The 57,671-nt window shown below is 64.0% G+C and carries 44 protein-coding genes (2 of these 44 only partly in view); 17 read left to right on the forward strand and 27 right to left on the reverse strand.

Going from position 1 to position 57,671, the window contains the following annotated elements:
• A protein-coding gene (locus E3T61_RS03060) for a DEAD/DEAH box helicase (protein ID WP_134639424.1) crosses the window boundary here: on the reverse strand, positions 1-2,220 show its beginning. 2,628 nt of this gene lie to the left of the window's left edge; 2,220 of the gene's 4,848 nt are visible here — the first part of the coding sequence; it begins with the start codon at positions 2,218-2,220; its stop codon lies beyond the left edge, outside the window.
• A 423-nt stretch (positions 2,221-2,643) separates the two neighbouring features.
• Here E3T61_RS03060 and E3T61_RS03065 point away from each other — a divergent pair, with 423 nt between their 5' ends.
• The 4 genes from E3T61_RS03065 (at position 2,644) to E3T61_RS03080 (ending at position 5,572) form a co-directional block, all read left to right on the forward strand.
• On the forward strand, positions 2,644-2,883 hold the full coding sequence (locus tag E3T61_RS03065) for a DUF2188 domain-containing protein (protein ID WP_134639580.1): 240 nt from the start codon (positions 2,644-2,646) through the stop codon (positions 2,881-2,883).
• Positions 2,884-3,439: 556 nt separating this feature from the next.
• The gene (locus tag E3T61_RS03070) at positions 3,440-3,640 is read left to right on the forward strand and encodes a hypothetical protein (protein WP_134639425.1); all 201 of its coding nucleotides are present in this window, start codon (positions 3,440-3,442) and stop codon (positions 3,638-3,640) included.
• 64 nt (positions 3,641-3,704) lie between these two features.
• Entirely contained in the window at positions 3,705-5,150 is a 1,446-nt protein-coding gene (locus tag E3T61_RS03075) for an AlbA family DNA-binding domain-containing protein (RefSeq protein WP_134639426.1), read from the forward strand.
• Between the two features lie 92 nt (positions 5,151-5,242).
• Positions 5,243-5,572, forward strand: coding sequence for a helix-turn-helix domain-containing protein (locus E3T61_RS03080; RefSeq protein ID WP_134639427.1), 330 nt, complete (start codon positions 5,243-5,245; stop codon positions 5,570-5,572).
• A gap of 1,088 nt (positions 5,573-6,660) precedes the next feature.
• Here the strand turns inward: E3T61_RS03080 and E3T61_RS03085 are convergent.
• Both E3T61_RS03085 and E3T61_RS22150 read right to left on the reverse strand, forming a co-directional pair.
• Positions 6,661-7,080, reverse strand: a complete 420-nt coding sequence (locus tag E3T61_RS03085; protein WP_134639428.1) for a hypothetical protein — start codon at positions 7,078-7,080, stop codon at positions 6,661-6,663.
• Positions 7,081-7,523: 443 nt separating this feature from the next.
• Positions 7,524-7,739 (reverse strand): hypothetical protein, encoded by a 216-nt coding sequence (locus E3T61_RS22150; protein ID WP_206751522.1) that lies wholly within the window; start codon positions 7,737-7,739, stop codon positions 7,524-7,526.
• 96 nt (positions 7,740-7,835) lie between these two features.
• On the opposite strand from E3T61_RS22150, the gene E3T61_RS03095 reads away from it, so the two are divergent.
• Together E3T61_RS03095 and E3T61_RS03100 are read left to right on the forward strand one after the other, a co-directional pair.
• A complete protein-coding gene (locus E3T61_RS03095; RefSeq protein WP_134639429.1) occupies positions 7,836-10,781 on the forward strand; it encodes an ankyrin repeat domain-containing protein in 2,946 nt (981 codons plus the stop codon).
• Between the two features lie 193 nt (positions 10,782-10,974).
• Positions 10,975-11,223, forward strand: coding sequence for a hypothetical protein (locus E3T61_RS03100; RefSeq protein WP_134639430.1), 249 nt, complete (start codon positions 10,975-10,977; stop codon positions 11,221-11,223).
• Between the two features lie 78 nt (positions 11,224-11,301).
• Here the strand turns inward: E3T61_RS03100 and E3T61_RS03105 are convergent, their stop codons facing one another.
• Entirely contained in the window at positions 11,302-11,874 is a 573-nt protein-coding gene (locus tag E3T61_RS03105) for a hypothetical protein (RefSeq protein ID WP_134639431.1), read from the reverse strand.
• A 101-nt stretch (positions 11,875-11,975) separates the two neighbouring features.
• Between E3T61_RS03105 and E3T61_RS03110 the strand changes: the two genes are divergently transcribed.
• Positions 11,976-12,731, forward strand: a complete 756-nt coding sequence (locus E3T61_RS03110) for a hypothetical protein (protein ID WP_134639432.1) — start codon at positions 11,976-11,978, stop codon at positions 12,729-12,731.
• A gap of 26 nt (positions 12,732-12,757) precedes the next feature.
• Here E3T61_RS03110 and E3T61_RS03115 read toward each other — a convergent pair whose 3' ends face one another.
• The 7 genes from E3T61_RS03115 to E3T61_RS03140 all read right to left on the reverse strand — a co-directional run bounded on the left by E3T61_RS03115 (position 12,758) and on the right by E3T61_RS03140 (position 23,384).
• Positions 12,758-12,952 carry a hypothetical protein gene (locus E3T61_RS03115; protein WP_134639433.1) on the reverse strand — a complete coding sequence of 65 codons (195 nt, stop codon included), beginning with the start codon at positions 12,950-12,952 and terminating at the stop codon, positions 12,758-12,760.
• Positions 12,953-13,549: 597 nt separating this feature from the next.
• A complete protein-coding gene (locus E3T61_RS03120; protein ID WP_134639434.1) occupies positions 13,550-14,077 on the reverse strand; it encodes a hypothetical protein in 528 nt (175 codons plus the stop codon).
• Between the two features lie 1,445 nt (positions 14,078-15,522).
• Positions 15,523-16,278, reverse strand: a complete 756-nt coding sequence (locus tag E3T61_RS03125; RefSeq protein ID WP_134639435.1) for a hypothetical protein — start codon at positions 16,276-16,278, stop codon at positions 15,523-15,525.
• A 458-nt stretch (positions 16,279-16,736) separates the two neighbouring features.
• A complete protein-coding gene (locus E3T61_RS03130; RefSeq protein WP_134639436.1) occupies positions 16,737-16,976 on the reverse strand; it encodes a hypothetical protein in 240 nt (79 codons plus the stop codon).
• 161 nt (positions 16,977-17,137) lie between these two features.
• Positions 17,138-20,233, reverse strand: coding sequence for a hypothetical protein (locus E3T61_RS03135; protein WP_134639437.1), 3,096 nt, complete (start codon positions 20,231-20,233; stop codon positions 17,138-17,140).
• A 1,561-nt stretch (positions 20,234-21,794) separates the two neighbouring features.
• Entirely contained in the window at positions 21,795-21,956 is a 162-nt protein-coding gene (locus E3T61_RS21830) for a hypothetical protein (RefSeq protein ID WP_166793126.1), read from the reverse strand.
• Between the two features lie 597 nt (positions 21,957-22,553).
• A complete protein-coding gene (locus E3T61_RS03140) occupies positions 22,554-23,384 on the reverse strand; it encodes a metallophosphoesterase family protein (protein WP_134639438.1) in 831 nt (276 codons plus the stop codon).
• A gap of 206 nt (positions 23,385-23,590) precedes the next feature.
• Between E3T61_RS03140 and E3T61_RS03145 the strand changes: the two genes are divergently transcribed.
• On the forward strand, positions 23,591-24,298 hold the full coding sequence (locus tag E3T61_RS03145; RefSeq protein WP_134639439.1) for a hypothetical protein: 708 nt from the start codon (positions 23,591-23,593) through the stop codon (positions 24,296-24,298).
• A 310-nt stretch (positions 24,299-24,608) separates the two neighbouring features.
• Positions 24,609-27,914 (forward strand): DNA polymerase III subunit alpha, encoded by a 3,306-nt coding sequence (dnaE, locus tag E3T61_RS03150; RefSeq protein ID WP_166793127.1) that lies wholly within the window; start codon positions 24,609-24,611, stop codon positions 27,912-27,914.
• Between the two features lie 293 nt (positions 27,915-28,207).
• On the opposite strand, the gene E3T61_RS03155 is transcribed toward dnaE, so the two are convergent.
• The 3 genes from E3T61_RS03155 to E3T61_RS03170 form a co-directional block, all read right to left on the reverse strand.
• The gene (locus tag E3T61_RS03155) at positions 28,208-29,278 is read right to left on the reverse strand and encodes a hypothetical protein (protein ID WP_134639441.1); all 1,071 of its coding nucleotides are present in this window, start codon (positions 29,276-29,278) and stop codon (positions 28,208-28,210) included.
• A gap of 895 nt (positions 29,279-30,173) precedes the next feature.
• The gene (locus E3T61_RS03160) at positions 30,174-33,980 is read right to left on the reverse strand and encodes a YobI family P-loop NTPase (protein ID WP_134639442.1); all 3,807 of its coding nucleotides are present in this window, start codon (positions 33,978-33,980) and stop codon (positions 30,174-30,176) included.
• A 2,153-nt stretch (positions 33,981-36,133) separates the two neighbouring features.
• Entirely contained in the window at positions 36,134-36,487 is a 354-nt protein-coding gene (locus E3T61_RS03170; RefSeq protein WP_134639443.1) for a hypothetical protein, read from the reverse strand.
• 847 nt (positions 36,488-37,334) lie between these two features.
• Here E3T61_RS03170 and E3T61_RS03175 point away from each other — a divergent pair.
• Positions 37,335-37,520, forward strand: coding sequence for a hypothetical protein (locus E3T61_RS03175; RefSeq protein ID WP_134639444.1), 186 nt, complete (start codon positions 37,335-37,337; stop codon positions 37,518-37,520).
• A 21-nt stretch (positions 37,521-37,541) separates the two neighbouring features.
• Here E3T61_RS03175 and E3T61_RS03180 read toward each other — a convergent pair whose 3' ends face one another.
• The 3 genes from E3T61_RS03180 to E3T61_RS03190 form a co-directional block, all read right to left on the reverse strand.
• Positions 37,542-37,976: a hypothetical protein gene (locus E3T61_RS03180; RefSeq protein WP_134639445.1), complete on the reverse strand. Its 435-nt coding sequence runs from the start codon at positions 37,974-37,976 to the stop codon at positions 37,542-37,544.
• Between the two features lie 825 nt (positions 37,977-38,801).
• Positions 38,802-39,611 (reverse strand): metallophosphoesterase family protein, encoded by an 810-nt coding sequence (locus tag E3T61_RS03185; RefSeq protein WP_134639446.1) that lies wholly within the window; start codon positions 39,609-39,611, stop codon positions 38,802-38,804.
• 346 nt (positions 39,612-39,957) lie between these two features.
• On the reverse strand, positions 39,958-40,533 hold the full coding sequence (locus E3T61_RS03190) for a hypothetical protein (RefSeq protein WP_134639447.1): 576 nt from the start codon (positions 40,531-40,533) through the stop codon (positions 39,958-39,960).
• A gap of 361 nt (positions 40,534-40,894) precedes the next feature.
• Here E3T61_RS03190 and E3T61_RS03195 point away from each other — a divergent pair, with 361 nt between their 5' ends.
• Positions 40,895-41,257 (forward strand): hypothetical protein, encoded by a 363-nt coding sequence (locus E3T61_RS03195; RefSeq protein WP_134639448.1) that lies wholly within the window; start codon positions 40,895-40,897, stop codon positions 41,255-41,257.
• Positions 41,251-41,808 (forward strand): hypothetical protein, encoded by a 558-nt coding sequence (locus tag E3T61_RS03200; RefSeq protein WP_134639449.1) that lies wholly within the window; start codon positions 41,251-41,253, stop codon positions 41,806-41,808. The genes E3T61_RS03195 and E3T61_RS03200 overlap by 7 nt, the downstream gene beginning before the upstream one ends.
• Positions 41,809-42,595: 787 nt before the next feature.
• Here E3T61_RS03200 and E3T61_RS03205 read toward each other — a convergent pair.
• Positions 42,596-43,570 carry a fructose-bisphosphatase class II family protein gene (locus E3T61_RS03205; protein WP_134639450.1) on the reverse strand — a complete coding sequence of 325 codons (975 nt, stop codon included), beginning with the start codon at positions 43,568-43,570 and terminating at the stop codon, positions 42,596-42,598.
• A gap of 143 nt (positions 43,571-43,713) precedes the next feature.
• Here E3T61_RS03205 and E3T61_RS03210 point away from each other — a divergent pair, with 143 nt between their 5' ends.
• The 3 genes from E3T61_RS03210 to E3T61_RS03220 all read left to right on the forward strand — a co-directional run bounded on the left by E3T61_RS03210 (position 43,714) and on the right by E3T61_RS03220 (position 45,955).
• Entirely contained in the window at positions 43,714-44,004 is a 291-nt protein-coding gene (locus tag E3T61_RS03210; RefSeq protein WP_134639451.1) for an antibiotic biosynthesis monooxygenase family protein, read from the forward strand.
• Positions 44,005-44,126: 122 nt separating this feature from the next.
• The gene (locus tag E3T61_RS03215; protein WP_134639452.1) at positions 44,127-45,311 is read left to right on the forward strand and encodes an NAD(P)/FAD-dependent oxidoreductase; all 1,185 of its coding nucleotides are present in this window, start codon (positions 44,127-44,129) and stop codon (positions 45,309-45,311) included.
• Positions 45,308-45,955, forward strand: a complete 648-nt coding sequence (locus E3T61_RS03220) for a class I SAM-dependent methyltransferase (RefSeq protein ID WP_134639453.1) — start codon at positions 45,308-45,310, stop codon at positions 45,953-45,955. Before E3T61_RS03215 ends, E3T61_RS03220 begins: the two co-directional genes overlap by 4 nt.
• A 29-nt stretch (positions 45,956-45,984) precedes the next feature.
• On the opposite strand, the gene E3T61_RS03225 is transcribed toward E3T61_RS03220, so the two are convergent.
• The 8 genes from E3T61_RS03225 to zapE form a co-directional block, all read right to left on the reverse strand.
• Positions 45,985-46,713, reverse strand: a complete 729-nt coding sequence (locus E3T61_RS03225; protein WP_134639454.1) for a YqjF family protein — start codon at positions 46,711-46,713, stop codon at positions 45,985-45,987.
• A gap of 7 nt (positions 46,714-46,720) precedes the next feature.
• Positions 46,721-48,157, reverse strand: coding sequence for a flotillin family protein (locus E3T61_RS03230; protein ID WP_134639455.1), 1,437 nt, complete (start codon positions 48,155-48,157; stop codon positions 46,721-46,723).
• Between the two features lie 121 nt (positions 48,158-48,278).
• The gene (locus E3T61_RS03235) at positions 48,279-48,599 is read right to left on the reverse strand and encodes an SHOCT domain-containing protein (protein ID WP_241992355.1); all 321 of its coding nucleotides are present in this window, start codon (positions 48,597-48,599) and stop codon (positions 48,279-48,281) included.
• Positions 48,600-48,671: 72 nt separating this feature from the next.
• Positions 48,672-49,094, reverse strand: a complete 423-nt coding sequence (locus E3T61_RS03240; RefSeq protein ID WP_134639456.1) for a DUF6325 family protein — start codon at positions 49,092-49,094, stop codon at positions 48,672-48,674.
• Positions 49,095-49,220: 126 nt separating this feature from the next.
• Positions 49,221-51,965: a LuxR C-terminal-related transcriptional regulator gene (locus tag E3T61_RS03245; RefSeq protein ID WP_134639457.1), complete on the reverse strand. Its 2,745-nt coding sequence runs from the start codon at positions 51,963-51,965 to the stop codon at positions 49,221-49,223.
• A gap of 203 nt (positions 51,966-52,168) precedes the next feature.
• Complete coding sequence (locus E3T61_RS03250; protein WP_241992356.1) at positions 52,169-52,690, reverse strand: type II toxin-antitoxin system PemK/MazF family toxin; 522 nt, start codon at positions 52,688-52,690, stop codon at positions 52,169-52,171.
• 51 nt (positions 52,691-52,741) lie between these two features.
• The gene (locus tag E3T61_RS03255; protein ID WP_134639458.1) at positions 52,742-53,962 is read right to left on the reverse strand and encodes an ammonium transporter; all 1,221 of its coding nucleotides are present in this window, start codon (positions 53,960-53,962) and stop codon (positions 52,742-52,744) included.
• Between the two features lie 186 nt (positions 53,963-54,148).
• Positions 54,149-55,195 (reverse strand): cell division protein ZapE, encoded by a 1,047-nt coding sequence (zapE, locus tag E3T61_RS03260; RefSeq protein ID WP_134639583.1) that lies wholly within the window; start codon positions 55,193-55,195, stop codon positions 54,149-54,151.
• 182 nt (positions 55,196-55,377) lie between these two features.
• Between zapE and E3T61_RS03265 the strand changes: the two genes are divergently transcribed.
• Together E3T61_RS03265 and E3T61_RS03270 are read left to right on the forward strand one after the other, a co-directional pair.
• The gene (locus E3T61_RS03265) at positions 55,378-56,280 is read left to right on the forward strand and encodes a sulfurtransferase (protein ID WP_134639459.1); all 903 of its coding nucleotides are present in this window, start codon (positions 55,378-55,380) and stop codon (positions 56,278-56,280) included.
• The gene (locus E3T61_RS03270) at positions 56,277-56,723 is read left to right on the forward strand and encodes a SufE family protein (RefSeq protein WP_134639460.1); all 447 of its coding nucleotides are present in this window, start codon (positions 56,277-56,279) and stop codon (positions 56,721-56,723) included. The genes E3T61_RS03265 and E3T61_RS03270 overlap by 4 nt, the downstream gene beginning before the upstream one ends.
• A 5-nt stretch (positions 56,724-56,728) precedes the next feature.
• Here E3T61_RS03270 and E3T61_RS03275 read toward each other — a convergent pair whose 3' ends face one another.
• On the reverse strand, positions 56,729-57,671 hold the 3' portion of the coding sequence (locus E3T61_RS03275) for an alpha/beta hydrolase family protein (protein ID WP_134639461.1). It continues 299 nt past the right edge of the window; only the last 943 of its 1,242 coding nucleotides appear in the window; its start codon lies off the right edge, out of view; it ends in the stop codon at positions 56,729-56,731.

A 57,671-nucleotide genomic window follows, 5' to 3' on the forward strand; every position in this document is an offset into this window, starting at 1 on the left:
ACGGATGTGGGTGCTTGACCCGTCTACAAGGCTGGCGATGCGGATGCGCTGGCGTCGTGCAATGTCAGCGACGTCTTTCGCCCAGTTTTCCCAGTAGTCGCGCTCCCCCACCTTCTCGACGATCTTGGCGTAAATCGCCTCACGCCAGTCAGCTCCGATACTCGACCAGTCCATTGGCACAGGCGTTGAATCTGGGCTGGGCGAGGCCGTGCCCTCGGGCTTTTCGCCATCCCACGGATCGCGCACGTCGATGACCTGCAGCTGGTCGTCGCTCTTTCCGTTCAGGTCGATTTGCTCGATCTTGGCCTCGAAGCGCTCGTCGTGAGCGCGGAGTGCCCTCAAAACATCCCAGACGACCTTGTACTTGACGTTGTCGTTCAGCGCCTGTTCGGGCGTTTTGTCAGACGGGACAGCGATCGGAAGGATGATATATCCGTAGTCCTTGCCATCCACTTTGCGCATGACACGCCCAACGCTTTGAACGACATCAACCTGGCTGTCGCGGGAGTTCAAGAAAATCACAGCGTCAAGAGCCGGGACGTCGACACCCTCTGACAGACAGCGTGCATTGGTCAGAATGCGGCAGACATTGTCCTCCGGGTCCGTCGGCGCCTTCAGCCAGTCCAGCATCTCGTTGCGTATCATGACGTTCATCGTGCCGTCGACATGCCTCGCTTCAAGCCGGAGGCCGACCGTCGCTTCGTCGTCCTGCTCGGCGGCTGTCGGAAAGGCTACGACGGGCTTGGACAGGTGACCGTCGTAACCGTCAAGCATCCCCTGCACCTTGCGGCTGTCTTTGATCGAGCGTGAGAACGCGACAGCTCGTCGCAGCGGTGCCCGTTCTCCCACGCTGTCACCGAGTCCCGAGACCCCACGCTTGGCCAGGCCGTTGTAGATTCCAACGATTCGGGCGGCGTCCGGAATATTGAGCTCGCCGTCCGCGGCAAATGATTCTTGAAAGCCGGCGCCGATGGAATCCTCGTCGACTGCAAGAACGAGGACTCGGTAGTCAGTAAGCAAGCCGCGTTCGACGGCTTCACCGAAGCCGAGCCGATGGAACACGGGCCCGAAGGAGGCCTCGTCATCCATGCTGACAAGTACAGCCTCTTTCTCGGTTGCTTTGGTACGCACTGCGTCGGCATAAATCTTTGGTGTCGCCGTCATGTAGAGACGCTTGCTCGCCTTGATCGCGGCACCATCATGTACCCGCAGGAACGCAGATTCGTCCTTATTCGCCAGTGTGAACCCAGCCGTCCGATGCGCTTCGTCGCAGATCACAAGATCAAACGCAGGCAGGCCGGCAACTTGCGCTTTCGCGATTACGTCGATGGATTGATAGGTCGAGAAGTAGACGGTCAGTCCGTCTAGTGTCTGTGCCTTTGCGACTTCGGTCAGCAATTGCTGAGTGTTCGTGGTCGCCGGGTACGCCAGGTCCGACACCGAGTAATCCTCGCTGTACTTGCCGACTTTGCTGTCGGAACAGACGGCGAAGGCTCGTAGCGGCATCGTGCGCTCCGCCGCCCACTCTTTCAGGGTCTGCGACAGCAAGGCAATGGACGGAACCAGGAAGAGTACTGAGCCGCCGGGGCCGGCGATCTGTTCTGCGATCCGCAAACTCGTGAAGGTCTTACCGGTCCCGCAAGCCATAATCAGCTTGCCGCGCTCATTGGACTTGAACCCCTTCGACACGTCGGCTAACGCTTGCTCCTGGTGGAGGCGGAGTTGCTTTAGAGCAGGTGCGATCAGCTGGGCAGGCTTTGTAAGGACGTACTTTGACCAGTCAAGACCGGACTGGTCCAGGTCGGACACTCCGATCAAGTTGGTCTGCACATACTGGTCAGTAAGAGCATCGGCGACGTTTTTGCTCAACTTGTCGGTCGTTGCAAACAGAATCCTGGAGGTGAACGGATGCTTGCCTGATGCCGTGAAGAACGAATCAATGTCGGACTTCTGCAGGGTGTGGTCCGCCGCGTAAAACTTGCACTGGATGGCCGCGTAGCCGCCCCCGAAACGCTCACGGGCGACAAGGTCGATGCCAGTGTCTGTCTTCCCCCCACGACCAGGCCAGTCCTGCCAAAGCCACACCTCATCGAAACGGGCCGTCCAGACCGGATCGCTGGAGAGGTAGCTCTGCGCCAGCTTTTCAAGGAGCAGCCCCTTCTCCCGTGTGTCCCGAGCCATTCCCGCGTACTCATCGAGCAGATCGTGAATGGTTGTCATGGTTCTCCAAGGAGGTCGGCGTCCACCCAAAATATCGCTGGGCGTATTGAGTTCAGACTAGGGCACTGGCGGGAGGCCACCCAGGGCGCTCGAGGCTAACGGTGCCACGCTTGAAACGCCGTCAGGGGGACGCCAAGCTACCGGCAGGACGCCGGAAAAATTCCTGCAGCCATACGAGCAGCCAGTCCTTTCGAGGCTCACTCCTGGTCAGAAGGAGACAGAGCTTCGTTGGTCTGACTCCATGACAGCAGGGCTGTGCCTTCCCTGAGCCGGGTATCGGAAGCATGGACCTGCGGCCTAACAACGACCTCACGAGTCCTCTAACCCGACCCCCTCTTCTAGTTACCTTGGCGCGGCGTTTATGGCGCAGGCGTCAACGCCGTGGGACTCTTTGCCCGACTGGAAGGAGAGGAGGTGAATGAAATGACGACACAAAACCCGAGGTACGTGGTGCCAAACTCGAGCGGAGGATGGGATGTCAAGGCGCCCGGGGCGACTCGAGCTTCCTCACACCACGACACACAGGCAGACGCGATCAACCGTGGACGCGAGATCATCGGCAATGCCGGTGGCGGAGAACTCAATATCCACGGCCGAGACGGCTCAATCCGCGCGAAGGACACGATCCCGAAGGGGAATGACCCGCGGAACAGCAAGGGCTAGCTGAGGCGGCCGATACGGCTCAGTCTTTCGGCCAGATATCGAGCAGCAGGAGCGCGGGGGAAGGGGAACGGACTTAGCTTCCCCTCCTTCGCATTCTGACTAACCGTCTTCCGGCGCCCCTAATACCGAGCCTTCAGGACTACTCGTGAGGCACGGATACTTGCAAACAGGATGGCGAGCGCAGTCTGAGCGATCGCGCCGCGCCGCCGTGGTAATTTCGGCCTCATGATGGATGATCACCTCGGCCCCGGCCTTGTCACCATCGCGAGCCTACGGGGCTACCGTTACACGGCGGTCACCGAGGACGGCGTGGTGACGGTGCGGATGTACGAGTCGGGGGAGGCATCACGGGTGGGTTCCAGTCCAAACGGGGCACGATGGGCCCGCACGTCCCGACCGAAGGCCGGCTTTTCCCTAACCAACGGTTCGAACTCTCGGTCGGCGAGCCGGGCTGGGTCGAATGGTCGTTGCAGGAGCAGTGGCGGAGCGAGGGTTTCACGACCGCCTCGCCGATCCGATGGATCGATGCGGCACCCCTTCCGCGCAAGGGGCACACATGAAGAACATCGATTCCAGTGCCGCATCCGGCATCTACGCGGTCACCGACTCCGAATGCACGGCTGTCATAGACGTCGGCGCTGAACGAAACGCGGCTGTGGCTACTCATCGAGGGTGCAGGGAGAGCTCGCGCGGGACAGTCGGGAAGCAGAACAACGTTGCCCGGACGGCGTCCGAGGCCAGCAGAGGAACCAGTTGATCGTTTTGTGCAGCCACCGGCGGTCAGCGCGCCGGGGACCTAAGTTACACGACAGTATTAGCCCATGGCCTCAGGAAACCTCCGACACTCATTGCTCCGCGAAAGTACCCAGAAACTATTAGACGCCGGCGAGCAGCCCCATATCGAATTCAAAAGCCAAGTGGTCATTGGATCAGTCGCCAAGCAAGTAGCCGCCGGCGCGAACTTCATCGCCTTCCAGCCCAGTGCTGGCGTCCATACAATACTGTTCGGAGTCGCGGAAGAAGATGCCGACAACACCGGTGTGACGGTCGGATCGATCGTGGGCCTCGCCACGGGCGGAGTGCCGGCCGGCCTGGACGCGCTGCAATTGCAAATCGAGCAAACGATTCACACAACCGTGCGGCCGCAGCCGAACATCGTCATTCATCAGGAGAACGTGTCCACGCGACCCATCTTGGTGCTCGAAGTTCGCCCGGCCTCTGCCCCACATATTTGGAACGACCGTTGGTTGATGCGAGGGGTCGCTGGCATTCGCGCGATGACTCAAGACGAGGCGCTGCAGATCTTCAAGAACCAACGTCTAGGCGCTTGGATTGATGAGTTCGAAGATAGCGATCCCCTCAAGAAGGCTCTGACCGGGATACGCGGTTCGATCGACGACCTGAGGTATTTGCAGAACGACGGCCGGCGTAGCTCCCCCGCCGCCGACGGCGGAGGCTTGGCTGGGCTCGAAGAGTACCTGCAGTCCCTTGATCAAAAGGTCACGGAGGTCATTGATGGTGTTGAGGAAGTCCGGGTGCAGGCAACCTTGGCAGCTGATAACACCGGCGCGCCAACCGCGGAGTCCATCTGGTGGGCAGTGATGGCTGGCCGTCAGCTCAGGATGCACACCATCTACATGTTCGCGTTGAAGCTCACCGCGCCACGAGTGGAACTGGTCGACGCGCTTTTCGTCGACCTACTGGGCGAGACGACGAACCTCTCGGAATTCCCCGAGAATCTTGCCGAGGCCGGCGCGTACCGAAGCCTCCGCCGTGCCGGTTCTGGCATCACGCTGGAACAAGCGGCTGTATCGGAGCTCGTGGCTGCCGCAATCTGGCGTGCGAACGGCCTACCGGCACGTTTCGGAATTGGCTGGCTTGACGACGTACGACAATCGCGGGACGTGCTGAGTGCGAAATCGCCTGCGTACACCAGTGGAATCGACAAGGAAGTCGGCCTGCTGCATCTGCCCAACGTGTCACTTTCCGCTCTGACCTCCGCAATGGGAGGCACACTGAGCGCAAATGGCCGCGTTTTAACAGTCGCAACTCCGAACGGTGCATATCGTCTCGCCGTGCCGCGCAATGGGGACGTATGGCCCATCGTATTCAGCCCGGGACTATTTATCGACGACGAGGCGACTCGCGAAATTGAGGAGACGACCGAAGCGCTGGCTAACCTCGCCACAGATAGCGGCGGCTCTTGCTGGGGCGTTGAAGGGTCAGGCTTGGCCATACCTACAACGCTTGGCCATACCTACAACTAGGTCTAGCTAGGGCGACACTCATGTGTTTGACGGCAGCTACAAGATGTAGTCAATGTGTAGAATTCTGAACATAAGATCGAATAAGGACTCTAATGCCCATGATCCCGAACAAAACCAATCGAACCACGGACGAATGGCTGCGCCGTATCGGCGCTCAACTCCGATCTGTTCGTATCGATGCGGGGATCGAACAGGAAGCATTGGCCCGACGAGCGTCCGTCAGTCGCGGATCGCTGAGCGCTCTGGAAAACGGATCCGGTTCATCTCTCCGCACCCTGGTGAAAGTCGCCCGTCTCCTCGAGCTGGACGACTGGATGGACGGCATCGCCGAGGACTCCACGGTTCCGAGTCCGCTCGAGCAGATGGCCGCTCAACGACGGGCTCGCCGACCACGGCTGCGCGTAGCACATGGCGGTAAGTGACCGCATTTGAACCCATTGCAGTAGACATGGTCAGTCTTGTCCTGAAGCGAATTGTACGACGAACAGCTGAAAAGCTGGCGTTGCCGGAGCCACGAAAGGACACCTCACCCAAGATCGTCCGACCAAAATGTGGTGCCCAGGCGACGCTCGCGACACCGCGCCAAACGGGGCAACTCAAAGCTCACCTTTGTCCCTGTCGCCGATGGTTCACCACTGGCCTTGGGCCGACCGGCGCACAGCGCCCGAAAGCGCGGGGTAAGCGCAGCATCTGAACTTCCAGCGGCGGCCCGCCCACCCTCGGCCGTCGCTTGGCGTCTAGCGAGAGCGCCCCGCGGATAGCCGGCACCTCCTCCGTGATGGCCGCATCGTTCGGAACTCCCTTGTCGGGATAAACCAGCAGCCGGTAAGCCGTAGCGGGCTCGCGAATCGGCTGAGAACTCACGGAACTTGGGGTTGAGCTCCGGCATCGCCTGGTAGACGGTCGTGGCAAGCGAGTTCATCTTCGGATAGTCCAGCTGGACCATGGCCCAACGCTAGCTCATCGTATGAACGGCGTAAGTTAGCCTGCCGGCCCCCAAAATGGTGATCAAAGAGACAGACATTTCGGCTGGCCGTGTTTCCAGATGTCAGTGGAGAAACAGTGCCCACATAGGGCCGCAGCAGCGCACTTATACGGCCACTAGCCAATAGCCGCCCGTGGGCGGGCATCTTCCCTTCAGATGACACTTCACGAAACGATCATCCATGGCCACCGTTCTGCGCGCCGCCCGACTTCGATCTACTGGCGTGCAGCCGTCCATCGTGATGTCCGTCTGGCGGTGGACGCACTTCATCGCCATCGTCAGGGTCCGCACCGAAGCGAAGCGCCAGCGGTGTCACGTCGCAAAGGGGTGCGAGCCGCGTGGCGCCGCTCGCTTCGTGCAGGAAGCTAAAGTTCTTGAGTGCGCGTCGGTGTTGCCACTGAGGTGGTGAACGTTGCGTGGCGCAGAAAAACCTCCATCTCCGGCCGGGCAGGAGCGAAAACAGTTCGCTGAGTGTCCAGAAGCTCGGGACGGAAGTGACGTACAACTAGGCGCGTACGGCGTGCACTACTCGGGCGGGCACGGTTTGTTCTCTAGCGCATCCCTCGCTTTGTGGACCGTGCGCTCCGACTCGCTAAGTGCGCTCGCGAGGGCGCCGCTGTCGCCAGCCCAGTAGCTGTGTCGATCGAAGAAGTCATCGACCGCCTGGTGGTCGGCGTCCATCGCTAGTCCCTCGACCGCAGCTAATACTGTCAGCTGAGTAATTGCATCGGAGCAAGCTTGCATTGCATCCGCATGGTCGTCGGCCAAAATGGTCAGCGCGAAATCCGCCTCATAGGATGCGTTAGCCATCTGCTTCGCCTGCCATGCGGACATGCCGACGGCTGTGCAGACGGAGCCGAAGGCAACAGCTCCGATGAGGATCAGCCCGAGGCCGAGCTTCGAGAGCTGGATAGGTGCTTTGCTTGGCCTGACCTCGTCATTCACTGCTGTGCCTTCCTCTGTCTAACCCAAACCGTAGTGGCCTGAGGGGAAGAGAGCACTCATTCTTCCTACCCCGAGCCGTCGATCATTACGTTCTCGGATGCCCAAGCTGCCTCGATGGCGTGTGGCGGCAGCCCCCGTGGTGACTTCGGCCATCAACCCTCAGTTCCGGCCAATCAGCGAACTTCGGTCACGTCGTGCACGATCATGGCCGAGCGCCAGGTTCAGGTGGGGTCGCCGGAATGACTCGCGGCAATCATCGGCGACAGCGGCTGGACGGTTGCGCAGCTTCGGTCCAGCCTGAGCCACAGTGCAATGACGATTGCAGAAATTGCAACTCACCAAATGGCGAGTAGCGCTTGATGGTAGCGCCAGTCCGCGTTGTTGGTAGCGCGGTTCTGACGAAGTGGTAGCGGCCCGGGCTGGTTGCCCGGACCGCTCCGGTGTCACTCCCAATAGGCCTCGTGCGCGCGGGCTTGGTCGTTGCGGTGCCGGCGCATATCGATCTGGCCGAGGTTGATGATCTGGGCGTTGTTGGCGAGGCGGTTCACGATTGAGTCCGCCGCGACGCGGTCGGGCAGCTCGGCGACCCAGTGCGCTGGCGCGGTCTGCGAGGCGATCTTGCCCGCGCCTTTTGCGTCGACATAGCGGCGCCTGGCCAACAGCAACGTGAAGCCGCCATTAGGCTCGCACCGAACCCTGCGCGGTAGTGACAGGGTCGCGACGGTCGGAATCAAGTAGAGAGATCGGGACAAGGCATGACAGTGTGGTCGTGGGGCAACAACGAGGCGGGACAACTCGGCGACGGTACGCAGCCGCCCGAGAACCGCTCAATTGGCACGACCTATGAACACGAGTTCCGAGCGGAGCCGCGGGAGGTTCCAGGTCTCCCCGACCTGGCTTCGATCGCTATCTACTCAGACAGTGACTCGAAGGCCCCAACCGTGTACGCGATTACGCCGAACGGTGGCGTTCTTGCGTGGGGAGTCAACCTTGGCGGGCGGCTCGGAGATGGGAGTGGGGTTTGGACGCGCTCGCGCCCCGTGAATCTAAGCGGGATCGACGACGTCACCGCAATTTGTGGCGGTTTCACGAACACCTTCGCCCTCCGTGCTGATGGCAGCGTGTGGGCTTGGGGCACCTTCCGAGCAACCTATGAGTGGCCCATGGTCCCTGATTATGCGATGCCCACCTCAATCTCGGGATTGGATGACGTTGTCGCCATCACTACGCCGAGCGGGCCATACAACGACCTCGCAAAGCTCTACGCAATCCGCTCGGATGGGTCCGTGTTGGCTTGGAGACCAGGTGACAGCGACCCGCTTCGAAACGGTGAGGTGACGCAGGTCGAGCTCTCCAAAGCTTCGAGCGTCCGATCAGTTGTCGTCGGTGAGGATTCCGCGTTCGCGATTTGCGCCGACGGGACACTCTGGGCATGGGGCAGAAACGGCGATGGTCAACTCGGAGACGGAACGACGTCGGACCGTGCTCTGCCGGTGCGGGTTGAAGGGCTTGGCAGGATTTCAGTCGTTGTTGCCGCGTGGATGCGAACATTCGCGGTGGGTGAGGATGGCTCGGTCTGGGCATGGGGTGAAAACTCGGGTGGACCAGCGTGGGGCGAACCTGTCAACGGGCTATTGGGAATTGGCGACGCGCCCAACCAGACCGCGCCCATGAGGGTCGAAGGGCTACCCAAGATCCGGGATCTCGTCGTCGCGGGTCGGTCGACCTTCGCTCTGGCAAGGGACGGAAGTGTCTGGTGCTGGGGAGACAACTCGATGGGGACGCTCGGGATTGGAACAACAGTCGACCAATCGAACCCCGTGCAGGTGCTGGGACTCACCGGCGTGGAGTCGATCTTAACCGATCACAGCTCGGTGTTCGCGTTGAAGGCGGACGGCACCGTGTGGGCGTGGGGTGAGAACTGGCACGGAAAGCTCGGAGACGGAACTGAAACGGATCGGCCAACTCCGGTCCAGGTGCCGGGGCTCGCCGGAGTCAGCTCGCTAAACATCGGCGGGTCTACAGTTGTTGCACTCGCAACGGATGTCCCCGAGAATCCCACATCGTCGTTCGACGTCTCCAGCAGTCAGGGCGCTCATGAGACTCGGCGTGAACTCGCAAGCGCAGCCGCGTACGGGCAGATTGATCAGGTCAAGAGCTTGCTTGACGAAGGGGCGGATCCGAACCTCGTCGACATGGACGGCGATACAGCACTAGTCCATGCGGCCAGAGGCGGTCATCTGGATGTCGTCGGGCTTCTGCTCGAATCCGGTGCAGACCCAAACCACCACGGGCGCAACGGAACCCCGCTAACGGTCGCAGCGAGTGGCGGGCAGACGGATGTCGTGCGTGTGCTCGTCTCGAGCGGCGCCCTCGTTGACGGGCGGTTCGAGGGCCGAACCGCACTTATGATGGCGACGCAGCAGGGCGATGAAGCGCTCGTGCGAGGGCTACTCGACTACGGTGCGGAGATCGACGCGATCGACGATGCGGGACACACGGCCTTGTACTTCGCCGTTGATGCGCAGCACGTCAACGCAGTTGAGCTGCTGCTGAAGCTGGGCGCAAGGCCTGACCGAGCAGCGTCGATCGACGACAGCCCGCTCGGAATCGCGACGCTCAGATTGAACACTTCGATGGTGCTGGCTTTGCTCCGTGCAGGGGCTGATCCCGCTGCCATCTATTCGCAGAGACACGCGCTCACCATCCCCAACCGAGGAGAGGCCTTCCTCGTGCCGGAATGGGCGGTTGCGACTGTTCTCGGTCGGAGTGATCTACATGTCGGAGATTTGTCATCGGTTCCGGCTGCCTATTGGGAGAAGGCTGAACTAGTCAACGGCAAGACTCCGTTGATGTTTTGGGCGAACAACGGGTTTGCGGATGCGGTTGAATCGCTGCTTGACGCAGGGGCTGACGTTCGGACTGTCGACGACGATGGAGACGACGCGCAAAGCTATGCAATCAGCCGACAGCACCTGGAAGTGCTGGAGTCGCTATTGGAGCACGGTGCGAATCCCAACGCGCGCAGCAGCCTCTTAGGGCAGCCCAGCTTCGTACTCCATGTGGCGGCCGCGATCGGATGGAGTGCGGGAGTCAAGACCTTGCTCGCGCACGGGGCAGCAGTCAACGGGCGAGGATCGGGTGGGATAACGCCGATAATGCTGGCTTCAGGAGCTGGCGAAGATGAGTGTGTAACCCTGCTTCTCAGCTCCGGTGCTGACCTCAGCGCCCTCGATGATGATGGCGATTCGGCGCTCTTCTACGCAGAATCACGAGAGCGCACAAGCACGCTTGAGTTGCTGCGCCGCAGCCGTGCGGGCTCGCGCCATGCCAGCTCCGGCTCGTCGACTCCGGCTCAAGATGGCACTGAGACTGCTGCGGAACGGAAGGTCACTCCGCCAGCCCGCCCGGCTGGCCCGCGCGCAAAGAGAGTAGTGGAGGTACACGGTTCTACGCAGAGTGGATTCCTCAACCGGCCAAGGATCCGTGTCTTCTGGAATGGCACCGAGGTTGGCGGAGTTGACCACGGTGGTCGGTTTCGGTTCGAAGTCGAAGGCGATGGAGAGGCGCGCTTTCGGTACTCGTTCCGGTCCGCGAGGCTTAACGTGAATGCTGCCGATGCTGTCACGCCCATCTACTTGTCTTGGGATCGCACATGGGGCCGTCTCATCGCCGGGACTACGTCCGACGGTCGGGTATGACGCGGCGGCAGTACGACGAGCCAGACGTACCGTCGTTCAGCTGTACGCGTCCGAGACACGGGTTGGGGCCGGTGACGCGACCGCGATCACCGCGGAGCATGTGCGGGCCGCTGAACCGTCGGTCCGCCGACAATTGGAAACGGGGCTGTACGCAGCCCGGTATGACCGGCTGACGGACCGGGAGCGGGAGTATGTGACGGCGATGGTCCAGGTGATGGACGCCGGTCGCGGCGGCCGGCCGGCGCCCGGCTTCCGCAGGCAGCGGGTGAGCAGCGGCGAGGTCGCCGCGGCGCTCGGCAAGGAGTTGAACACGGTCGGGCAGACGCGGGACCGGATCATCCGCAAAGGCATCGTGCACGCCCCGCAGTACGGGGCGCTCGAGTTTTCGGTTCCCGGCTTCGCCGAGTACGTGCGCCGGCGGGCGGCCGCGGCCGACCTGTAGGCGGCTCGCCTCTGATTACGTTTTCCGCACCACGGCACCCTGATTACCTTTTCCGCCAGTGCAATCCGGCGGCCGACGCTACGAGTCGATGTCGATGGAGGTGGCGCCGAGCACGCTCAGCTTGACCTCACCGGTGTTCAGCCCGTTGAGCAGGTCCAGCCCCATCAGCCGGACTGCCTCCTGTGCGTCGGCGGCGGAGCCGGCGACAACATCCTGCTCAATGGTGACGGTGGTCGTGGCCAGCACCCGGTAGGTGCGGGGCAAAGAGGCGGCGGCCGTCTCAGCGTCGAACAGGCGCACGTCCTCGGCCAGGAACCAGGAGTCATCATCGTCGGCGACGGCCACACGGTGGTACACCACACCGTCCATGGAGTCGATGATCGGGTCGGTGATGACGTCGAAGGTGGTGCCGATGTCGTAGAAGGTGTCGTTGACGATGGCGTCGCGGATGAGGACACCGACGGTGCCAGCGGTTACGGGGGCGGAGGTGATCGTCGTGCGAAGGTCATGCGCGGACCTCGCGTGTCGGTGGTGTTGTGTGTTTTCGACCGCATGCCGCGCACTGACTGTCGCCCGGGGCCAATAGGGTGTTCCATAGACGAAGGGGACTAATTGTGACAGCGCCCAGGACACGGAAAGAAGAGCACGCACTTCTCGAGGCGATCGCCGATCACGTTCGCTCCCTCGGACCGACGCTGCAAATGTCTGTCGACGCTACCCGGTTTGCCCCAGCTCAAGTCTTGGATGTGCGTATGTCGGCTACGCTCTCGATTTGTCTTGCTGACACGCAAGACTGGTCGACCGTCTGGATTGCCCATGACGACGATGGGACGTGGGAGCCCCTGCGCGGGCTCCTGCCCCTGCCAGACCTTGCGCACGGAGAGAGTGTCGAACGCATTGCGGACATCTTCTACGACCATCTATGCGCCTTCCGTGGCTTCACAAACCCTGACCTTGTGGCTCGGGCTGGCACCGAGGAGGCGAACCTGATCCTGGCACAGACCGTGCATCGCTTCCGGGCGCTAACCCCGGCGGAGCTCTCGGCACCGTTTAACCTTTCATCAGTCGCCGCGGAAGCTGCTCTATCACTTCGCCTGGCTGGATTCGATGTCGCCGCCGCGACACGGCCGAGCACGCAAAGTACAGGCTTTGAAGCTGTGCTCTCAACACCCAAGATGCCAGACCAGGTCTTCTACGTGGTCGAGGACATGTGGTGGCTGCACACCCTCAACATCATGCGTCAGCCGGAGCAGGTGAACTGGTGGGCGAGTGTACGCGGCGGCCCGCAGGTTCTGGCGGCGCTGTTTCTTGCTGGCACAATGGACACCTTGGGCTCAAGGAATGCGCCGGACAAAATGTATGAGCTGCGCGCAGGCAAGCGCAGTCGTGCGGAGTCCTTGGAGCGCAAGCTCAAGCGTCACCTGAACCGCATTGTCTGTGCGGACCTAGACGCATACGCCTCGGACGTCGCCTTCCAGCTGTACTGCCAGAAGTACGAAATGGGCTAGCTGACTATCCGGCTCTGACGGCACGCTCAGTTCCGTGATTGGTCAGCCGCCTGACATGCCTGCCTCAGCTCAGGTAGGGTTTCGGCGATCGCCGCCAGGACCTTCGCTTTGAGTATCGGGTATGCCTCGTGCACGCCAAACTGGCCGTAGATGGCGGCCAGCTGCTCCTCGTAGCCATCCATGTGCTCATGCCTGAGCCAGTTGACGGTGATGCGGTCCACGAACGCACGGTCTGAGTGGATGCCCGCATCGCCTTGCCGTCCTCGGTCCCTCGCACGTTCGTTGTACGAGGCGACCGCGGCTTTCCGGGCTTGGCCAATGCTGACGGGTGGAACGCTGACCTGCAGCTGCCGGATGTGCTCGAGGAGTTGCTGACGTTTGGTGTCTGCTGCCGCCAGCGCGGACTTACTGCGGACTAACGATTTGGTGGCGAACGCGCAGAACTCTCCCGTACGCTTCAACAGCGTGAATGCGGGTGACGGCGAACATTTTCATCGGCGCCGCGCGCTTGCTGTGCGGGTTGTCCTTCGTGTAGTCAGGCGCCCCGAGAAACTTTGTGACAGCGGTGAGCGTCCACCCGGGCCTGGCTGCGACGGAGCTCTGCGACAGAGCGCCCAGGCTTAGGCGGTGCTTGCCACACAACTTGCAGACGGCGTTCGGTTGCGTCGCCGAATGCGCCCAGATGCTGCGTTCCGCACGGGTCGAGTACGCCACTTTCCCGCACACAGCGCTGTGCGCTGTGAACAGGTGGGCGACGCCAGCGCCGTCTGCGCGGGTACGCCAGAAGACGGGTTCAAGCCCGTGCATGACGGTGGCCGTCATAGCCGCATGGCACTCGGTGAGACCACTGCTTCGGGATCGGGCGGCACCGGGTTCGCCCGCATTCGGCTCACCACATCGTCGCGAACCATGGCCTTCAGTAGCTGGGTCATAAAGTGTCGGCGGCCGTTCCACGCAGCCTGAATCTCAAGGTCGTACGCGAGCATGTCCGCGGGACCCGCGAACAGACGGTGCAGGATCGGCGCCGCCAACTCGCTGTCGAAGGCCGCGTATACCGCCCTCTGCCGGTCGAGGTATTCGGTGGCGTGCTGCGCCATCTTGGCCATGGTCAGTGTGTACCGGAAGTCGTGCACTGGGATACCCCAGTTGCCGGGCTGGTCGATGGCGAACGTCGGCTGGAAGTGCTCGTCGCACGTGACGAGCATGTCGGCGCCGTCCAGCGCCAAGCTCAGCTGCCGGCGGGCTGCCCGGTTGCTGTCGGTCCAACGGCCGGCGTACGACTCGAAGACCAGCTCGTCGTTCGAGGTGATGCCACCACCGACAAGACAGACCGCGGCTGCACTCACGAGCACCCGTTTGTCAGCTGTCAGCCGAGAGCGACTGTCAGCCGCGTGCGGGTATGCACGGTCTTGAGATTGTCGCAGAGAGGACGGCGGCGGCCGAAATCATGATGGCGACGCCAGCCAATAGGGTGACGGGCTCAACGGTCGTCCACTGCGATTCGGGGGCCCGAGCATCACTTGTGCCCGGCGCCCAGAGGTTTGGTCAGCCGGGCGCTAGTAGGGCTTCCGAAGAACTACGCACCATCGCAAATACGCGGGATGTTGGCATTCCCACATATGCAAGTGGACCCGGCATTGCCACAAATACAAGTGGACCCGGCATTGCCACAAATACAATTGGACCCGGCATTGCCACAAATACAATTGGACCCGGCATTGCCACAAATACAATTGGACCTGGTTATGCCACAAATACAAGTGATGTCGGCATCGTCACGAACAGGGGCGGAGTTCTGACTGATCTCGCCACAATGGGGTTCGGCGTTCGTTGGGGCGAGGAAGGACCAGGCTCGGCCGCACCTACACAGCGGGCAAGCTAGAGCGACTCGCGACAGCCGTGGTGTGGCTCCCAGTATGCGCAGGCTGTGCGCAGACGAGTCATTGACCTCTGCTAGTCCGCTGCTCCCAATCTTTCGAGCATCGACCGATCGGGCGTTAGTAGTGCTTTTCTGCAAAAGCGGGGGTAATAATCTTGGGGGCATAGTGAGAATGGGCTGAGTCGGAGCCCGTCTCTTCCGTGCTTGTGCTCTGGCGGTCGCGACCAGGACTCCCCCCGCCGGGCCCGCGAGACGCTCCCAGAATGTCCGAACATCGGCCCGGGCGCAGGTCAAGCGCCGGACAAAGACTAAAAGTACGAGATTCGGCCTTGCATCGTCTCAAGACAAGATGTGTGACTGTCCAAAGCGTCAAGCCTTAGGGTCTGGCAATCGTGTCCAGATAGTCAGGTCGATTTCAGGACCAATTGTGAGTAAGGGCGTTGGCCGCCATCCAGGACCAGAAGTACGAGAACAGGCCAACCAGACATGCGAGATTCGGCCATCGGGACCAAGACCAGATGCACGAAAGCCGTCTTCTTCCAACGGTTCAACGGCCGCAACGGCTGTTTTGGGGCACCGGCACCGTTGGTACGAGATCTAAATGCTTCGAGGGGCCGCTCGTACACTTGGTCCCACACGTCTCGTCCATTCGGCCAATCCAGTGCGGCGCTTGAGGCAGTGTCATTAGGTTTCGAATATTTGGTCTTGCTCCACTTTCAATCGGCAGCCCTTGTATCTGGTCCACCTGACCTCGGGTTCGAACTCTCGTACATTGGGTCTCGTCGAGGGAGCCAAACGCGCCGCGACTGGAGGGGCCATCGGGCCCCGTCCTCCGCCTCCCCCGACGCGCAGCTCCAAGCCGAAGAAGGGCCGGCACTCACCGGACTGCAACCCGTTACTCCCATGCACGCGTCAGTCGTCGATGTGAGCGAACACCTTGGAATTCTCATCCAGTCGCGCGATCCGGTCAAAGGTCTCGCAAGTGTCGATCCCTGCCAGCCCAAGCTTCCTGTAGAGATCGCTCCTCGCGCGGCTCGTTGCCCCCGCCGCGTCTCTCCAGCTGGGTGCCCAGAGCTCAGTTCCCCACCTCACCCGAATGTCTTCCTTCGCCTCGTCGTCATGCGGTACCGAATACCTCTCTGGCGAGCCGCTAGCCGACACTACTGGCTGCGGCGGGGGCGGGGGTTCGTCAGTGACCTCGTTCCGGGCACGCTCGAGTTGGAGTTCAGGCGGGCTGTGTCGTTCCTCGCGGAACTGACCCCGACCATTGCGTGGGTGCGCGTCTGCATAGCTGATGTAGGAGTGCATGCCATCTACGTGTGCGGCATCAAACGACCTGGGAACGTGGCCCTCCTTGCCCACCCTTGATAAGGCCGCGGACACTGCGACGTGGGCAAGATACCGGTGACCGCTGTAGCGCTCGGGTAGCAGCACTCCCCCGTACATTTCCAGTTGCCAACCGGGATCTTCGTTGAGTGCCCGTCGATTCAGGCTAAGTGAACAGCGCAGGCCAGCGGCGCTGACATGGGTTCCCCAACCGAGCGGCTGCAACCCAGCTCCTTCGACACACTCGTGCAGAGCGGTCCTGCCCTCACAGTGCGAGTACGGTGACAACAACAGGATGACGAAGATGACAGAGGACGGAAGGTCGGCGTAGGATCCGGCCATGACCGATCCGCCGCGTAGCGACACATCGAGGGGGCCATCGCACCCTTGGGACGCACTCGTTGGGCCTTTCTACGACGACCTGGGCGTCGCTCGTCTCCTTCGCATCACCCCGGAGACGCTGTGCCGCCAAGTCGAGAGCGGTGCAGTCCTTTGCACAGTCACGGACGACGGGAGCTCTCTGTACCCTCGGTTTCAATTCCATGCCGGAGAGTTACTGCCGCATCTGAGCGAGGTCCTGTCGGCCTTGCGTCAAGCCGGAGAGGACGATTGGGGCCACGCCCAGTGGCTGAACTCGCCCGTGGACCGGTACGGCGGTCATTCGGCGGCGACGATGCTCCGTGAGGGTCACGCGCAGCGGGTTATCTCGGATGCGCGGCGGGATGCCAAACGCTGGTCGCAGTAGCCGATGAAGACGTTTACGTCAGGAGCCGCAGCTCGCACACAGGCAGCCGAGTGGACTAGACCCGCTCGGAGTGCCCGCCAAAGCCGTAGCCCAGTCCGGTTCGGAATTCATCGAATATGCCGCGCTCCACGTCATCCATCGACGTCCCCGATCCGAGCATGAAGCACCACCGGTCCACGCCGTGGGCGATCTGCTCACCAGAGAGGCCAGGAATGATACGGTCGAGCTCCTCGGCCCGCCGCTTGCGGGCTTCGTCCCTCGAGTCGTCACTCGGCGTCTTGTCGTTGAAGCTCATTCCGCCAGAGTACAGATCCGCTGCCTATCGGGTCGCACACCGCCGACATCGGTGCACTATCCCCTCCCATCGGGCCGACAAAGAAATATCAGCGCGTTGATCAGTTCCGATTCGGATTCGAACGAGACCCAGACAAGCAAACCGATCCCTTGGTCGCCCGTCTAGGCCGAAGCAGGCTCTGGTTCCGCTAGTTCGCCTAGGATCTGATTCAGTTGAATGGGGACACCTCGGCGTTGGCGGCCATTGACCTTGTACTTAATATCGACACGGCCGATTTCCCGTTCGCATTCTGGGTGAGTTAGCTTCTCGCCCCAGACACTTTCCAATACAGCCCTCGCAGAGGATCCCGCGGGCAGAAGCTTCCTGTGGTGGCGCTGCGCGCTGCTGAAGGCATTCGTAGCGTGCAGCATGATCGTGTCGGTGGCGCCCCCACGTGTCTTCTTCAACTCACCGATCGACTCTCCCAGCGGACGCAGAATCCCCTTTCCATCCGGCTGCCAGCCGAGAGCACGATTGCCGAACACGTCACCTTCGGGGAGAGGTGGCAGGTTCGGTTTCGACGCGTTCTCCACGTGCGCTTGGCCCGCCGCGAGTATGTTCCGCACTGCTTCCAGAAAGACAAGGCCTGGTGTCGCACCCAACTGACTACGGAACGACGATGCCGCAAATGCTGCGACCCGCGCGGGAAGGCTGTCACTTCGGCTAACGTCCAGCAAATCCGCCGTCTCGGTGTCGCCGACGAGTTCGGCCAGATTCTTCAACGGATCCAGTCCGAGCATCAGATCAACGGCCATTTCGACATGACGTGCGTCAGATTTTCCCGAGGCCTTCACGCGGGAAAGCACGTCTCGCGCAACCCGAAGGTACTGGTCCATGACCGAGACGTCAGAGCAGCGCTCACCAAGCGTCCCGCCGTCGTATGAAACGCCACGCAGGCTTTCAACCAACGGTGCCCAGCCATCCCGCATGGCGAGATATTGATAGGCCTGGACGGCCGCCACGAGAAGGCGACCTGGCGCACGGTTGTGATCGCGAAATCTAACCATTTGGTCGCGAGCCTCGTCGCTACGGAGGGCATCGGCTCCAAACTCGACGATGATGGCGCGATCACGGACTGAGTTGATGCTGTGCTCGTTTTCTGACGTGACGACGAGGAGTGCGTGAGGTACGAAGAGCTCCCGGGCCTTGAGGTCGACGCCAGATCGCCTTTTGGCAGAGTGGTTGTACACGGAGCGCACGATCTCGCCAATATTGCGCTGTTCCGAATCGTTGCTCTGCCGGCTGGGCGACGGGGCCAGGTCGTCCATGACCCATATGTTGCTCTGTGCCAGAGCCTGCTCGCTTCCAGTCGGAGTGTCCTTCATCGAACCTGGCAGGCTCTTGTCAGTCCATTTCTGGGAATTTTGATGGAAAGCCAGCATCATGGATGCCGTCCAGCTCTTGGCCGATCCTGGCGGACCCTGCAGCCAAATGCTTGTGGTGCAGGTCACGGGCACCGCCGGGCGCATACCCGCAGCGAGCACGACCGCGCCCACGTTAGCGTCCGTCCAAGGCGCATTGTTGATATACGCCTCGCGGACGGCGATCAGGTCGTCGCGCACTTGACGGATCCACGACGGCGACATCACGTCTTCGTTCATGGGCGGCAGACTAAAGCCAGATGATCCTGGGAGGACTAAGTCTGAAACGCCGGCAAGGGTACGCTGCCGATCGACGGAATTCGGGGAGATGATGGTGCGCCCGGAAATGAAAGAACACACTGAGCTGCCCTCGACCGGAACCCAGCCCATCGTCGCCCACCTTACCGATCGCGTAGGCGGAGTCTCGTTGTTCCTCTTGACTGCCTTCAACCAGTCCATGCCTTGCGGTGGCCAATCAGGTTCGGCGAGCAGCTCGTTCGGGATATGGCCCTTGGCTATATCCCATTCCTTGGGCTTGCGCATTAACAAGGCCGCTGGCCCGGTGACGGACGCGGTCTTCACAGTTTCGTCGACTGCCAGCCATTGGACCTCGACTCGGCATGTCGAATCGTGTGGGGGCATTTCGTCGTGGGGACCCGGGTGATCTGAGGCGCCGAAGATTCCAGTGCGGGCCTCTGCGTCCGACGGGATTCGGTGTACCTCGATGGCGGAAACGCGCCCGCCTAAACGCGTCATTATTCTCCACGAGGCAATCTGGTCGGGGTAATGGACAGCGAATAGCTCGACGGCGTTGCCGTCTTCGGTCACCTTCCACTGACCAATAGCCGCATCGGCACGTTTGCGGGCGGGTTTGATAGGCAAGTCACCGCTTCGACCAAGCAATAGGCCTACCGACGAGCCGCTATCAGCAAAGAAACTGACGAGGCCGCGACCCTCGGCAAGAGCAGCATTGCACGCGTGCTCCCCGTTGGAATCGGTGACGGTCAGGGGAGCGCCGCTGTGGGCCGTGGATGCAACATCCACCCAGCGCACGGATGCACCACGACCAGTTAGGAACGACCTGAAGTCTTCCAGGTTCGTCCAAGCGCCCCAGTCCGACGCAGGGTCGGTGTCCAGGGCGAGGACGACCTCTCGACCGCGGAGCTCCAACTCGTCCCAGACAGTTTTTCCATTCCAGCGGTGAGCCCCAACCATGTTGAGAATGGTTACCTGATGCTCTTGAGGGACCCGGAGCATTAGGTCGCGCAGGCGCTGCGCGGCCTCTGCCCGTGATCCAGACACGCCCCTCAGTTCAGCATCCATCCCGTGCTCTCGAAGCAATGCGGTCAGAGCTGTGTCCCCCGCAACTGTCCCTTCAGCGACGAGCAGGTTGGGTGATTGTTGAAGCCACTCGTGCGGCGTGGCGGGGTGCGCATCAAGCACCGACTCGTACCCGGACGCCATCACGTATTCGGTGAGTACCCCGGTCGCGTTCTCGAAGCGAGCTGATGGGCGCAACTGCAAAGCATCGGGCCAGCTGTTGCCGGCTGGCTGCTGCGCTCGAATGAGTTTGCCGACGCTGTACCACGGGATAAACGTGGCCTCATCCTTCGTGTTCTCGAGAAGCAACCGGTGCTTGAGCTGTGATCGGGCCCCGAAGCTGTGGAGCTTTGCGAACTCCGAAACTTCCGAGTCCGTCGCCAAGGTTTGATATCCACGAGCGACAGCAACCAATGGCGCGACGCCCGTTGCCAGCAAGCCTGCGCCTGATGCGGAGAGTCGGGACCCGTATTCGTCTGGATTCCAGTCGTTCGAGGAGTGATTGTTTGGGAGTGCCTCAGGCATCGCGCTCTGCACGCCTTCCTCCATGGTTGCCGGCGGATGTCCACGTACTGGGCTGCATCACCGGGAGACATCAGCGGTTCTGACCCCCACTTCAAGTGTGCCCGATGACACAGGCTCAGCTTCCTGTTTGGCGAATCGGCAGCGGTACCGCCTAGCTTCGCACCGCTCGCTTAAGCTCGCGGAGGCACGTGTCGCGCGCGTCAAACAAGGGTAGTAAGAGTGAATCTGCCCGCCTCGAGAGGCAAATGGACCTGAAGTTCCCACGATTACCGTCCGATTACCAGCCGTTGGTAATCTTTTTTTATCAACAAACATGCTGATCAGGCGCTGTATTTTTAGCGGAACTGACACATGATTACCAGATTACCCGGGAGTGGAGCGTGTACTAGTACCACCAGAAGAGACCTACTCTCCACACAGACAGAAGGCAGCTACGGACTGTATCTCTTGGAGATCCTTATCTATATATCTATTTAGATATTGGTAATTTGGTAAAGAATAGGTAGATAAGGCCTGGATGCCTGTATTTGCAAGGTGTCTGAGGTTCCCAGGGTTTTGGTAATCATTGGTAATCTTGGTAATCGGCAGATTCGCCCCAATGCTCCACTGAACAGAGCGTGTCGCTGCGGCATGATCGCATGGTCGTCGACCATCGGCATCTGCGCCTAGACCGACGGGCTAGTTGCGAACGCCCCGCTGACCACGCGAGACCTGGCAGCGGAGAGAGACTCGATCGCATTCCTTCACGGCTGCATCCTGCAGGTCGAGCACGGGTCAAGGTGCGGTGAGCCCTCCGAGCGCGAGTAGCGCCGCTGTAACGGCCGCAGCCCCAAGCGATGGGTTGGATCGCGAGTCGAAGAGACTATTCAGGGCTCGCGCCACGCAGGGCGCTCCCCCGGGACCTGTGAGCTTGCTGCAAGCCCACTGACCATCAAAGTGGACAGCGGCCTTCCCTTTCCGACCATCGCGTTAGGTGGGCGCTCAGCGCATTTGGCTAGGGCATCCCGTGTCGACAACGCTCAACCCCGCTGACGGAGAGATCCGGAAGATTGGGACGCTCACTGCGGCATAGTTTTGTCAAGGAGAGAGAGCAGCTTCAAACTAAAATGTCGACCCCCCGGCTGTAACCGACGGGCCGACACACCTCTCCTGCTGAAGAATAGTTTGGCGACCGAAACAGAAGAGGACTACTCGCAATTTGATTCCCGAATCGTCGGGAGCCTGTGCTGCACCTTCCGAAGAAGATGACTAAATCGTATCCGTCTTCACCGAGCAGATCTTGACTACCCCGGATCCGGGCGTGTCACGGACCGCAATCGCCGCTGCGCATTTCGCGTCAGAATACTGCTGAAACACTCAGCAATCCAAGACACGCTCCGACCCGGTCCACAAAGCGCTGAGAAACGCCCACGCCGTCACGGATACCCCGCTACCTACTCCCTCCCATTTCTTTCGCGCACATGGTGCTGATCGACTGAGCCCCTGGCGCAACCACCTCTACTGACGTTTTTGGTCGCTAGTGCCACTGCTTGACTGCCCGCACCCAGATGGCGGCGCACCCGAACTGCCGCGTCTAGGCACTCGTGTCCTGCAGCAGCAGCAGCAGCCCGTCGCTCTCATCTCCGGCTTGCGCAAACCACATACCCTCGCCACCGTCGCGGGCGACGTGCGGGCCTTTAGACGGTCCGAAGATCCAACGAACGAAGGCCGCGGTCGCCGATCCCAATCTGGTCAATGGTCGATTTCGTTCTCAGCATTTCGGTGGCGGTGGCGCGCTTACGCCAGCCCCCTGCGTGGATGGCTGAACCGCTGAATTTTGCTGACACGGACGACAGCGCGATGACGGATTGCTGCCGAGCGAAGCCGCAACCTTCCCACGTGCTGCACGTGTAATTGGGTCACGGCACGTGCCGACGTCGCCTTCCGCCGGATCCGCTCGTCCAGCGAGAGTGGCCTCGAGCTTCGACAGCGCGGGCAATCCAAGAGGCCGCTGCGCGAGCTCTGCCGACGAGTAGGAGCGCAACTCATGCCCATTGTGCGCATAGGCCGAGGAATCACCAAGGGAAGTGGACAGCGAACGGACTGGCCCTGTCGACGTGTCTGAGGCCAGTGGCTGCACGGAGCGAAGCTCGCGGATCGCATGCGCGGTGTCGTTATTGGAAGAGGCCCGTTGCCGGTCACGCTCTCGTTCTGGTCGGAACCCGTTCGTCAGCTCGGCTTGTCCGCTTGACCCCCTCAGTCCTCGGCCGCCCGTTCGGTCTGGCGACCGACAAGTCCTTGCTCAGGCCCGCTATCGCGGGCAGTGCAGAACCGCCCGACGATCCGCCTGCCGTCAAAGCTTGCTGCGCTCTCGCTTCCAGGCCCGTGGGTCGCCGAGCCACGTCCATCGCAGGTCTTCAAGTCGCAGGACGGCAAGGTTTCCGTCTTGACCGTCAGCACCCAAGGAGTAGATCTTCCGCCCGTCCTTGGAAGTTCGCTCGTCTTTCAGGTGCAGGTGACCGTGCGCTAAGACCCTGGGACGCAGCGCTTCATACACTCGAGTGACGCGCTCGCGGGACAGCGCAGAGTAGGCAATAGCAGCCTCGTCCCAGCCGAGGGGATTTGACCGGAGAATCCGCTCGACAAGCTCGGTTCCGCCGTCCACGGCTTCGTGGGTGAGCAGGACCTCGGTTGGTCCTCCATCTATCGCTCGCGTGACGTCCGCCTCCGTCGGCACCTCGCTCGGCCACCAGGTCTTGAGCGGCACCCGGTCGTCGCGGTCCAGGGAGGCAGCGCCACCGAATGAGGCGAATGTGCGCCCAGCGAGAGTGAAGCGAAAAGCGCGCGGCAGCACATGTACACGCTCGGCGATCTGTACGGGTCGATTGGGCGACACCGCGAAAAGCGAGTCCAACGACGACCAATGTTCATGGTTGCCAGGTGTGACCAGGACTCGTTCGATACCCGCCGCGCGTGCCCAATACGAGACGGTCTCGGGAAACCCGTGACCGGACCGCTCCCCCCAATACCCGAAGTCACCGAGGTGGAGAACGGTTCGAATGCCCGGCACTGCCCTGCGGAGAAAGGGGAAAACCTGCTGCACCCATCCGATGTTTGCGTGCCAATCCCCGGCGACCGCAACCTGCGTTTCACCCGTGAGGGACAGATCAGGGATGGAGGTCATGATCCATCATCCACTCTGACCGTCCCCTCCGCGAAACGCTGAGGCGCCGACGCCCCGCTCAGTCTGGCCAACGAGGACGATGTCCGGCTCAGCGCCGGCGCCCATCGCTAGCCGAACATTGGCCGTGCCCGGCTTCGAGGAGAGCACTTCGGTCCGGTCGGTGCGAATGACGGACCGCAATGGGCCGGCGCGGCGGAAACACTGTCGTGCGCACTATCCACGCCTATCAGCGCTCCGAGACGATGAGCGGCTTGATGGCCAGATGGGGAGTTCGGTTCAGCACTGAATCGATCGAAGACCACAAGCACGGCGCTCGCTACAGGCGATTGCCATTCAAGTCGGCAAGGCTTGGCACAACCCAGGATGCCTTGGCTAGCTCCGCTCAATCCGGCGTCTTGGGCCTCACCACCAGACCCGCAGTGGGCGGTCGCCGAGTAGGCTGCACGCAAACGATGCCGGTGGAGGGCTTCATGGGAGATCAAGCACGGAACGAGCCGGGACCAACCTCCGCGTCACCCCAACTGGTCCTTAGTCGCAAGGCGACAGCGGCGGCCTGGGCCAGACTCGGAGCCGAGTTCGGCATGCTCACGGATGAGGAGGTCACGAACCGTCTCGGGATTGCCGGCACGTACCGTCAGGGATCGGCCGTGAAGCGAGCGGGTCTCCTCGGCGTATATCGAGACGGTGAATACCGCTACCCCGGATATCAATTCGACGACCACGGCACCGTATTGCCGGTGATTCAGCCACTCCTTGAACTCGCGCGACAGAACGGATGGGACGACGCGAGTGTCGCCCTGTGGCTGATCGGGCCCATAACCAGTTTCGACGGAGAAGATCGACCGGTGGATCATCTTCGGGAGGACCAGGCGTTGCTCGCGGTTGCCCGTAACTCATTCGAAGCTGAATGGTGACCAGTTGAGATCGCATACTATGCGGGTTCTTACCGGGACCACCTCTGTGAATGACCCGGCCCTCGTCACCTCGGGTCGATAGCGGAACGCGTGCCGACCGCTGAAGCCCAAGTTCGAGCTGGCGCGATCCGAGGCCTGCCCGAAGTGTGGACACCAACCCATGCGAACGTGCAAGGACATGTCAGCGGCTCGATTTACTCTTCCAAATGTCGAACAAAGATTCGATACTGGAAAGGTGAACAATGGCACCGAGCTTTTGTACCGGCTGGCACGCACGTGTTCGCCGTTGTCCGCATGGGTATCCGCTGCCATGACGTTCCCACACCTGCACGTGGCCAGCGCTTACTCCACTCACAACGGCGTCACGATGCCCGAGCACCTCGTTGCGAAGGCGGTGTCCGACGGCGCCACCTTCCTCGCGCTCACCGACCATGATGGACTCTACGCCGGCGTCAAACACGTGCGTGCGTGCGAGGCCGCCGGGATCCAGGCGGGGCTCGGCGCCGAGCTCGCGGTGCACGACGATGAACACCGCTCACTTGGCCGGGTCACGGTCTTGGCGATGGGCACCGGCGACGGCCGCGGTTACGGTGCGCTCTGCCGCGCTGTGAGCACAGCACACGAAGCCGGCCGAGTGCCGAGCATGGACCGCCGGCGTCTCGCTGAGCTGGCGGCTGACGGCCGTCTGACCGTGCTCCTTGGCAACCTCTCCGACGTTGGGGCAGCGATCGAACGCCGGGAGACTGCCGACGCCCTGGGCCGGCTTCGACATTGGCTAAGCGTCATGCCGGTGGCCTCCGTCACCCTCGAAGTCGTCTGCCACCTGGCGGAGGCCGGCCAGCCTGGGTCCGTGGCCCCAGCCACCCGGATGCTCGGCCTTTCCACGACCACGGGTGTGCCGGCCGTCCTCTCCAACGCCGTGCGCTACTCCGAGCCCGGTGAAGCGGCGACCGCCGACCTCGCCGACGCCACCCGACACCTGGTGCCGCTGGCCAAGCTCAGCCAGCCGCAATCCAACGGCCAGGCGTACCTGAAGGATGAGCGCGAGATGCGACGTGTCGGCCGGATGCTCGTCGACGCTGGCACCCACGAACCTGGCGCGCTTGACCGGCTGATTCAGAACACCCGACAGCTGGCCGACCGGTGCACGCTCGACCCAGCGCACGATCTGGGTCTCGGCACCCCGCGGATGCCGGAAGCCTCGGTCATCGGGATCGCCGGCGACCCGGTCGCCGAACTGTGGGCCCGAGCCCGGCATGGCATCGACGACCGGTACGCCGGCACCAAACTCGTCGATGCCGCGCACACCGAGCTCGCCCACGAGATGGAGACCGTCGAGCATCTCGGATTCGCGTCGTACTTCCTGACCGTGGCTCGTGTCGCCGACCTCATCCGTGACATGGGCATCCGCATCCAAGCCCGCGGCTCCGGCGTCGGCTCCGTCCTCAACTACGCCCTTCGCACCTCATCTGTCGAACCCATCTCCAACTCGCTGATCTGGGAGCGATTCCTCAGTCCCGAGCGCCAGACGCTGCCCGATATCGACCTTGACGTCGAATCCAGTCGCCGGCATGACATCTACCGGGAGGTGTTCAAGACCTTCGGCGCCGACCGGGTCTCGCTCATGTCGATGACCAACGCGTACCGCGGCCGCGGCGCCGTGCGCGACGCCGGCATGGCGCTCGGCATGCCGGACGATGAGATCTCGGCGATCGCCAAGCAGATGTGGCGCTTCAACGCCCGCGACTTCCGGCAGGCCCTCGAGGAGAAGCCGGAGCTGGCGGAGTTCGCGGCCGCGGTCCAAGAATCCAGCCAGTTGGACCAGCTGGTCGACCTCACCGCCAAGCTCGACAGGCTCCCCCGGCACATCAGCGTGCACCCGTGCGGCGTCATCCTCTCAGATACGTCGTTGCTCGACCGGACGCCGGTGCAGGCCTCTGGGATGGGTCTGCCGATGTCCCAGTACGACAAGCACGATATGGACCCCATGGGCCTGATCAAGCTCGACATTCTCGGCGTCCGCATGCAATCGGCGATGGCCTTCGCCGTCGAGGAGCATCGGCGGCTGACCGGTGAACACATCGACTTGGACCGGGTGCCGCTGGACGACCCGGAGACGTTCGACCTCATCTGCTCCACCCGCACTCTCGGCATTTTCCAGCTGGAGTCCCCCGGTCAGATGGAATTGGTCGGGAAGCTGCAGCCCCGAGAGTTCAACGACCTGACCGTCGAAATCTCACTGTTCCGGCCGGGCCCGATGCAGAACAACATGCCGTTGCAGTACCTGATGGCACGCCACGGCGAGGTCGCGCCCGACTACATGGATCCCCGGTTCAAACCGTTCCTGCAGGAGACCCGCGGCGTCGTCGTGTTCCATGAGCAGGTGATGCGGCTCTTCGACGAGCTGACGGGCTGCGGGATGGGCAAAGCCGATGTGTTCCGCCGGCACCTGGGAAAGTCCGACGACCTCGCCGAGATCGAGGCCTACGTCCGTGAGCGGGCGGCGGCCCGCGGCTTCGACCAGAAGGTCATCGACCGCGCGTGGAAGGTGCTGGCGGGTTTCGGAAGCTTCGGGTTCGCGAAAGCGCACGGCGCCGCGTTTGCCTTGCCCACGTACCAGAGCGCCTGGCTGAAAACCCATCACCCGGCCACGTTCTTCGCCGGCCTCTTGACCCACGATCCCGGTATGTGGCCGAAGGACCTGATTGTGGCCGAGGCCCGGAACCTCGGCGTGCCGATCCTGCCGCTCGACGTGCAGCGGTCCGCGCTCGATTACCGGGTCGAGGAGCTGACCGACGGCCGGCTCGCTATCCGCCTGGCGCTCCCCGAGCTGGTCGGGAGCAGCGCCGCAGAGCAACGTCGAATCGCCGAGCACCAGCCGTTCACGTCCCTCCAAGATTTCCGGGACCGGGTGCGGCCCCGCCGGCGTTCGTTCGAGGCGCTGGCCCGGGTCGGGGCCCTGGACGCGTTCATCGGCTACGACCGGAGCCGGCGGAGTGACCTGCTCGCGCACCTGCATGGGCTGGCCGGCAAGGCGCTGGCCGTCGGCGAGAACCAGCTGGCGTTCGACATTGAGCTGCCGCTGCCTGACTTCGGCCGTGCGGTCACGTCCATGGATCTCCGCGGCCGCACGCAGACAGACTTGGAGCTGCGGGACCTTCGACTGGCTGTCGGGCACCACCAGATGGAGCGGTTCTACTCGCTGTTCAAGAAGCTCGGTGTGACGCCGGCGTCCGAGCTCGGCAAGCTGCCCGGCGGCACCGAGGTCCTGGTCGCCGGTGTCCGTCGGGCGACGAACACTCCACCGATGCGGGACGGCCGGCGAACCGTGTTCGTGTCACTCGACGACGGCACCGGTCCTGTGTCGAACGTCGTGTTCTTCCACGATGCGCAGGCTGCGATCGGGCGGGTGGCGTTCAGCACGCAGTTCATGCTGGTGAAGGGTCGCACCCGGCGTTCCGGAGCCCGCGGCATCTCGGTTACCGGCGACGGCGCCTGGGACCTGTTGGATGCGGCGAGGACGGTGAAGGCGAAGGAGCTGGCTGAGGAGCAGAAGCGGAGCACGGCGGTCACCGGCACCGACAACGTCATTCAGATGCAGCGGCGACGAGCGTAAACACATGGCCAGCGAAGGTCAGCTTGGAGCGCCCTTTGACCCCGGTGTCCCGGTGTCCCGTCGTCGCCCCGGCGCTTTGGTCCGACGCAGCCGTTCTACGTGAGATTCCCCGGGCAGCGCCGGCTGCCTCTACACGGTCCATCGGAGCACGGTCGCCGCTCGGATACGGCCGCCATTCCACAAGCCCTTGCTGCCCGCCGCCGTGATTGCGTGAAACCGATAGCCGGCTGACGCCTACACGTTGAATACTGCGCGACACCGCGAGTGGCCCCGTCACAAGAAGATGTGTCGGCTTACAGAGGAGCGATTGAGCCTTCTTGGCCCCTTTCCTTCGCGTGAAAGTCACCATCATCCTCGTCGGGCTCGTCTATCGGAAAAGATAGATACGTCAACGGAGCGAATCCCGCATCCTGCTCGGGTTCGCGAATGACGATTCCCATTCCAGGGCGATGTTTCGGCCGAAATTCTTCCCCACCCAGTTCAACACTCCTCAGCCGGACAGCCCGGAGAGCGTCATGATCTCCCACATCGACAAGTTCTCTCATGATCACCAGCATGTCGGTGATCCCTTCGCTACCGTGCAGGCGCCAATACGGCAGCTCGGCGCCTCCGTCCCAACCGAGAGAGTAGTTGACTGCGGCAAACACGGATTCGACGCCAGTCTTCGCCCTCTTGACGAGAGGATCAAAAAGCGCGATCTTCTGCTCGTCCGTGAGGAACGCCCAACGAAGCATCTGCCGAGAGACTCTCTCTACTGCGATTCCCGCATCGCGCGGAAAGCTATCTGCACAGGACAGCTCGCTGACGACAGTTCCGGCGTCGTCCGAGTCCCGCCAGGGTAGAGACATCGTGTCAGGAAAGGTTTGGGATACCGTGTATGCGCATGCCCAAGGGACGAGCGCGTGAGCCATCGGGTGACGTTCCACACGAAGCGTGTGGGTTTCACCAACCCGCGCGCGCCATCCATCGGCAACCGTCTCGTTGCTGTTGAGGGTCAGGCGATTGCAGATCGCCATCAAATCAGGGATTAGGTCGCTTGAGAGCGGAGCCCGATGATGCTGCACCTGCAACCACGTCAACAGTTCAGCGACTACTTCCAGTTCTCGGGACTCACGCGCCATGTTCCTACCCGAGATCTGCTGTTGCTCATACTGCCGACGAGACTCCGCCTGCTCCTCAGCGAATTGAAGCTTGGCGCTGGCTTGTTCCAGCTCGAACTGATGTCCCTGCTTTGCTAATGCCTCTTGGCTCATCCGCCTCGTCCACCAGTTTGTGCCAAGCAGAATCCCGATGGACGCGATAGAGCCGAGCACTGCACCAGCGCCCCCCGACAAGAGGTTGGCCCAGTCCCATCCTTCGAACACTTTCGAACCTCCAGGTTTTCGGTAGGTTCCAACGCTATCCGGGCCAGTCCCGGGACTTAGACGCTTCTATGGCACTACTTAGAGGGTCGTTACTGCAGCGCCCTGCAGGCGGGACCCGACGTCCGGCAGGTTTCTCGCGTGCTTCTTCCGGTTGCGGGCAATGGATCGGGAATTGCCCGATCCCCTGCACTAACTTGCGGCTCCGCGGAGTGGGTCGGCAGAATCCTAAGTTGGGTCATTTTGGCTTAGAGGTACAGAGCTCGGGGCACGTGCTCGCCGCCGCCACCCCGCGGTTGAGAAGATTGTCTCTTCGAACCCTGGTGACGAGCCTCGATTTGAGCTTGCAGATCAGGCGGGGCCCCGCCACATCGATCCGTGTGGAGTCGACCACCCGCGTGACTTCTGGATCGAGCGAGAGGTTTGTTTCGAACTGTCCGGCGCGTTCCTGGCATTAGCCTAGCCTCACCATCGTGAGGAACCAGACTGTGTCCCTGCCGCAAATTGAATGCCCCGATTGCCACGAGATGCACATCCTCTGGCGCGGCGAGATGAGCGTGCACACAACGGCCGTCGGCCTCCGGTGCGACGGGAAGGTTAACGCGCCGAAGCGTCCCCCGACGAAGACACAGAAGCCAGCTCGAGCGGCGGTGCCTGCGAGGTCTGTGCCTGGGAAGGCGCAGGCTGAGAAGTCACTGCCACAGGGTAACGCCGCGTTCTACGGCAACCGCGAAGGAAGATACGGCGCGGAGATCCAAGAAGCGTTCGCAGCTGCGAGTGAAAGCAAACGCCGCAGCTGGCCAGCCCCCACTCACGGCACCCCCCAGGATCGGGTCATCTACGTGACGAAGACGACCCGCGTTGTCTCCGGTGGACTACCGAGCCTCGGCCGGGGTCGCTAGAACGAAGGCGCCTTCAGACTTGCCTCCAATTTCCAGCCGTACCTAATGGTCTGCTTCTCCTTCGCCCCGGTATGAGTCACACCCGAAAGGCGTGCCAGGATTACCCGGTGGTTTCGGTCATTGGCAAAGCGAACGGTGCCGCTTCCACCTCTTGACACTCGGGAGTAGTCACCAGCCATAGCAACAAGAATCGCTCGGAGATCGGCGAGCGAGAGGTCCTCGCCTTGGGCGGCGATGAGGTGCACGAGCGAAGGATCGGAAGCCCCGGCCGCCCTCAGCGCATCGATGCGTGGCAGGTCCAGTAGTTCGAAGCGTTCCGCGAGAGCGCACGTGATGTCGGTGGCATCCGCCATGGTGGCCCCGGTCAGCAGCGACGAGAGTTTCGCGATGAGCGCTGCTCCCGTCGAACCGTGGAGGGCTCTGCTCCCGAGCGTCTTAGCCAAGTGGCGCGCTGGCATGGTCGTGGCGTCCGAGAAACTGCCGAACTCTTGCGACGCGCCCACAGCAGCCTCGAAGTCCTCCCAGCGCGCCAAGAGGTTCGCGTCGAAGGTCTCTGGCTCATCGGCAAGCAGGCCTATGGTGAGCAGCGGCCCAACCAAGTTCGCATCCTCAGGCTCGATCTGCCCGATGGGTAAAGTACCGGGGGCAATTGACGAGACAAGGGTCACTCGTGTGGCAACTGTGGGTAGTGCCTGGCGACCTGCAAGAATCTCGATGGCCACGGCGCGCCGCTCGGGTTGCGGAGTCGCCTCTGGGGTCCTGATGTTGCCGTGCTCGGCCAGAAACCCTCCTAGATTCTCATCCAGTCCGTAAGCGCGCATGTAGCGCTGGATGTTGCCGAACGTCGGGTCGGTGCGCCGGTGGCCGACTAGCGCCGTCCACACCTCCGGCGCTATGTCCTCGAGCTCGTTGACCCGGCATTCGATGGAGGTCGTTTCCACGAACTGGTCAACGAGCGCTAACCGCGGCGGCTCGCCGGCGATGTCGCCCAAGACCGTGGCGAATTCGGCAGGAACGTGAACAGGGGTACCCGCTGGCTCCAGCTGTGCGAGTGCGTCGAGGTAGAGGGCTAAGTTCTCAAGGCAGTGGTCGTAGATCGGCCTCGACGTTGGCTGCAGGCGCAGCACGTCAAGGGCGACGCAGTCCGCGCCGCCCAGAGCACGCAGGTTGGTGGGCGTCATCGGGTAGACGCTGGCCTGAGCGGCCGCAGCAAGAGCAGATGGCTCCAGGTCTGTCAGGTCGTGAATTGTGCCGTTGGCCGCGACCATGATCGTCATCACGATGGTCGCACTGTGGGCATCAGATGGATCGGTCAGGGCCGGCAACGCTGCGTAGTGCTCGGACAAGTAATTGCCAACGTCGGAGTCAAGGTCATCCCGCTTCTCTGCGCTGATAGCACCAAGTACAGAATCGACCAGGCGAAGCCGCGTCTCGGGGGCGAGTTGGGCGTCAACCGCGGTGTACCGCAGAGCTTGCTGCCAAGTCGGGGCCATCAATGCGGCCAGTGCGGTCGACATCTCCGGTTCCTCCCGCTGAAAGAACCGGCCCACGAATTTCTGCTCCGGCTCTTCCCATCTCTGTGCCAGGTGAGTGGCCACTCGCTTGGCGGCACCGCGTTGATGCTTGAGTAGGTAGGCAACGATGTCGAGGTTGTAAACGCTCGGATCGTCGAACAGATCAGCATCGTCCTTGACGGCGTTCTGCTCGACCAGGATCTGGCCCACTGCTTCCTCGTCGAGCTCGTATTCGAGGACGGGAGCGCCTGGCTCGATAGCTCGGGAGATGTACTCGGCAGCGTTCAGGCCGACGACTGCTCCGTAGAACATCGAGGCGTACCGCGCAAAGTGACGGGGCAGGTACCCTTGCGCAATCAGATCGCGAGCGAGCGGTGTGGGCGCATACGCCCGGACCAGACCGCCAAAGCTGATCTTGTCGTCCTGGGCCTCCGTATTCGGGCTTGCCGCGACTTCGCCCGGATTCGATTTCACAGTCAGGTCGGTTCTCGCGTAAAGCTGTTCCCAAGTGTGGTGGCGTAGGAACGTGATCTCCTTTTCGGTCGAGTCGACCTCGTCCATCAGGTGAGCAAGGTCGGCTTCCTGCCATACTTGGGGGTCGATCGGTATGCCAATGAGGTTGGCGATCATCTCGGGGCTCAGCAGGGTTTGTTCATTCACCCGCCGCCCGTAGCCGTCCAGCCCCCACAAGGTCATCCTGAGCGGTGCGCCATCGGCGATTTGCTCCCAGCCCGCAAGTTCGGCGAGGTCAGCGTCGGTAACTGGGCCGGCAAATTCGACCCGGGTAGCAGTGATGCCCCTGGCCATCGTCAACAGAGCGGGGCGCAAGGAATCGAGCAGCTGGCCGGCACGCTCAGCGCGTAATTGACGTGACTCGCTATTCTCCAGTTGAGTGCGAAGTTCGGTGAGGTTCTTCGTCCGAAAATCGATGTTGGCATCGACAAGTGCGAGCCAGCGCTCGACGAGACTGTCGAGCGGGCTCGTCGTCAGTCGGATCCGTTCATAGGAGTCAGGGCTGGTGGCTCGCAGCAAGACGAGAGACAAGACAATGTCTTTGCTGATGCCGGGCACCATGCTGGATGCGGATGTCATCATCCGGTCCACGTGTACCTCGAATTCATTGCGAATCGACCACAACGTCCGCATGTCTGCAACGTGCCTAGCAGCCAGGCGAATGAGGGCCGGTGAGATTCCTTTCACGTCTGCCGTATCCGCAACGTGGCGCTTCATCACCCGCATCATCAGGTCGCGGGCGTTGCCTGTGGAGACGAACGGGACAATCGGGATAATGACGTCAAAATACTTGGCCCGGTTGGCTCGGTCCATCGCGAACGCTGGCCCTTCCAGAACAGATTCGCTACCTGCCAGACCGTCGCTATTGTTCTTCGCGCCGATCTGCCCGAGCACACTGTCGCGGATTGCGTACACAAAGACGACCCGCCGCCCGACCTGGCCAGAGCTGTTGACGAGGGTGTTCAGTGCGCGCAGTGTGTCGAACACGACCGCGTCGCCGAACCTGTCGACGTCCTCGATCAGCACCACACTTGTTTTACTCACCTGGAAGAAATACATGATTTCATCCAGGTATTGATCGAAGTAGCTGGATGAGGTGGGTTCCAGGCTGACAATCAACGCCCCCGCCTTGAGCCCTGCCTGGAGCGCGTACCGGCCTGCGAGCATCCTCCAGGCCACCACCGCAAGGATGACAAGCCCCGCGGTCAGAGCACTCCAAAACCACGGCGCTGTCCAGCCGATCTCGTCGAGGCGCCCAGCGATCGTCGGTTGCCACCCTGCCAGTGCTGTCGCCATCCAGGTGAGGCCCGCAACAACCGCGGCGGTCGTTGCGACTGAAACCCCAGTCGTCCATGACGGGTTTGATGCCCGCGGAAATCGGGATCGGGGTGTCTTGCTGGGGGGCAACCGGTAAAGGAGCTGCTTTACGAGTTCTTTCTGAATCCGGTTGCTCATCTCGCTCTCGGCAGGGTTCTCCGCTTGCACGGTGGGCCCCATGTCGGGGTTGAGAGTCGAGAGTGAAAGCTCGATGACTCGCCGCCGATCCCACCACCGGCGGCCCAGCGCACGAAGGACACTCGACTTACCCGAACCGTAGGAGCCGGTGAGTGCCACACTGCGGGTGTCCGGGTGCCGCAATGCCCGTTCGAGCAGATCGACGTACACCTGGTGGTGCCCCGGGTTGTATTCCGGGGCCAGCGTCACCAAAGGAATTTTGTTACCGGTGCGTGCCGGCCAGCGGATTGCAATTCTGTGAGGACGTGGGTCTTCGTCCACCCGCTCCATTCTAGCTTTCAGTCGGCGCCAGAAACTCTCGCGGCGACCGTCTGGAGGCGCAGAGATATCGTCGGTCCGATCGGGAGTTTCTTCAGAAGACTCAGGCACCCCTTGATGGTATGGGGTCGCCGCACCTACTTTCCGCGCGCCGGGCGAGACGGACTGGGTTCCGGTCTAGGTCCTGCGCCGTCACCGGGCGCCGGACGAGCCACAGACCGCCTCTGAGCCTTGAACGTCGCGTCCTAGAGATCGCTGGTGTTGTTCTCGCCATTGCAGGACACAAGTAGGTAAATACACCACCAGCTCCCGGTGCATTTGGGGCCCCGTCAGGCGGACGGGGAGCTAGTGGTGCAGTTTGTTAGTTCGTCGGGGGTCATGCTGCGATCTGCTCGTGGGCTGTGACGCGGTGGAGAAGGTCGTGGAGGGCGGCTCGGCCGAAGCGCCAGTCGAAGGGGACTGCCGTTGCGGTGCAACGGTCTTGGAATCGTAGGAGCCGGCCCAAAGGGTGGCGAGGTCTGGGAAGTCTTGCGGATTGACGACTTTGCGTTGAACGACGGAGAAGTAGATCTCGACTTGATTTAACCAGGATGCGTGCACACCACATGAAGCTCAGTACAACTAACGCTGGCATTGTCAGAAATAGAAGTGATGCTGGCACTGTCACAAATACAAGTGATGTTGGCATCCATCCATTTACAAGTCGTTCCCTCATCCGCCAATCGGGGCGGCCATCTAGCCGGACAATCGTTCCAGTCAGCTAGAAGAGCCGACGCTCGGTCTCGACGAGCGCTCGGATGCCGGGGATAGCCCTCTTTCTGCGGGGAACCGTATTTCGGATCCCGGTCCATCGGGGCGCCCGGAGTCGAGGACCGATCGCCGGTGCGCTTGACGCGGTCCCTGATCGGCCCGCGCAACACGAGCTCGCGGGCAGCCTCTACCGGGGCCAGGGAAACCGGCGGATGCTGAGAACTATCACTGGTCCGCCGAGTCGTCCGCTCCCGCCCCAGCCGAAGCGGTCACCCCCGCGCCGCCGTGGTAATTTCAGCGTCATGATGGACGATCACCGTTGACGGGCGCGAGGCCTCACGTCGGCGAGTTATCAGCGCAGCTTGTCGAAGCCAGCCCGCCTTTCAGGGACAATCTCGTGGGTAGGCCCGTCATTCGGAAGTGAAATACCGCGCCCGAGATCCTGCAGTCAGTTGGGCCGCATTCGTCGAACAGAACGTGACCGAGCAGCGCCACCTGGACCCGCTGAACCACACGCTTGGCGCCACGCAGATCAATTGGTGCGTACATAGACTGTGTTGGGGCTTATTACTGTTTCTAGGCAGCCTGGGCGGGCGCTGTGAGTCATTTGCCGCTTCGGCCCTGAGCCACCCACACCCACAGCTCGGAGGGCTTAGACGGGCGCACAGCGTCTCCCGTGATATCCACGCTCTTACTTCCGCATAAATGCCCGAAAAAGCAGTCGCAATGTCCACAGCCGGGTTATTTGCCGGGTGGTCGACGAAGGTCGTAATCAGCCGTGCCCGTTCGTCGTGGGCGAGGTCCAGCCGCACCATCGGCCGGCCGTGGTCGGATGCCTGCTGAGCGCGGACAGTGTGTCGGATCAGGAGCTCGAGCGGGCCTCGCACTTCGCGCCGGCCACGCACCAGAGGCTGCGCACCGGCGTCAGGGATCTTGGATCGCCGGGCCGTCCACTCGATGTAACCGCGGATTGGTGTCCGGCTTCGGCTGAGAGTATTGTCGCACCTCACCAGTGAGCAGAATGCGCCGGCCATGGTAGTTGCCGCGCCAGTGCGCTTCCGGTTCGCCCGAGGCATCTAACCACCGAGTCTCCTGGATGCCGGTAGGGGACACCGTGCAAACCGCACGCAAACGCCCGTCCGCATCCACCCATTTAACTTTGCCCACTGCGTCTTGGCCGGCGAAGGTCAACGCATCCTCCGCCCGGTGTCCGTAAGTGAAAGCCGAAGAGCCAGGCCTCCTCAGAAATGGCACGGTCCACAGCAAAGCAGGTCGGGTTGTGCAGTTCGCCGCCGCGCCAGTACGAGACTCCGGCCCGGTGCGTGCGGGTCTTGTCGTCGCCGCTGTCTGCTACTTCGGCCGCCGGCGTTGGTCCAGATTTCGTAATGCGCAAAGCAAGCGCGGAGCTAAGCTTCCAGCTCAGGAAAGCGTTGCACCCACGCCTCCCGGATTCTGCCGGGTAGGTACAGATCCGACCAGACCCGGGTGAGAACCTCACGGTTGAGGATGTGCAGATCTTCGTCGCTGCGCGCCTCGCGGAGGACAGCAGCGTATCCACTGACGATGGACCGCGAGTCGTCGAAATGAATAGGTCGTCGCGTCGACCACTCAATGGTGATGGGAAGCTCGAGGTCGCCCGAGCTTGGACCGTTGAGGTCGGCGAGGCTGTCGGGAATCCAGGTGGCGCGAAGGTCCCAGTAGTCGGCGCGCACGCCCTCGGGCACCGGTTTGTGCCGGTTGTACTTCGCTGGAAGCTTCATCGTGGCACCGCCCCTCCGCTCCATGTTCGGCAGACAGGCACGTATCCACGGCTAGTCATTCCGCCGCCCGCCATGCGCATGTACGAAGTGGCCCGCCGGCTACGAAGCCGACAGGCCAACCCTCGCCCGATGAAAAGTTTTGCCGACCGAACCAGGTGAGGGTCACCCGCAATTTCGATCCCGGCCAAGAGGCAGCCGGTGTTTCGTCCTCTTAAGAAGATGCTGTAAGCGTATCGGCCGGGCGGTCCTAAAGTGCACCTTGATCGGAGTTTCCGAAGAGTGCGGCACGCACGCCTGGCGTGGCCTTGCACAGCCAAAACTGTAGGAAGAACTCGGCGGTCCGTTACCCCCGTCGATGTCGGGCGCCGGGACCCGAATAACGCCCACCTCGCACCGGCTGAGCGCTCCGCACCCCACCCCGATCTCGACGTTGTTCGCGTGTGATGAGTGCTCCGCTTCGCTCCGCCTGTGAAAGCCGCTGCGCGGCTTCCGCTTATGCCACAGCGTGACCGGTGCGTCACCGCCAACCGGCACGTCACTCCTCCCGCCAACCGCCCCGATGCTCACCGCACATTCCGTTGTCCTCGCCGCGTGCACCAAACCGGCGTTCACCCGCGACGGTGTGCGCTCCGGTCCACGCCTCGGGTGCCTGGCCGCCGCTCCACGCTCGGCGCACCCGCTAGCGGCCGCAGTCCCGCACTGACCGGTCCTCCGGCTTGACGGAGCGACGTGCCAACTGATGCTTTCGCTGCCCTAAAGCCGGTGAGCGGATCTCTGCTGAGCGCAGTGGTGCCCGGTGGGGACCGGTGAACATGTCATCCACGGCGATGCCGGTTCCGGGAACGCTGTGTTCGCTGGCGCCCGGTGGTGGTTCATCGACCAGCGCGGCATGACCGGCGACCCGCAGTTCGATGTCGCGATAGCCGCAGTTCCGTTCAACGACGTCGAACGGCGGGCGCTCGTCAAAGCTGCGGGCGCAGACCTGGCAGCGCTCGACGTATCGGAGCGGATTGGTCGGGCGGCACGGCTCTAGGCGTCGGTCCCCGGCACCAGATCACCTTGTCTGCTGGGCACCGTTACTGCCCGTGGCATCGAACAGCTTTTCCAGCTCGTGCAACCCAGGCAGAAGGTCCGCCGAAATCGGCCGGACCGCCTGCGACTGAAGGAGCTTCGTGAACGGGTTCGGCAACGGTGCGGAGTGTGCATCGAGCGGCGGAACGTACGTCACAAATTCGATGCGGGCGACACCGATTGACGGATACTGGTTCGGGTTCAACCCGGTCACATACCCCGGATGGCTGGCGGCGAGATCGCGGGCCTCTTGCTCGGACGGCTTTGCAGAGAAGCCTCTCATCCCGGTCTCGGTGTCCAGGCGAATGTAACCCCAGAAGGCGGGTCCTTCCCCGAACGCAGGGTGATCCGACCCCTGGATCCGGTCTCGTTTCGCCTGCGCATCGAAGATCGCCTCGAGTTCACGAGCTGTGGTCAATCCGCGATGATCCGAGTCCATGGACTGCAGCCGCCTGGTGAACGGATTTGACAGGGGCTCTGTGGAAATGGGCGGGGGTGTTGGCGATTCGGGCGGGCGCGACCTAGCGCTTGGGGCATGGTTGACGAATTCGACTCGAGCGACACCCCAGGCGAAATGGTCAACGCGGAACCGCGCTAGAACGCGGGCGATGAGTTCACGCGCCTCATCCTCAGAGTGTGTGGGAGCGAACTGAGAAATGCGGGCGTCGACTCCGACTGAGACAGCAGCCCACACGACAGGTTCTTCGTTGTTAGCACCCGCAGGTTCATCCGTCATGCCGAAATGATAGCGGTGCAACGAGGTGCGCTCGGCGGCCGGCGCCAACCTGGCGACGGTCGACGCATGGGAGCGAACCGGCCGGGCGTTATGGCTCTAGGGTCCGGCAAGCGCCGGCCAGGCCGTGCCAGTGGTGACCGTGACCGCACCGTAGACGCGTGGGACGAAGGGTGAACCGGGACGGTTGGCGTGCCGGGGTTCGGCCCCGGCGAGGACACCGGAGCGCAGCGGAGGTGGGGTTCGAGCGGCGCCCGGCAGGGTGACGCGAGCGAGTGTCGACCCATCATCGGTGGCTCCCGGTTCGTATTCTTAGTTTCGGCTGCCGCTCAGCTGGCATCGCAACTTGTCGGCACCCTCAACTCGGCTCTCCGCTTTCCGCCCGAGCTCGGCTTGTCCGCTTTTCCTCATTGCCCTCGGCTCTCCGCCGCTAGCTCTCAGCACCTAAGCCCGACCCGCGACCGCGGCCGTCGCCGTGCCGGCTCCAAGACTTCCCTGCGGTCGTCGCTTCTAGCGTTTCCATGCTCGAGGGTCGCCCAGCCAGGTCCAGCGCAGATTGTCCAAGCTCAGCACAGCGAGATTTCCCGCGTCTCCGTCTGCGGCCAGCGAGTAGATCCGGCGGCCGTCGTCGTGGCTGAGTTCCGCTTTCACATGCAGGTGGCCGTGGGCAAGCACCTGCGGGTGGAGTGCGTGATAGACACGGGTGACTCGGTCGCGTGAGAGTGCCGAGTAGGCGAGAGCGTTGTCGTCCCAGCCGAGGGGATTACCTCGAAGGATCCGTTCAACGAGCTCGGGGCCGCCGTCCACGGCTTCATGTGTAAGTAGGACCTCGGCCGGGCCGCCGGCGATGGCGGCGGTTACCTCGTCCTCCGTCGCGACCTCGCTCGCCCACCACTCTTTCAGTGGCACCCGGTCGTCGCGGTCCAGTGACGCGGCGCCGCCGAAGGACGCAAAACTGCGTCCCGCGAGCGTGAACCGGTGCCCGCGCGGCAGCATACAGACTTGCTCACCGATTTGCACGGGCTGTCCTGGCGTCGCAGCAAACCGCGCATCGAGCTCGGCCCACCACTCATGATTTCCCGGGGTCACTAGAACGCGGACGCCCGCCGCCTTCGCCCAGTACGAGACGGTCTCCGCGAAACCCTGGCCCCGCCGCTCCGGCCAGAAGCCGAAGTCGCCCACATGCAGCACCGTTTTGAGGCCCGGAACTGCTCGGCGCAAGAACGGGAGGGCTGTCTGCACCCAGCCGACGTTGCCGTGCCAATCGCCGGCGACCGCGACTAGGGTCTCACCGGGCAAGGTCAAGTCGTGGATGGTCATGGTCTATCCACGCGGACGCCAGCCTCAGTGTCAAGCTCAGTCGCAGCCAGCCGTAAAATCTGCGTCACGCGGGAGGTCGGGGTGTAAGGCACGGGTCCGGCTGTCCACTGGACTCCGGACCACTGACCGACTGTGAAGACAATGTCGAACACCGAGTTCCATTCGGTGAAGGCGACATGTGGGAGTGGCCGGCGTTTGGGGTTCACAACCACTCACCGGACTTCGATGCCTGTGCCCTCGCCAATACGTACCTCGATCACCTCACCGCGGCGAGGGGTCACTCGGTACTCGCCCAGCTCGGAGGCGCGGGTCAGCTCCGCAATATCCATGGACGGGACATGCGCGGTCAGTCGTCCAGGCTGAACACTTCGAAGGTCAAGCTCGCAAGGTCTCGGATCCCTTGGCTCTGAGCTCTCCCGGAGACGGCGTCCAGGAGGACGACCCGGGCAGCGAACCGATCCTCACCGTCGCCGAAGCCTGCGACGAAGCCTGCGACGACATCGATCGGCGTGTGGAAGTGCCCGCCCAGGTACAGCGCCGGCTTCACAGCCAGGAAACCACGGGTGAACATGTTGCGAGCATCCGCTGCGTAGGCGAGAGCATCCTCGGTCCACGACCCTGCCAGCTGCTGGTCAAGCGCGGGCAGTGGCTGCGGCGCGTCATGGCCGATGAGAATGTCAACGTCACTGGCGCCCAGCGCGGCCAGATCGTCGGCGCTCACCGTCTCCAAGTATCGGACCCGCGGGCGGTCTACCGAGGCGGCGCCGCCGAGCGCGGCGAGGGTCCGACCACCGGCGACCGTCGCCCGGAAACCCCGTGGCAGGTGCCCGATGTTCGGGGCGAACCACCGGTAGCCGGAGGCGTCCACGGGGTGCTCGTAGAGGTCCTCGTGCCGGTCCAGATTTCCGTCGACGAAGAACAAGGTTTGTTGGTTTTCGGCGAGGATCCCCGCTGCCCACAGAAGTTGGAATGTTCCGGTCGGCTATCCACCAGGCCAACATCCCCGGTGGAGAGCAGGACACTGATTCCACGCCGGCGCATCGCACCGGAGAGCTCGCGAAGACTTGCAATGTCGCCGTGCAGGTCACCAAACAGCCCAGCACGTTTCACAGTGCTCAGCGTTTGGATCGCGTACGGCCCGCTCATCACTTCCTCCTGTGGGCAGCCTACGATGCCACGCACAGGTCGCGCGGTCGGGTCGCCGCAGTAGGCTGCCGGTCAACGCACGTTGGAAGGACCGCCATGGACGCGGACCAGGCTGACCCAAAAAACGGTCGCCGCAGATGGCACGCTCACGGCAGGCGACCGAGAACGTGCGGCGTGCGCTCGAGCGGGACCACGGGCTTCTCACCGAAGCAGAGGCCGACGCGCTGCTCGGCGATCAGCCGCGGGCTGGCCTGGTCGGCGTGCTGCGAGACGGTGAGCTGAGATATCCGGGGTTTCAATGCGCGGGCGCGGGCATCCTGTCGGTGATGGCTCCGCTACTCGAACTGGCGCGCGCAAACGGCTGGGACGACTCCAACGTAGCCTTGTGGCTCTTCAGTCCGATCACGAGTTTTGGCGGAAGTGACCGGCCCATGGATCATCTGGACGACGCAAAGGCGCTTTTAGCGGTGGCCAAGGATTCTTTTGAGGCCGAATGGTGACGGGCCCGCGGGTCACGATTCGACCCGGTGCGATCGTTGCCCGGATCCACTCCACCGCCCACCATCCTCAGGATTTCGCATGCGTACCCGCCGCGCTCCTCGAGACTTTGGGCTATGAGACGCTGGAGAACTTCGTTTACGCCGCTGAGACCGAGGAGGCCGCGGTTGAAGCGACGCTGCTGCGAGAGGTTCCGTTCTCCGGCGGCTCCCTCCCGAGCCGCGTGTACCGCGGACAGACCCTCACCTGCCTCACCGCTGAGCGCCGGTTCGACCTAGCACCGCTCATCAATACCAATGTGGCCATGTACGACACACCCAGCGAAATCGATCAACGGATTCGCACGGGGGCTGGCCTCATTCGCGGACTCGACGACGACGGGGTTGCCTGGTCGGCGCCCCGCACGGGGAAGCAGACGTACTTGCTATTCGAGGACCGGGTTCAGGCGGGCAACCTGACCGTGGCCGGTAGCCGCGACTTCGACACCGTTGGCGGGCACGGCTGGCTGGTCGATGTTTGTGCCCGCCACCAGGTGGAGGTGCTGGTCCGTTAGGCGCCGGTACGCTCCGCCGACTCCCTCGCGGCTATCGTCAGCCGCGCCTTGGAGTAGGTCACGAACTCCTCAACGCTCGACTTCTCGCTGAGTGACCAGTCCCCCCGATGTTCCAGGATGCTGTCGCCAGCTAGAACTCCAAGTTCTCCGAGTTCCGCCTGCAGTAGTTCTTTACGTTTCCCGAAATCGAGGCCGCCACGCAGTCGGCGTGACGCTCGAGGCCGAGGAACTCCACGCGAACCGACATAGGCGGGCGATACCACCAACTCACAGAACGCGCCTCGCGGGTTCTCTCATCACGTCGAGCAGATATCGGCGTTTCGTCGATCTATAGTCAACCAAGTTTTCGAACGCAAGCGATGACGGTGGTCGTTTCAGCTCGAAGCAAGCTCACACCGGCGACATGAGCCAGACGTGAGAGCGCGAGTGCGGGCTGTGCACCAAACAGCGCATCAGACGGACAATTCAATGACACGAAAAGGGCTGAAGCATCGATGCGCGGGCCCGGCGTTCCAGTACAACTGGACGGTCCTAGTTTCGAGCGTCGCGAGCCCAGCTGAACCCAACTGATCACACAGCGACTGGCCCACCTCTCCCGAAAAGTGCTCGACTGCTTCTTTTGAGGAATCATGCAGCTGTCGATACCGCTCGTCGAGAAAAAAGCGCAGAAAAAAGCACTAAGCATATCGACGTCAATGGAATAACACCATCGCAGGCTGATCAACTTCCGCGTAATCATGCGCAAGCGACACTCGTGGAGGGGCCACGAAAACAGTGCGCGCTTCCTTCACACGGAAGAGGTCGTGGGTTCGAGTCCCGCATCGCCCACCGAAAAACCCCCGGGAAACCGGGGGTTTCCTTGGTTAACGTGCACGGGCGACGAGGCGAACAACACCCGATCGCTGGCCGCGAGGTCGTCCAGGGTCAACACCCGGTCGAGATCGTGACCGGCGTCCAGCGCCATGCGGAGTTGACCCTCGGTCTGCGGAGCGAGCCTGCCCTCCATGAAGCCCTGCAGCGCCCGCACGGCGCAAGCGGTGAGCACACCCTCGGGGGTGCCGCCGATCCCCATCGCCAGGTCGATCCGCCCGCCGGGAGTCGCTGCGGCGATGGCCGAGGAGACATCTCCCTCCCCCGCCAATTCGACCCGTGCTCCGGCGGCGAGAAGTTCGGCCACCAGGCTCGCGTGTCGTGGTTTGTCCAGGACGGCCACGGTGATATCGCCGACCGGCTTGCCCAGCGCTTCGGCGAGCCGGAGCACGTTCTCGGTCGGGGTTGCCCGCAGGTCCAGCACGCCGCGGGCCGGCGCGGAGGAGATGAGTTTGTCCATGTAGAACACGTCCCGCGGATCGAAGAGCGTGCCGCGCGGGGCCAGTGCGATCACACAGACCGAGCCGGGCAGGCCCTCCTGAACGAGCCTGGTGCCGTCCAGCGGGTCGACGGCGATATCGCAGGCCGGGCCCCGGCCCGAGCCGAGCTCCTCGCCGTTGGCCAGCATCGGCGCTTCGTCCTTCTCGCCCTCGCCGATGACTACGAGGCCCGCAAACGGCGCCGTCAGCAGCTCGGCCCGCATCGCGGCCACGGCTGCGGCGTCCGCCGCATTCTTGTCTCCACGCCCGAACCACAAGCCGGCGGCACGCGCAGCAGCCCTGGTGGCCGTCTGCACCGCGTCGACCAACTCCGGCGAGTAATGCTCGGCCCCGAGGAGCGTGGTGGCGTCGACGATGAGGCCGGCTTCGGGCGCCTCTGCTGGGCTGGTCATGTGGTTCCGTCCTGAAGCGGTCCGCACCCGGGGAGCGGGTGAGTCGATGGTGGCGACCCGTCACGGGGCACACCCAGGCGATGCTACTCGCCCGGGCCGCAGCCGACCGATCGCGCCTGCAGCATCCGGGCTAGTGTCTACAGGTGATCAGAGAACATGCCATCCTGCCCGTGACCGCAGGCCGCGAGGACGAATTCCTCGCCGCATTCGGGACGGTTCGATCGCTCATCGAGTCGATGCCCGGGTGCCGCGGCCTCACCCTGTCGCGTTCGCTCGAGACACCCACTGCCTTCCTCCTCCTGGTCGATTGGGACAGCGTGGAAGACCACACCGAGGGCTTCCGGGGCTCCGCCGAATACGACCGTTGGCGGCAGGTTCTGCACCCGTTCTACGACCCGTTCCCCGACGTCCAGCATTTCGTCGACGTCGCCTGATCCGTCGGCGCCGGTCCTCGACGCGCGGCAGATCGACGCGGCGGGCTCAGGTGCCAGGTCGGCCACTTGCGGTTTTGGCAATTCAACTTGTCAATGTTTCGCGTGCGCCCCACCATGGGCATATGACCAACCGAGACGCCCCATTTCCGGGCCCAGAGACCGCCGGCTTCATATCCGACCCTGCCGCAGCATCCACACCACCGGTGTATGACGTGGTGATCATCGGCGGCGGCGCCGCCGGACTCAGCGCGGCCGTTGTCCTCGGACGCGCCCGTCGTTCGGTCCTCGTCATCGATGACGGCAAACCGCGCAACGCACCCGCCGCCGGGGTGCACAGCTTCCTCACTCGCGACGGACTCAGTCCCGCCGAACTCGTGCGCCTCGGCCAGGACGAGGCACGCTCTTACGGCGCCACCATCGTGTCAGGCCGCGCAGCGGACACCCGGCGCTCACCGCACGGCTTCGCCGTGAGCCTCGACAACGGCACCACCCTGTTCGGGCGCCGGCTGCTCGTGGCCACCGGGCTTGTCGACGAACTTCCCGCGGTGCCGGGACTGGGCGAGCGTTGGGGGCGCGATGTGCTGCATTGCCCCTACTGCCACGGCTGGGAGGTGCGGGATCAGGCGATCGGCATCCTCGGTACTGGACCGAGATCGGCTCACCAGGCCCTGCTCTTCCGTCAGTGGAGCCCCAACATCACCCTGGTGCTGCACGGGCCCATGCTCGACGCGGACGGGTCGATCTCACACGACCGGGGACCGACCGACGCCGAGTGGGAGCAGCTGGCCGCTCGGGGCATCAGCGTCGTGATCGGCCCCGTCGCCGCCCTCGACATCCGCAACGATGCGCTGACAGGGGTACGACTTGCCGGCGGCCACCTGCTTCCGCTGGACGCGCTGGTGGTCGGGCCGGTCTTCACCGCCCGCACCGGCTTCCTCACCGGGCTCGGGTTGGCCTCGACGCCGCACCCACTCGGCGTCGGCAGTTCTTTGGAGACCGACCAGGACGGTCGGGTCCAGAGTGACGGCTCCGTGGTCGCCGGTGTCTGGGCGGCGGGTAATTCGACCAATCTGATGGCCCAGGTCGTGGTGGCCGCCGCGGCCGGTCTCAGTGTCGCCACGGCGATCAATGCCGAGCTCATCCAGGAAGAGCTGGAGGGCGCCGTCGCGATATATCGGCGGCCGTTCTCGTCCGCCGCCGAGGCGCGAAACAGCAACGCACACCTCGGCGATCGGCGCCACGGCATCCCTGCGCCGGCGCCTACGCCGGGGACAACCATCAACGATCGCGAAGGAAACAACCGATGAGCGCCGAGTTCGACCGCGAATACTGGGACGATCGATACAGCGCCCTCGATGACGTCTGGAGCGGTGCAGCCAACCCGGTACTGGTGACCGAAACGTCCGATCTGACCCCGGGGCTGGCCCTCGACATCGGCTGCGGGGAGGGGGCCGACGCGATCTGGCTCGCCGGCCGAGGCTGGCAGGTGACCGGCGTCGACTTCTCGGCGGTCGCCCTCGAGCGCGCCGCGGCCCGCAGCCGACGGGCCGGCCGGGACCCGGCCGCCGCTGTCGCCCGTGCAGGCCGCATCGACTGGCAACAGCATGACTTCACGAGCTGGGCTCCCCCGGCCGGCCGATTTGACCTCGTCACGGCGCAGTTCATGCACCTGCCGTCCCTGCGGCGCACGGTGTTCTTCCGCGCACTCGCCGACGCTGTCGCCCCCGGTGGCACGCTGCTGATCGTCGGCCACGATGTCTCAGACGTGCACGCCACGGCGCATCGGATGCCCGACCCCGATCTGTTCTTCTCCGCAGACGAGGTGGCGGCGACGCTCGATCCCGCCCAGTGGCGCATCAACGTGGCCGAGTCCCGGACCCGCACGGCCAGGGGGCCCGACGGTTCGCCGAGCCTCGCCGCCGATGCCGTCGTGCGTGCCAGTCGGCTCTGAAACCAGCGCACCCGGCGCGGTCCGTCGTTTTACCCCCTGGTTCCGAACCAGGTCGTCACGCCTGGCGAATAGAGCACGGAATCCGGCGGTCGGGTGCCGGCGAGTCCCGGGAACCCCGCCGTCGCCAGCAGGGTGTCCTCGAGTGTCACCAGGTCGGCAGCGAACAGGCCCCAGGGCTCATGGTGGTTGCGCAGATGCACGGTGCGTCCGCGTACTCGGGTGAACAGCGCCCAACGCGCCGTGAGAAAGTCGGCCAGCGGGTCGCCGACGACCGCGCGGGTCGTGGGGCGCACCACGATGTGGCTGTGGGCACCGGCGGCGAGGTGGCGCGTGGAGCTGTAGCGGAGCTCGCCTGCGCCCAGGTCCAGGCTGGTGCGAGCCCACATATACGGTATCGAGAACAACGCCCGCGCTGCCAGAACCGCCGCGAGGCGGGACGCCTCGAGCGAGACGAACACCACACCACGGCGCCCGCGGGCATCCACCGCGTACAGCCGCACGTTGACCTCGACGAAGTTGCCGAAATAGGGAACCGGAGGGCTGCCGAACACCGTCGCCCGGTCGAGCACGAACGGGATCAGTCCCACCCAGCTTGACCCATCGAAGACGTCAGGCTTCAGGCCGTCCGGGAGCAACGGTGCAACCTGCTCCGGTGTCACCCGCCAGTGCAGGAAGACCAGATTCGACCACCGCTGGCTGGCCGTCGCCCGGCCGGCCAGCGGCGGGGCGACGACCGATATCGGCCAAGGCTCTGACACGAACGGGCTAGACGGCGTCGGGCTGCACAGAGACCGGCACCTGAGTCGGCACCTGAACCGGTACGACGCCGTCGCCCGCCTGGGCCTTCGCCAAAGCTGTGCCTGCCGCCGTGCCACCGATGAGCCCGCCGAGCAGGTCCCTGATGCCTACTCCCATGGTGGAGTTCAGGACAGCGTCGACCTCGGTGAAGCCGGAGGCGACGTTCTTGCTCAGCTGGCTCGCACCATCGGTCGAGATGACAGTCAGCTGGTCGATGTTGCTCATCGGAGCCGCGAGCTCGTGCGCGATCTTCGGCAGCATCTCGACCAGGCGGAGCTGGATGAGTGCCTCGGACTGTTCGGCGACGGCTTCAGCGCTGAGACGGGTGGCCTCGGCTTCTGCCGAACCGCGGGCCAGGATGGCGTCGGCGTTGGCCTGGCCTTCCGCCCGGATGGCCTCCGCAGACGCGACCCGGCTGTCGCGGTCGGCGTTGGCGGCCGCGACGCGCGCCTCGGCGGCGGCAGCGGCGGAGACCCGCACGCGGTAAGCGTCGGCGTCGGCGACCGCATTGACCTCGGAGTCGAGCTCGGCCTTGCGCAGGCTGGCGCGACGCTTAGCCGTGAGTTCCTGCTCCTGCACGATGTTCTGCTGGGCCTTGGCCTCGGCCAGCGGCTTGGCCGCGGCAGCCTCTGCGGAGGCCTTGTCGGTGTCGAGCTGCAGGGCCGCCTTGCGCAGCGCCAGGGTGTTCTGGGCTTCCGCCACGGCCTGCTCAGCGATGATCGAGGCTTCCTGGGCCTCCCGGTTGGCCTGGTGCTCGGCCACCTCGGCCTGGCGACGCACCTTGGCCTGCTCGGCGCGACCGAGGTCGCGGATGTAGTCGTTGGCGTCGGTTATGCCCTTGATCTCGAACGAGTCCACGTCGACGCCCTGGTTCGCCAGGGATTCCCGCGCGGTGGCCAGCACCGATGTGCCCAGTTCGTCGCGTTTCTGGATGATGGTCATCACGTCGGTGGCGCCGATCGACGAACGCAGCGAACCGCTGAGCACTTCCTGCGCGAAGTTGTCGATGTTCTTGTCCTGGCCGGTGAAGCGCTGGGCGGCCGCGCGGATCGCTGTGGGGTCGTCGCCGACCTTCACGATCGCGACGGCTTCAACGGTCAACGTGATGCCATTGCGGTCCTGGGCGACGGCCGTGATCTCAATGGCGCGGCTCCGCAGGCTGATCTTGAACGCCTTCTGGAAGAACGGGGTGATGAACACTCCCTGGCCGTGCACGACACGCTGGCCGGACTCCTCGAGGGTCGCCCCGTCGACGATGGTCTTCTTCGACTTCTTTCCGGTGATGACGAGGGCTTCGTCCGGTCCGGCGTTCTTGTACACCGAGCGGGCATAGACAAGCACGATCACCCCCACCACGATGACGAGAAAGGCGATACCGATTATCGGAGTGAGGAGTTCAAACATGTGTTCCTTCCGGTCCGCGCCAGGCGAACGTGACGTCGCGACGCCAGAAGGGCCCCGCTCCCTCCACGTAGGCTAGCGGTCCCGCACCCGGCGTGGGGCATCGCCAGGAGCAATTGACCGATCAGGCCAGGAGTTTTGCCTTCGCGGCCGTGAACTCGGTATCACTCAGCACTCCGGCGTTGTGCAGCTGGGAGAGCTGATTGAGCTGGTCGAGCAGAGCGTTGTCGCCCGCGGGCGCCGGCGCTGGTGCCTGCTGCTGCTGGGCGGCGTACTCGGCCTGCTGGGCTTGGGCCTGGGCATCGGCCTCCGCCTGGGCGTTCTGGGCGCGGGACTGTTGCCGACGCTGCACATTGCCGCTCACGGCCGTGGCCGTGCCGGCGACGACCGCGGTCCGTGCGGCCATGCCGAGCAGTCCGGGGCGTCCCATTCGACGTGGTGACATGATCTGGTCCTAACTGTGGGTTGATGCCGGCTGTGGTTGGCTGCCGGCCGGGAGCGGGGGTGGGACACCGCGTCAGCGTGCGGCTTCGAGTACCTCGTTCACGACGGCGGCGGGGATGCGCTCCTGATGGAGCACAGCTCCGCCGGAAGCGGCCAGAACACTGGCGAAATTCCGCGCCCAGGCGAGTTCGACCACGAGAACAGCAGCCGAGGTACCCGGCGGCAGGTCCGCCGCAAGCTCCTCGACATCGTCCAGTCCGGCGAGTCCGAGTTCGCCGAGTTCCAGGTCGGGCAATTCCGCCTTCTGGGGTAAATCATCCACCTCGACGATTCGCAGCTCCCCGTCAGCGTCACGGGCGACGAAGAGCAGGTCGAGCAGGGTGATGGTCTTCTCCTCGACCAGCTCACGCAGCGCCCTCCCGAGCGCGGCGCCGGGCCGGTCTCCATCGAAGGAGATCAGGAGTATCTCCACGGGTCCGTACCTGAATTCCACCATCGGTTGTCCCTTCCTCAAGACACGCCAGCCAACGTGCGGCAGCCTCGCTGCCACCCGGTTCGGCTCAGTGTCGCCGTGACACCACGCCCTCGATTCACCCGGATCGGGTGAATCTAGGCCATGCGGTTAGAGCAGCCCCCGGTCCTGGGCGATCGCCACGGCATCCGTGCGGTTGGTGGCCTCAAGCTTCTGGTAGATGTTGCGCAAGTGGGTCTTCACAGTGTTCGGACTCACGTTGCGCTTGCGCGCAATCTCCGCCACCGACTGGTGGAACGGCAGCTCTCGGAGAAGCTCCCGCTCCCTTTGCGTCAAGGTAGGACTGCTGCGGCTGTGCTCCTGAACGGACGGCCGGGCCGGCGCGTGCAACTCGTCGGCGCACTGCAGGATGTGCCTGGCGAAGTCGTCGAGGTCGCCGAGCCTGCCGATCCGGCCGCGGATGAGTCCGCTGCCCTGCCCGCCGAGCGCCAGGAACGGGCGTTCACAACCCAGCCTGCTCGCGAGGCGCAACGCCCGAAGCAGGCGCGCGTCCGACTCGACGTGGCGGCCGGACACCTCGGCCACGTGGGCCAGGGCCAGCCAGGCGCTGACGATGGTTGACCCGCGCCAGGCCGCGCGTTCCTCGAGCGCCGCGGCGCGCAGGCGTTCTTCCGCGGGGTGGCCCGTCCTGGTGGGGGGAACGAGAAGGAACCTGATGACGAGCGACTCCAGCGAGTCCTCCCCCAGCGCCCGCTCGATCAGCCGCACCACCAGCTGCGCTTCCGCACGTCCGTCCAGCGCCCCGCTCACCTCGATCAGGGGAATGCAGCACAGGCTCAGGGCGCGCGGATGCTCAGCGCCGACCTCGCGCATCAGGAGGATCAGCCTGTCGAGGGCCTGTCGTGCGTGGGCAACGTTCTCCAGCTGGCCGAGGAGCAACAGGACCTCGGCAGGAACGCTCACACCGGTGTCGGCACCGATGGCAGCAGCTGTCGACAGCATGGCCAGGGTCACCGGATCAACCGGCTCGCAGGCCTCGTACCGCTGAATCATTGCGTAGAGCAGCGCCCGGCCCGTGGCGTAGTCCACGGGCAGCCCGGCCGCCAGCTGTGTCAGCGTCGCGGTCCTCGCAGCGGCTGGTGCCGTCGCCGCCATCTGGCCCTCCAGCATCGCCACGTGGAGCCAATTTCCGGCATGCCCGGCCGCCGTGGCCGCCAGGTCGCTGGCCAACAGGAACAACCAGTTGAACTCGGCGAGCCTGGCCGAGTCGGCCACCTCCCGGAGGATGTCTTCGGCGGGGCCCGGCTGACCGAGCTTGTCCAGGCAACGCCCCTCCGCGGTCGCCGCCAGCAGGTCCACGGCCAGGGCCTCCCTGGCCGGCGCGGACGTGGCGGCCTGCAGGGTTTCCAGGTGGCTCTCGATCTCGGACCGCTCTGCGGCATGAAACGAGTGCAGGATCTCGAGGACGAACGCCCACTGGTCCGACCTCGCGGTGCCTCGAGTCTGATCGGAGGCACCCTGGACTGCGGCGTCGGCGGCTGCGAGGAGCTGGTGCACCCGGCGTCGCGCGGGAGCGTATGGCGGCTCGAGCAACAGACGCAGGCACAGCGTCGCCGTCGATGCCACACGTCCGTCGATGTGATCGAGGGCCTGGCGAACCAGATCGGTTGCTCCCGACACGACGAGACCAAGGCCGAACCGTTCGAGGAGCTCGCTGACGAGGTCGGGGTCGTTGGCCGGCAGCGACTGTTCGAGCGCCGCTGCACCGCATGCACGGTGCGCGTACCAATGACTCGCTAGGAGATGACGGGCGGTCGTAGCGCCGGCATCCTGCCGGCGACCCTCCGCCTGCAGGTAGGCGAGCAGGATGGGGTGGTAGCGGTAGCCCGGCCCGCCGGGCGCGGCCGGCTCGCGAGTGATGAGCGCAGTGTGGCGAGCCAGCCGCTCGAGCACGTCGCCGGCGTCGTCCCGGTTGGCCACTTCCACCGCCAGTTCGAGGGCGACGACTTCGCTGAGGGCAGACTGCATCAGCACCGCCCGATCACCGGAGTCCAGGCCCGCCACCACCTCCGCCGCGAGGTAATCGGCCACCGCCGGATTGTCTCCGTCGAAGCGGCGCAGATCGAGGGCGGCTCCCTCCGCTCGCCGCCAGGTGAGCGCCAGGGCAAGCCCGGTCGCCCAGCCACCGGTGTGGTGCCGCAGGACCGCGCCGTCGTCGGCGGACAGGTCGATGCGGTGCAGCGCTGCGAGCTCGAAGGTCTCCTCGAGAGTGAAGGCCAGAGCGCCGTCGGGACACTCGATGAGAACACCGGCGGCCTCCATCGGGGCTGTCCCCGCCACGGGCCGGCGCCGACCGGCCACGACGAGGCGGACACCCGGCGGCGTGTCGACCAGAGCCTCGAGGATGCCGGTGAGATTGGTGTGGCCGTTGAGTGCAGGGCGTTCGGCGAGATGCAGGTCGTCGACGAAAACGAATCGGAGTCGATGTCCGGTCAAGTCGGTCTGCGCCGTGAGTTCGGGGTGCGCTGTGCGTTCGGGTTGCGCCGCGATCTCGGAACGCAGCGTGAGCCTCTGCCGGATTTCGTCAGCGTCCCGGGCGTCGTCCAGGTCTGATCCGGTGAACCAGTCCGCCCTCTGGCCGTCGGCCCGCAGTTGTCGCGCCCATCCGGCCATCACCGTTGTCTTGCCGGAACCGGCCGCGTCCCAGATCACGAGGATGCGGGCGTCCGGGCCACGCAAACGCTCCAGCAGGGAATCCAACCGCGGGCGGTGCAGGTACCAGGCCGGTTCCTCGGCGAGGCCCGCCGGAAGACCGAACGCCACGGTCGTTGCGAGCGGCGACGTGAGCGGCGTAGCCGGAGGGAGCGGGGGCACCGGGGAAAGTGGTGGGGCCATCGGGAAGCGTCCTCGATTTGCATCCATCGCGGTACTCCGTCAAGGCCCCGGATGACCGGGACCCTGACGGGGCTTCTCGCGGCGTTCGGGTCACCGCCAGTGAGGTGATACTGCCGCGGTGGCCCCGCCTGGTCAAGGGGGGTACTCGGGGTGCGAAGCTGCTGTGTGGCGGCCGTGCTACGAGATGACGTAGCCCGGTGGCGTCAACGCCACTGGTGATGATCGCGCAACGCCCGCCCGATCAGGGCGTACCGGGTGGCATCCAGCACGGTTCCCTCGCGGCGCACGCCGCCCTGGCGCACCTGGAACACCCGGCCGATATCGGCCCAGCTCGGTCGACGGTCGTGATCCCACGATCCCACGCCGAGCGGAACATAGTCGTCGTCACCTGAGTGGTCCCTGCTGGTCAGCTGCACCGCGAGCAGGTTCCCCGGGCTCAGGGTGGCCATGATCACCACCGGACGGTCCTTGCCACGACCGTCCCGCTCCTCATACGGCACCCAGGTCCACACGATCTCACCCGGGTCCAGGATGCCGTCGCTGTGGGGCGCGTAACCCCACCCGATTCGACCGAGTCCCGACGGATCGAGCTCGACGGTGGCGTCAGGTCCGGACCGGCCGGCAGCAGCCGGAGGCGCCAGAACCGTGACCGCGCCGGCCCGCGAGCCGGTGGTACCCATGACGAGAGAACGAAGGGCGGTGAGGAAACGCCGAGTGCGTGACACACCCGTACGTTACCCCACCGCCCGATCGGACCGCGTGGTGCTGACTCCTGGCTAGACGTTGGCGAGGGCGTAGCCCTCTTCGCCGTGCACCGAGGTGTCGATTCCGGCTACTTCGTCTTCGTTCTTGACGCGGAAGCCGATGGTCTTCTCGATGGCGAGACCCAGGACGTAGGCCACGACGAATGAGTAGATCAGCACGGCGAAGGCGGCGATGGCCTGCACGGCGAGCTGGCCGAGGTCGCCACCGACGAAGAGGCCGGTGCCGATCGCGAAGAAGCCCAGGTACAGCGTGCCGATGACGCCACCGACGAGGTGGATGCCCACAACGTCGAGGGAGTCGTCGAAGCCGAACTTGAACTTCATCTCGATGGCCATGGCACAGACGGCGCCGGCGATGACGCCCAGAAGCAGGGCCCAGCCGGGCTCGAGGTTGGCGCAGGCGGGGGTGATCGCGACGAGGCCGGCGACGGCACCGGAGGCGGCGCCGACCGAGGTGGCCTTGCCGTCCTTGATCTTTTCGACAATGAGCCAGCCGAGAATGGCGGCGGCTGTCGCACCGAGCGTGTTGACCACGATCAGGCCGACGTTGGCGAGCCCGTTGAGCCATTCGGCGCCGGCGTTGAAGCCGAACCAGCCGAACCAGAGGATGGACGCGCCGAGCAGCACCAGCGGCACGTTGTGCGGCTTGGTGATGCCCTTCTGGAAGCCGATCCGCTTGCCGAGGACAAGCGCGAGGGCAAGCGCCGCCGCACCGGCGTTGATGTGCACGGCCGTACCACCGGCGTAGTCGATGACGCCAGGCAGGCCGAGGGTCTCGCCGAGGTTCATGATCCAGCCGCCGCCCCAGACCCATGCCGCGACCGGGAAGTAGACCAGGGTGGCCCAGACGCCCGCGAAGATCATCCAGGAACCGAACTTGGCCCGGTCGGCCACCGCGCCGGAGATCAGGGCGACGGTGATGATCGCGAAGGTGGCACCGTAGGTGGCGCCGAGCAGATCCAGGTTGCCGGTCTCACCCGTGGCGAGCGACCCGAGCCCGAAGTCGGAGAACGGGTTGCCGGCGAACTGGGTGGGCCCGTCGACAGCGCTCATGTTGAATCCGTAGAGGATCCAGAGCACCGTGATCAGTCCCAGTGCGCCGAAGCTCATCATCATCATGCTGACGACGCTCTTGGCCTTGACCAGACCGCCGTAGAAGAACGCGACTCCCGGAGTCATGAACAGCACCAGTGCGGTGGCCGTCAACCCCCATGCAATGCTTCCCGTGTCCATAGATTGTCCTCACACCTCTCGCGTCGACTGGGTGTACCGCGAAGCGCAGACAAGCGTGCTGGGTGCTGGCAGTCCCGGGGTACGCCACTCAGTCTCCGACCGAAACGTTTCAGCGGCCGCACCGTCGTGTTTCAGGCACGTTACGCAACCGCTGGCCAGATTAATAGCGTGTTTCGGGTCTGCCGGTCACTCAGCGTGCGGCGGCAGCTCCCCCGTGGTCAGCGCCACCATCCGGGATTGGGAGCGTTGGTACTTCTTGCGGTAACCGCCTTCCATCATCTCGGCGTCGAACACGTCGTGCAGCGGGACACCGGTGGCGATGATCGGGATCTCGGCGTCGTAGACCCGGTCGATGAAGGCGACCAGCCGCAGGGCATCGGTCTGATCGGTGAGCAGGAAGACATTCCGCAGCGCGATCACGTCAAGGCCGGCGATCATCTTGATGTACTTCGACGGATGCACGGTGCTGAGATGCTTCATCAAGGCACCGAAGTCGTCGATGGTCACCCGGGAACCGCGCTCGAGCAGGGCCTCGCTGAGATGGTCGAAGTCCTCGGGCGAAACCACGTCGGCGTGCCCGGACGCATCCCGGCGGCGGTAGTCTAGGCCGTCGATGCGCACGGTTTCGAAGTTCGCGGACATGGCCTGGATCTCGCGCAGGAAGTCAGCCGCAGCGAACCGGCCCTCGCCGAGCGAGTTCGGTGGCGTATTCGACGTGGCCGCGACCCGGGTACCTGAGGCGATCAGCTCGCCAAGGAGTCGGGTCATCAGCATGGTGTCACCCGGGTCGTCGAGCTCGAACTCGTCGATGCAGATGAGCTTCGCTCCGGTCAGCTGGGTCACGGTCTCGGCGTAGCCGAGGGCCCCGACCAGGGCCGTGTACTCGATGAAGGTGCCGAAGTACTTGGGTCCGGGTGCGCCGTGCCAGAGCGCCGCCAGCAGGTGGGTCTTGCCCACCCCGAAGCCACCGTCCAGGTAGATGCCGGGCAGTTCGGCCTTGGACTTGCGGGTACGGGAGAAGAATCCGCCCGGCCTGGCCCGCCAGGCCGCGAAGGCATTCAACCGTTGGACGGCGTCCAGTTGGGAAGGGTAGTCGAGGTCGGGCCGGTAGGACTCGAACGAGGCGTGCTCGAATTGCGGCGGTGGCACGAGTTCCGACACGATTTCAGCGCCGGTTATGGAGGGCGACCTGTCGACGAGTCGAAGGGGCGGCGTTCGGGTCGCACTGACCATGTCTGACATCCGCTTTCTGTTTCTGCCCTGCGCCCAGACGGAATTTCGGTGCGGGGTTCTGCCTTGTACATTTAAGACCTGTGCTCAGGCTGACCACCAGCCTAAATGCACGCACACCCCTCAACGCACGCACACCAGGGCCGCGCCGTCGTCCGGACTCACGAGCCCTCCGGGAGGAAACCATGACAGTCGAAACAGATCAGTCCGCGGCGTTCGCGGACTACGCGCACCCCGAACGCCTGGTGTCCACCGACTGGCTCCAGGCCCACCTCCGCAGTCCCGGCCTGGTCGTCGTCGAATCCGACGAGGACGTCATCCTCTACGAGACCGGCCACATCCCCGGCGCCGTCAAGATCGACTGGCATACAGACCTCAACGACCCCGTTGAGCGGGACTACATCGACGGTGCCGGCTTCGCCGACCTGCTCGGCCGCAAGGGCATCAGCCGGGACAGCACCGTCGTGATCTACGGCGACAAGAGCAACTGGTGGGCCGCGTACGCCCTCTGGGTGTTCACCCTGTTCGGCCACGAAGACGTGCGCCTGCTCGACGGAGGCCGCCAGAAGTGGATCGACGAGGGCCGTGAACTGACCATGGACCGCGAGAAGGCGGTGCGTGCGGAGTACCCCGTCATCGAACGCCAGGACGCGCCGATTCGCGCTTTCAAGGACGACGTTCTCGCCCACTTCGGCCATCCCCTCGTCGACGTGCGCTCACCGGAGGAGTACAGCGGTGAACGCACTACAGCGCCCGCGTATCCCGAAGAAGGATCCCTACGGGCCGGCCACATCCCGTCGGCGGTGTCGGTGCCGTGGGCGCGGGCCGCAGCGGAGGACGCCACCTTCCGTCCACGCGCAGAGCTCGACGCCATCTACCGGGACGAGGCCGGGCTCAAAGGTACCGAGCCCGTGATCGCCTACTGCCGGATCGGCGAGCGGTCCAGCCACACCTGGTTCGTGCTGACCCACCTGCTCGGGCTCGAGAACGTGCGCAACTACGACGGATCGTGGACCGAGTGGGGCAGCGCAGTGCGGGTTCCGATCGTGCAGGGCAGCGCGCCCGGAATCGCCCCGGCAGCCCGATGAGCACCGTCGACCTGCCCAGCCAGCTCGCCGAGATCCGCGAGGACTTCCTCGCGCTCGAACAGCCGGATCGCCTGATGCTGCTGCTCGAGTTCTCCAATGACCTCCCGGAGCTTCCCGAGCGCTACCGAGACCACCCGGACCTCTTCGAACGGGTCGTCGAATGCCAGTCACCCGTGTTCATCTTCGTGGAGATTGACTCTGACCGCGCCGTGCACCTCTACGCGACGGCCCCGGCCGAGTCGCCGACCACCCGCGGCTTCGCGTCGATCCTCGCCCAGGGGCTTGACGGACTGAGCGTCGAGGCGGTCCTGGCCGTTCCGGATGACTACCCGCAGTCGATCGGGCTCACCCAGGCCGTCTCGCCGCTGCGGCTGCGCGGCATGACGGCAATGCTGGGCCGCACCAAGCGGCAACTGCGTGAACGGGTGGCCGCCCTGGGCTGACGGCCTCAGCCGGCGGTGCGGTCTGTGTCGCCTCCAGCCGTCACGGCGGGGTGCGCCGCGCCGAGCGTGCCGAGCCAGCCCAGGATGGCCGCATTCCAGGCGGCCGGATCGTAGTTCCACAGTTTGGTGTGCCTGGCCACCTCGAACGGCACCAGGGTGACGATGTCCGGACGCCGCTCGGCGAGAGCCCGGGACGGCGTCGACGGGACGTAGCCGTCGTCGTCGCTGTGCAGAATGAGAATCGGCAGGCTCAGGTCGTTCGCCCGGGCCACGAAGTCCAGCCGCGGGAAGTCAATGGGCAGGTGCAACCCCGTCACGGCCCGGCCCCAGCGCCGTCCCATCACCACAAGGGCACCGCGCACGACCGCGCGCGGCAGCCGGAGGGTGAGCGCCTGGTAGGCCACGACATCAGCCCAGTCGATCACGGGTGATTCGAGCACGATGCCGGTGAGCCGGCCGTCGTGCCGCGCCCGGGTCGCGGCCTGCAAAGCGATCGCCCCGCCCATTGACCAGCCCATCAGGACGATCTGGGTGGCCCCGTTGCCCGCAGCGAATTCGATCGCGGCCTCGACATCCCTCCACTCGGTGTCACCGAGTCCGAACCGGCCGTCGGCGCTCGGCGGCGCTTCACCGTCGTTGCGGTACGACACGAGCAGGCACGAGTATCCGGCGGCGTTGAAGACCGGCACCGCCCGCAGGGTCTCGTGCCGCCGGACCCCGCGGCCGTGGACCAGGATCACCCAGCGACCGGAGGGATCCTCTGCCGGGATCAGCCAGGCGGGCGCGGCGCCGAGCTCCGTCGGCACCGTCACATTGGTGAACTCCAGTCCGAGGTCCCACGGACCCAGGAAGGAGAATCCGCCCAGACGGCCCCGGCTTGCAGCGCCGAGATCACCGAAATCCACGGTGAGGACCCGGCGGGTGACGGTCTTCGCTGTGCGCTCCACG

The organism is Cryobacterium lactosi, from assembly GCF_004403945.1.
In the GTDB taxonomy this organism is placed as follows: domain Bacteria; phylum Actinomycetota; class Actinomycetes; order Actinomycetales; family Microbacteriaceae; genus Cryobacterium; species Cryobacterium lactosi.

What these genes read in the sequence shown, in the direction of transcription:
- E3T61_RS03205 (WP_134639450.1), bottom strand. Translation starts at nt 43,570, where the DNA reads ATGACCAGCCCAGCAGAGGCGCCCGAAGCCGGCCTCATCGTCGACGCC.
- zapE (WP_134639583.1), bottom strand. Translation starts at nt 55,195, where the DNA reads ATGGTCAGTGCGACCCGAACGCCGCCCCTTCGACTCGTCGACAGGTCG.
- E3T61_RS03075 (WP_134639426.1), top strand. Translation starts at nt 3,705, where the DNA reads ATGGCCTCAGGAAACCTCCGACACTCATTGCTCCGCGAAAGTACCCAG.
- E3T61_RS03270 (WP_134639460.1), top strand. Translation starts at nt 56,277, where the DNA reads ATGAGCACCGTCGACCTGCCCAGCCAGCTCGCCGAGATCCGCGAGGAC.
- E3T61_RS03240 (WP_134639456.1), bottom strand. Translation starts at nt 49,094, where the DNA reads ATGGTGGAATTCAGGTACGGACCCGTGGAGATACTCCTGATCTCCTTC.
- E3T61_RS03125 (WP_134639435.1), bottom strand. Translation starts at nt 16,278, where the DNA reads ATGGCCGGATCCTACGCCGACCTTCCGTCCTCTGTCATCTTCGTCATC.
- E3T61_RS03080 (WP_134639427.1), top strand. Translation starts at nt 5,243, where the DNA reads ATGCCCATGATCCCGAACAAAACCAATCGAACCACGGACGAATGGCTG.
- E3T61_RS03220 (WP_134639453.1), top strand. Translation starts at nt 45,308, where the DNA reads ATGAGCGCCGAGTTCGACCGCGAATACTGGGACGATCGATACAGCGCC.
- E3T61_RS03265 (WP_134639459.1), top strand. Translation starts at nt 55,378, where the DNA reads ATGACAGTCGAAACAGATCAGTCCGCGGCGTTCGCGGACTACGCGCAC.
- E3T61_RS03200 (WP_134639449.1), top strand. Translation starts at nt 41,251, where the DNA reads ATGGTGACGGGCCCGCGGGTCACGATTCGACCCGGTGCGATCGTTGCC.
- E3T61_RS03110 (WP_134639432.1), top strand. Translation starts at nt 11,976, where the DNA reads ATGTCGGCTACGCTCTCGATTTGTCTTGCTGACACGCAAGACTGGTCG.
- E3T61_RS03215 (WP_134639452.1), top strand. Translation starts at nt 44,127, where the DNA reads ATGACCAACCGAGACGCCCCATTTCCGGGCCCAGAGACCGCCGGCTTC.
- dnaE (WP_166793127.1), top strand. Translation starts at nt 24,609, where the DNA reads ATGACGTTCCCACACCTGCACGTGGCCAGCGCTTACTCCACTCACAAC.
- E3T61_RS03140 (WP_134639438.1), bottom strand. Translation starts at nt 23,384, where the DNA reads ATGACCTCCATCCCTGATCTGTCCCTCACGGGTGAAACGCAGGTTGCG.
- E3T61_RS03255 (WP_134639458.1), bottom strand. Translation starts at nt 53,962, where the DNA reads ATGGACACGGGAAGCATTGCATGGGGGTTGACGGCCACCGCACTGGTG.
- E3T61_RS03195 (WP_134639448.1), top strand. Translation starts at nt 40,895, where the DNA reads ATGGCACGCTCACGGCAGGCGACCGAGAACGTGCGGCGTGCGCTCGAG.
- E3T61_RS03170 (WP_134639443.1), bottom strand. Translation starts at nt 36,487, where the DNA reads ATGAAGCTTCCAGCGAAGTACAACCGGCACAAACCGGTGCCCGAGGGC.
- E3T61_RS03070 (WP_134639425.1), top strand. Translation starts at nt 3,440, where the DNA reads ATGAAGAACATCGATTCCAGTGCCGCATCCGGCATCTACGCGGTCACC.
- E3T61_RS03230 (WP_134639455.1), bottom strand. Translation starts at nt 48,157, where the DNA reads ATGTTTGAACTCCTCACTCCGATAATCGGTATCGCCTTTCTCGTCATC.
- E3T61_RS03245 (WP_134639457.1), bottom strand. Translation starts at nt 51,965, where the DNA reads ATGGCCCCACCACTTTCCCCGGTGCCCCCGCTCCCTCCGGCTACGCCG.
- E3T61_RS03095 (WP_134639429.1), top strand. Translation starts at nt 7,836, where the DNA reads ATGACAGTGTGGTCGTGGGGCAACAACGAGGCGGGACAACTCGGCGAC.
- E3T61_RS03130 (WP_134639436.1), bottom strand. Translation starts at nt 16,976, where the DNA reads ATGAGCTTCAACGACAAGACGCCGAGTGACGACTCGAGGGACGAAGCC.
- E3T61_RS03235 (WP_241992355.1), bottom strand. Translation starts at nt 48,599, where the DNA reads ATGTCACCACGTCGAATGGGACGCCCCGGACTGCTCGGCATGGCCGCA.
- E3T61_RS03185 (WP_134639446.1), bottom strand. Translation starts at nt 39,611, where the DNA reads ATGACCATCCACGACTTGACCTTGCCCGGTGAGACCCTAGTCGCGGTC.
- E3T61_RS03065 (WP_134639580.1), top strand. Translation starts at nt 2,644, where the DNA reads ATGACGACACAAAACCCGAGGTACGTGGTGCCAAACTCGAGCGGAGGA.